Origin of the sequence: Oceanimonas smirnovii ATCC BAA-899, from assembly GCF_000381965.1 — a bacterium.
Taxonomy (GTDB): Bacteria; Pseudomonadota; Gammaproteobacteria; order Enterobacterales; family Aeromonadaceae; genus Oceanimonas; species Oceanimonas smirnovii.
The window spans coordinates 55,384-111,044 of sequence record NZ_KB908455.1 but is presented as its reverse complement, the minus strand read 5'-3'; the positions used below and the strand labels follow the sequence as shown (position 1 = coordinate 111,044).

The following is a 55,661-nucleotide window of genomic DNA, read 5'->3' as shown; positions in this document are numbered from 1 at the left end:
TGCGGTTATTGCTGCGGCGATCGTTACGCTGGCGGCGATCCTGACGTTCACCATTTCGCGGTTGACGGTTATTGCTGCGCTCGTTGCGGTCGGCAGAAGTCTGCTCCTGTGTGGCAGAGGCTTGCGGCTGTTCGCTGCTCTTGAACCAGCCGGCAATGGTGCTGAACAGTCGGCTCAGAAGGCCGGGCTGGCTGGGCTGAGACGGTTTTGCTGCCGCAGGGCTGGTCGCTGCCGGAGCCGGAGCGGGGGCGGTAAAGCCCTGCAGGACCGGCTGCTCAATCTTTTTGGCGGCTTCATGCTGGCGCGGCTGATAGGCAGTTTGCTCTACCTCAGTTTTCAGTTCAAAGCTGGTGACGTCTTCCACATCGCTGCTGCGCACCCGGGTTACGTCGAAGTGCGGGGTTTCCAGCTGCTCGTTAGGAATGATGAAAATATCAACCTTGTAGCGGTTTTCCAGATTGGCAATGGATTTGCGCTTTTCGTTGAGCAGATAGGCGGCTACGTCCACCGGCACCTGACCGTGGATCTGGCCGGTATTGTCTTTCAGGGCCTCTTCTTCAATCAGGCGCAGAATGGCCAGTGCCAGCGACTCGTTATCACGAATGGTACCCTGACCCAGACAGCGGGGGCACACATGGGTGCTGGACTCGCCCAAAGACGGACGCAGGCGCTGACGAGACATTTCCAGCAGACCAAAGCGGGAAATACGCCCCAGCTGAATGCGGGCACGGTCTTGCCGCACGGCGTCGCGCAGGCGGTTTTCCACTTCACGCTGGTGGCGCACTGGTGTCATGTCGATAAAGTCGATCACCACCAGGCCGCCCAGGTCGCGCAGGCGCAGCTGGCGGGCAATTTCCTCTGCCGCTTCCAGGTTGGTCTGCAGCGCGGTTTCTTCAATATCGCCGCCCTTGGTCGCGCGGGACGAGTTGATATCGATGGAGGTGAGCGCTTCGGTGGGGTCAATAACGATGCTGCCGCCGGACGGCAGGCGCACTTCCCGCTGAAACGCCGATTCAATCTGGCTCTCAATCTGGTAGTGGCTGAACATGGGCACATCGCCCTCATACAGCTTCACCCGGTTGACAAAATCGGGGCGCACCAGCTGAATGTGCTGCTTCGCACGTTCAAATACTACGGGGTTATCGATAAGAATTTCACCGATATCCCGGCGCAGGTAGTCGCGAATGGCGCGCACAATGACATTGCTTTCCTGATGGATAAGGAAAGGAGCGGTACGGCTGTCGGCGGCTTCCTGAATGGAAGCCCAGTGGGCTTTCAGTACATTCAGATCCCATTCCAGCTCTTCACCGGATTTACCCACACCGGCGGTGCGCACAATCAGGCCCATGCCGTCGGGCAACTTGAGGCGGGAGAGGGCTTCTTTCAGTTCAGTGCGCTCGTCGCCCTCGATGCGGCGTGAGATACCACCGGCACGGGGGTTGTTGGGCATCAGTACCAGGTAGGAGCCGGCCAGGCTGATAAAGGTGGTAAGCGCAGCCCCTTTGTTGCCACGTTCTTCCTTATCAATCTGAACAATAACTTCCTGACCTTCCTTGACCACTTCCTTGATGTTGGGGCGACCCTGATAGGTGTAGCCTTCAGGGAAATAGTTGCGGGCAATTTCCTTGAGGGGCAAAAAGCCGTGGCGCTCGGCACCGTAGTCAACAAAGGCGGCTTCCAGGCTGGGTTCTACCCGCGTGATTTTGCCTTTGTAAATGTTGGCTTTTTTCTGCTCGTGGCCGGGGCTTTCAATATCGAGATCATACAGCCTTTGCCCGTCCACCAGGGCAACGCGCAACTCCTCTTCCTGGGTTGCGTTAATTAGCATTCTTTTCATTTAGTACTCTTTTTATATGTTTTTACTGTTTTTTACAGTGTTCAGATTCCCCGGAATACCCGTCAGGTTCCGACCGACACCGGCCTCGGGTCTTTTAGCGTAGTCGTTACAGCCTCCCGGCTGGCTACGCATGAGGCGCATTTTTCAGGTGTGTTTCACGTCAAAAGGGGAGAAAGCCCAAAGGTCGCGAACCTGACGGTGTTTCCGGGGTTTTTGTGTGCGCTTCCCCAACCGGGAAAGCGCGAAAATCTTCTGCATTATCACACTTTACCCACAACCATAGCAAGGCACCTTTTTTGCAGCAAAAACACCGGCTTCGGTGGTAGAATCCCGCCCATGAAACAAGACCATCAAAGCGTGCGGCTGCTCACCATAGAGGCTGAGCATGAAGGGCAGCGCATCGACAATTTTTTACGGACTCAGCTTAAAGGCGTTCCCAAAAGCCTGATTTATCGAATTTTGCGCAAGGGCGAGGTAAGAGTTAATAAAAAGCGCATCAAACCGGAATACAAGCTGGTAGCCGGTGACATCATACGGGTGCCGCCGGTGCGGGTGGCAGAGCGGGAAGAAGTACTGCCTTCCGCCAAGCTCGACAGCGTGCAGGGGCTGGAAAACGCCATTGTGTATGAAGATGATGCCCTGCTGGTGCTGAACAAGCCATCGGGCATGGCGGTGCATGGTGGCAGTGGCCTTAGCTTTGGCGTAATTGAAGGGCTGCGTTCCCTGCGGCCTCAGGCCCGTTTTCTGGAGCTGGTGCACAGGCTGGACCGGGACACCTCCGGCATTTTGCTGGTGGCCAAAAAGCGCAGCATGCTGCGCAGCCTGCACGAGCAGCTGCGTGAGAAAACCATGGACAAACATTATCTGGCGCTGGTGCGCGGCCAGTGGCAGGCGCATCAGAAGTCGGTAAAGGCGCCGCTGAAGAAAAACGAGCTGGCTTCCGGTGAGCGGGTGGTGCGGGTAGACCGCGACGGCAAGCCGTCAGAAACCCGTTTTCGGATTATTCAGAAGTTTGACGGTGCCACCCTGGTGGAGTGCAGCCCGGTCACCGGCCGTACTCATCAGATTCGGGTGCATACGTTGCATGCGGGCCATCCCATAGCAGGGGACGATAAATATGGCGATCGCCAGTTTGATGAAGCCATGCGCGGCCAGGGGCTGACCCGGCTGTTTTTACATGCCTGCCGCATTCGCTTTTATCACCCGGGCAGAGAAGAAACCATGACCCTGGAAGCACCGCTGGAGCCGGCGCTGAAAAAACTGCTGACGAGAATGGCAAAAAAATGAAGTATGAACTGGTGATCTTTGACTGGGACGGCACCCTGATGGACTCGGTGGCCCGCATAGTGTCGTCCATGCAGGCGGCGGCGCTGGACTGCAACCAGCCGGTGCCCACGCCTGAGGCGGTGCGCCATATTATCGGGCTCAGCCTGTATAAGGCGTTCCCCGTTTTGTTTGGTGAATTGACGGTCGCCGAAAGTGATGCGCTGCTGCATGCCTACCGCCGGCATTATCTTGAGCTGAACACCACGCCATCACCGCTGTTTGCCGGCGCGGACAAGGTGCTCACTGGTTTGCATCAGACCGGCTACCGGCTGGCAGTGGCCACCGGCAAGGCCCGGGAAGGGCTTGATCTGGTGCTGAAAGACTCAGGCCTGGGTCACCTTTTTCATGCGTTGCGCGGTGCCGATCAGGCGCGTTCCAAGCCGGATCCGCTGATGCTGGCACAAATTCTTGACGAGCTGCGGATGGCACCGGAGCAGGCAGTGATGGTAGGGGACTCCAGTTACGATCTGGCCATGGCCGAAGCCATTGGCATGGACCGCATTGGTGTCACTTACGGAGTGCATAACCGGGATCAGCTGGGCGTGCACAAGCCCGTGGCCCTGATTGATGACATTCGCCATCTGCCCGAGTGGGTTTAAAACAGTGAGGGGTTGTAGGTGAAGGGAGATGATTGTCCATTGTGGACTGTGCTCACTCCTCACTCCTCACTCCTCACGAATCAAGGCACCTCCACACCAAATTCCGCCAGCAGGTCGATAAGGGCAATCAGTGGCAGGCCCACCAGGCTGTTGGGATCGCGGCCGTCCATGCGCTCGAACAGACTGATGCCAAGGCCCTCGCACTTAAAGGCACCGGCACAGTCGAGCGCCGGCTCTTTTTCCAGGTAGCGGTCAATCTGGCTCTCGGTCAGCCGGCGAAAGTGCACACGAAAGGGTTCCACCATCGAAGTCTGTCTGCCGGTGGCGCAGTCGTGCACGCACAGGCCGGTATAAAAGGTGACGGTTTTGCCCGAGGCCGCCAGCAGCTGGCGGCGGGCATTGTCTGTGGTGCCGGGTTTGCCCAGCAGCTGATTGCCGTTTACGCACACCTGATCCGAGCCGATCACCAGGCCTTCTTTATAATACTCAGCCACAGCGGCGGCTTTTTGCTGAGCCAGCCGCAGGGCCAGCGCGTCGGCGCTTTCACCGTGCTGGGGTGTTTCATCAATATTCGGGCTGTGGCAGGAAAAAGGCAGGCCCAGCCGCTCCAGCAGAGCACGGCGATAAGAGGAAGAAGAGGCAAGAATAAGCGGTGGCATAACAAGTAACAAGTGATGATCACGTGAATATTAAGGTGCAGCCATTTTACCCGGAGCAACAGGCTGCGCACAAACCCCTGTTATGCGTAGGAAAGTCAATTTCTCTTTGACTCCACAGCAGACGCGCTATAATATGCGCGCCTTATGGAAAAGGTAAAGTTGCCCATCAAGGTTGACCCCGTTCGCTGCGCCAATAAACGCCTGGATTATCAGGGCGTGTTTGCCGCAGAGCTGATGCCCAGACTGGCGGAGTCTACCCAAGGTATCCATGGTGATATCGACGTTTCTCTCACCTTTGGCATTGATGCCCAGGGGTTGCGCATCATGTCCGGTAAAGCCGGCGTGCACGTTACCCTTCAGTGCCAGCGCTGCAATGAGATGTTCGACACCACCATAGAGTCCGAGTTTACGTACACGCCTTTGCGTGAGAATGCCGAGGCGCCGGAGCTGCCGGAAGAGTACGAAACGTTTGAGGCCGATGAATTCGGAGAAATTAATCTGGCGCAGACCATTGAGGATGAACTCATCCTTGCCCTGCCGCTGGTACCCGCTCATGAAAATGAGCGTTGTGCCGAAGGCAAGTTTGATCTGAGCTATGGTGATATTCCCGAAGCCGAAGAGCGTTCGAACCCTTTCGCCATTCTGGAAGAGCTGAAACGAAAGTAACTGATTTAGGAGTTAGGTCAAATGGCCGTACAACAGAACCGTAAAACCCGTTCCAAGCGTGGTATGCGTCGTTCACACGATGCTCTGAGCACTGCCAGCCTGTCTGTAGACCAGACCACTGGCGAAACTCATCGTCGTCACCACGTGACCGCCGATGGTTTCTACCGTGGCCAGAAGGTAATCGCTAAGTAAGGATTATTCTCTTGCCGCAGCTGACCGTTGCGCTTGATATGATGGGGGGCGACTTTGGCCCTCCGGTTACAGTGCCTGCCGCCGCGCAGGCACTGTCGCTTCTACCCGACCTTCACCTGCATGTGTTCGGGTCCCGCGCGGCGCTACTTCCCTGGCTTGAACGATGTAACCTGACCGCTCATCAGCGGGTGCGGGTGCATTATTGTACCCAGCAGGTTACCAACGAGCACAAAGCGGGCTTTGCCCTGCGTCATCTGTCTGATTCCTCCATGTGCCAGGCACTGAATGCGCTGGCCAGCGGCGAGGCTCAGGCCTGTGTGAGCGGCGGCAATACAGGTGCACTCATGGCCATGGCCATTAACGTGGTGCAGACCCTGCCCGGTGTCGACCGGCCGGCACTGATCACCCGCCTGCCTCAGGCCGATGGCAGCCATGCGCTGTTGCTGGATGTGGGAGCCAATGTGTGCTGTGACACTGAGCAACTGGTGCAGTTTGCGCTGATGGGAGATGCGGTGGCGCGGCATGTGTTGTCGCAGCAGAAGCCCCGTGTCATGCTGTTGAACGTGGGAGCCGAGTCCAACAAGGGTTATGAAGCGGTGCGCCAGGCTGCCCGCCGGCTGAAAGCACTGCCGGCACTGAATTATCAGGGCTATATCGAAGGCAACGACCTGTTTGCCGGCACCGCGGAAGTCATTGTGTGTGATGGCTTTGTTGGTAATGTGGCGCTCAAAACCAGTGAAGGAGTCGCCCGGCTGCTGCTGGGTGCGGGAAAAAAGCGCGGGTTCTGGTGGCGGTTGCTGGGCACCTGGCTCAAGCGCCGGCTTTCTCACCTGAACCCGGACCAGTATAATGGGGCCAGTCTGATAGGATTACGTTCCAGTGTGGTAAAAAGCCACGGGAGCGCAGGATCACCCGCCTTCTTGAATGCGATTTTGCAGGCTGTTGCCGAAACCGAGCATCAGTTGCCCGCCAAAATCGCGCATCTTTTTGATACTGCCCCTCAGGACAGTCACGCAAGATAACGCCTATGAACAGTAAAATTTTGGGAACCGGCAGCTACCTGCCTCAGGGTGTGCGTACCAACGCCGACCTGGAAAGAATGGTAGAAACCAGCGATCAGTGGATTGTTGAACGCACCGGCATTCGCGAGCGTCGCATTGCCGGTGCCGAAGAAACCGTGGCCACCATGTCTTATGGTGCTGCCCTGCGCGCACTGGATGCCGCCGGCATTGAAGCGCAGCAGCTCGACATGATAGTGCTGGCTACCACCAGTGCCGACAATGCCTTTCCGGCTGCCGCCTGTGAAGTGCAGGCTCTGCTTAATGTGCCCGGCATTCCGGCCTTTGATCTGGCCGCAGCCTGTGCCGGCTTCAGCTACGCCCTGAGCGTGGCGGATCAATTTATTAAAAGCGGCGCGGCCCGCCATGTGCTGGTGATTGGTGCCGATGCGCTGTCGCGCATGTGTGACCCGGAAGACAGATCCACCATTATTCTGTTTGGTGACGGTGCCGGTGCTGTTGTGCTGGGTGCCAGCGAAGAGCCGGGCATTCTGTCTACTCATCTGCATGCCGATGGTGCCTATGGCGAGCTGCTCAAGCTGCCGCACCGCCAGCGTGGTGTGTCCGGCTCCGAAATGAACGCCTACATGCACATGAAAGGCAATGAAGTGTTCAAGGTGGCCGTGTCCCGCCTGAGCGACATCGTAATTCAGACCCTTGAAGCCAACGGCATCGATAAGTCGGAACTCGACTGGCTGGTGCCCCATCAGGCCAACTACCGCATTATTAACGCCACCGCCCGCAAGCTGGGCATGTCGCTGGACAGCGTGATCCTGACCCTCGACAAGCACGGTAACACTTCAGCGGCCAGTGTGCCCATCGCGCTGGATGAAGGCGTGCGTGACGGTCGCATTCAGCGTGGCCATCTGGTGCTGCTGGAAGCCTTTGGCGGCGGTTTTGCCTGGGGCTCGGCCCTGGTTCGTTTTTAAGAGGAAATTTCATGTCTTTTGCCATTACCTTTCCCGGACAGGGATCCCAGACCATTGGCATGCTGGCCGATGTGCTGGCCAATCACGAAATAGTGCAAACCACCTTTGCCGAGGCATCCGACGCTCTGGGCTATAATGTGGCGGATCTGGTACTGAACGGTCCGGCCGAAGAGCTGAATAAAACCTGGCGCACTCAGCCGGCGCTGCTCACCGCCTCGGTCGCGCTTTATCGTCTGTGGCAGCAGCAGGGCGGGGCACAGCCTGCGGTGATGGCCGGGCATAGCCTGGGCGAATATTCCGCCCTGGTGTGTGCCGGTGTGCTCAGCCTGGCCGACGGTGTGAAACTGGTAGAGCTGCGCGGCAAGCTGATGCAGGATGCCGTGCCCGAAGGCACCGGTGCCATGTCGGCCATTATCGGCCTGGATAATGACACTATTATTGCCAACTGCGAAAAAGCAGCAGAAGGCGAGGTGGTGTCGGCAGTAAACTTCAACTCACCGGGTCAGGTGGTGATTGCCGGTAACAAGGCCGCAGTAGAGCGTGCCAATGCGCTGATGAAAGAAAGTGGCGCCAAACGTGCGCTGCCGTTGCCGGTAAGTGTGCCGTCTCACTGCGCGCTGATGCAGCCTGCCGCCGACAAGCTGGCAGAAACCCTCAGCGGCATGAGTTTTAATGCGCCTGTGGTGCCCGTGATCAACAACGTGGATGTAACGCCCGAAACCGATCCTGCTGCCATTAAAGAGGCACTGGTGCGCCAGTTGTACAGCCCGGTACGCTGGACTGAAACCGTGGAGACCATGGCGGAGCAGGGTGTGACTCTGGCGCTGGAAGTGGGGCCGGGCAAGGTGCTCACCGGCCTGGCCAAACGCATCGACAAGCGGGTGGAAGGCGTTGCCGTGAACGACGACGCCAGCCTGGAAAAAGCCCTGACTGCCGTTAACGGTCTGTAATGCCAATCTGCCTGGTCGCTTTCTGTCGTCACTCTGGCGAAAGCCAGAGTCCGGAATGACCAGAATGCAATTGGTTTAAACCCCTGATAAAGGAGTGAATATGAGTTTTTCCGGTAAAGTAGTGCTGGTCACCGGTGCCAGCCGCGGCATTGGTCGTGCCACCGCCGAACTGTTCGCAGAACGCGGTGCCACCGTCATCGGCACTGCCACCAGCGACAAGGGTGCTGAGGCGATCAGCGCCTATCTGGGCGACAAGGGTACCGGTCTGGTACTGAACGTCACTGATCCGGCGTCACTGGAAGCCACGCTTGGCACCATCAAGGAGCGTTTTGGTGATATCGACGTACTGGTGAACAACGCCGGTATCACCCGCGATAATCTGATGATGCGCATGAAAGAAGACGAGTGGCAGGATATTCTCGACACCAACCTCACGTCCGTGTTCCGCCTGTCCAAGGCAGTGCTGCGCACCATGATGAAAAAGCGCTACGGTCGTATTGTGACCATCGGCTCCGTGGTAGGCACCATGGGCAACGCCGGCCAGGCCAACTATGCGGCTGCCAAAGCCGGTCTGATTGGTTTCAGCAAGTCCCTGGGCCGTGAAGTGGCGTCCCGCGGCATTACCGTTAATGTGGTTTCTCCCGGTTTTATTGAAACAGACATGACGCGCGCATTGAATGACGAACAACGAGCCGGTATCTTGTCACAAGTTCCGGCTCAGCGCCTGGGCGACCCCAAAGAGATTGCATCCGCCGTGGCCTTTTTGGCGTCGGATGAAGCTGGTTACATTACCGGCGAAACGCTGCACGTTAACGGCGGCATGTACATGGTGTGATGAAAATCACCTCGGTTAGCATCTGTTTGGCGGAAAATGCGCCGTTTTAGGGGTAAATTCTGGTTAGACCAGCCCCAAACAGGCTTGCAAACGACGGTTATTTTTATACACTACCGCAACGACACGCACTTGCGTATTTCTAAAGGAAAATACTGGTCATGAGCAACATTGAAGAACGCGTAAAGAAAATCATCGTAGAACAACTGGGTGTTAAAGAAGAAGAAGTTAAATCTGAAGCTTCTTTCGTTGATGATCTGGGCGCGGATTCCCTGGATACCGTTGAACTGGTAATGGCTCTGGAAGAAGAGTTTGACACCGAGATTCCTGACGAGGAAGCGGAGAAGATCACCACCGTTCAGGCTGCGATCGACTACATCAACGCCAACCAGGAATAACAAACCTGTACCGGAGTGGCGCCCGCCACTTCGGTTATTTTCTTGTTTAACCCCCATTCGGAGGCGCTCCTGTGTCAAAACGCAGAGTCGTGGTGACTGGCCTCGGTATGCTCTCTCCTGTCGGAAATTCGGTCGATGCCAGCTGGCAGGCCCTGCTGGCAGGTCAAAGCGGCATTACCAATATCGATCATTTTGATACTACCGATTACACCACCAAGTTTGCCGGCCTGGTCAAGGATTTTGACCCGGAAGCGCATGGCATAGCCAAAAAAGAAGCCCGCAAAATGGATCTGTTTATTCAGTACGGTATAGCAGCAGGCTTGCAGGCCTTTGCTGATGCCGGACTGAAAATTACAGACGCCAACGCCGATCGCGTGGGTGTGTCCATCGGCTCGGGTATTGGTGGTCTGGGTCTGATTGAACAAAATCATACCAACCTGATGAAGAGCGGTCCGCGCAAGCTGAGTCCCTTCTTTGTGCCGTCCACCATTATCAATATGGTATCCGGCCATTTGTCGATCATGAAGGGCCTGCGCGGTCCCAATATTGCCGCCACCACCGCCTGTACCACTGGTACGCACAGCATTGGTCTGGCAGCCCGCATGATTGCTTACGGTGATGCCGATGCCATGCTGGCCGGCGGCACCGAAAAGGCCTCCACGCCCATGGGCATGGGTGGTTTTGCTGCGGCCCGTGCGCTCTCTACCCGCAACGACGAGCCGCAAAAGGCAAGCCGCCCCTGGGACAAGGATCGTGATGGTTTTGTGCTGGGCGACGGCGCCGGTGTGGTCATGCTGGAAGAATATGAACACGCCAAGGCCCGTGGTGCCACCATTTATGCCGAGCTGGTTGGCTTTGGCATGAGCGGCGATGCACACCATATGACGGCTCCGCCCGATGACGGCAGCGGTGCTGCAGCGGCCATGGCCAATGCCCTGCGCGACGCCAATCTGGATCCGGCGCTGGTGGGTTACATCAATGCTCACGGCACCTCCACGCCGCTGGGTGATGTGGCCGAGCTGAAAGCGGTGAAAAAGGTATTCGGTGAGCAGGCAGGCAAACTGATGGTCAGCTCCACCAAATCAATGACCGGTCATCTGCTGGGTGCTGCCGGTGCCATTGAAGCCATTATTACCGTGCTGGCGCTGCGTGATCAGATTGCACCGCCCACCATCAATCTGGACAACCCGGATGATGAATGCGATCTGGATCTGGTACCGCACCAGGCGAAGAAGGGTGAGTTCGAATATGCCCTGTCCAACTCTTTTGGGTTTGGCGGCACTAATGGCTCATTGATCTTCAAGCGCATATAATGGCCCTTCGGCCATAAACAGCCCGGCCATGTGCCGGGCTTTTTTATAACGGTATTATGCAGACCTTTATCAGCAGTTCAGACAACACCAGTCGTGGCTGGATGCTCGGCGACGGCCATTTCACCACCATGCACCAGCACCTGGGCCGGGTGCGGCTCTGGCCATTGCACAAGGCCCGGCTGATTAAAGCCTGCCGCCGGCTGCACATGGCCGAGCCCGACTGGAGTGCCGTGGAAGCCGCCCTTGCGCGCCTGCCCGACGAAGGCGATCGTGTGGTGCGCCTGACCCTGTTGCGCGGCGCCGGCGGCCGGGGCTATGGTATTGCCGGCAGCACGGAAACCGTGGTTGCCTTGAACTGTTCGTCTTTTCCCGTGCATTATTTTGCCTGGCGCGAGCAGGGCATTGAGCTGGGCCTGTGTGAAGGCCGGCTTGGCAGTTTGCCGTTGCTGGCGGGACTGAAAACCAGCAACCGGCTGGAGCAGGTGTTGCTAAGGGCCGAGCTTGAAGACCGCGGGCTTGATGAAGGCGTGGTGCTGAACGATGCGGGCGTTATTATGGAGGCAGTGACCGCCAATCTGTTCTGGCGCAAGGATGATGCTGTGTTTACTCCGGCGCTTGCCACCAATGGCGTGCATGGCACTGTGCGTGCCTGGATAATAAATGAGCTGGGCGATCGGGTACAGACAGTGAATGCCCCCCTTGACGCCCTTTATGACGCGGATGAAATCTGGCTGACCAATGCCCTGATGGGGCTGGTGCCTGTGCATACCTTTGCCGGCCGGACACTGCAACAGCCGTTTTCCATGACAAGAGCACTGCAACGCAAATATGAGCAAATTGATTAACGCCGTGAAAGGCACTCTGCTGGCCGGTGTGCTGGCGGGAGCTGGCCTGGCCGGCTATGGCTACAGCCAGTGGCAGAAAATTGAACATCTGACCATCACACCGGGAGAGCATCCGTTGTTTGTGGTGCATAAAGGCGAGACCGCCCTGCAACTGGCCGGCCGGCTCAGTCCGGAGCTGCCGCTGCTGCATCGCCGGTTATGGCTGAAGTTTCATCCTGAGCTGGCGGCTGTGCGCCAGGGCACCTACAAGCTGGATGGCAACACCACGCTGCGTGAGGCCCTGAACACCTTTGTAGACGGAGATGTGTATCGGCTGAACGTGACGTTAGTGGAAGGGCTGCGCCTGTCCGACTGGCTGGGCAAGCTGGCCAGCGCGGAGTACATGGAGCATGAGCTTGAGGGCGTCAGCGAAGCCGAACTGGCCGAACGTCTGGGGGCCGGGCACAGCAAGCTGGAAGGGCTGTTTTTACCGGAAACCTATACCTACACACCCGGCGACAGTGACTATGATGTGCTGGAGCGTGCTTATGGCCATATGCAGACGTTTTTACAGGATGCCTGGGAAAACCGTGAGCCCGACCTGCCGGTAGACTCTCCCTACGAGGCGCTGATCCTGGCGTCCATTATTGAAAAGGAAACCGGCATTGCCGAAGAGCGGCCGCTGATCGCCTCGGTATTTATTAACCGGTTGCGCCGTGGCATGCGGTTGCAGACGGATCCTACCGTGATTTACGGCATGGGCGACGACTATGACGGCAACATCCGCAAGCGCGATCTGCAGGCGCATACGCCCTACAACACCTATGTGATCGACGGTCTGCCGCCCACTCCCATTGCCATGCCCAGCCAGGAAGCCATTCAGGCCGTGCTGAATCCGGCCAAGAGCAAATATTATTATTTTGTGGCCAAGGGTGAGGGCCGGCATCATTTTTCCCGCACCTTGCGTGAGCATAACAACGCTGTGCGCCGCTACATTCTGAACAGGTAAGTGATGAGCCGTTTTATAGTAATTGAAGGGCTGGAAGGGGCCGGCAAAAGCACGGTGCAGCGCCATGTGGTGAGCTGGCTTGAAGCCAGAGGCCACAGGGTAATAACCACCCGCGAGCCCGGTGGTACCCCGCTGGCCGAAAAAATGCGTGCCCTGGTAAAAGAGGTGCATGAAGAGCCGCTCACCATGGAAGCCGAGCTGCTGCTGATGTATGCCGCCCGGGTGCAGCTGGTAAAAAACCGGATTCAGCCGGCCCTGGCCGACGGTATCTGGGTGGTGGGAGACAGGCATGACTGGTCTTCTCAGGCTTATCAGGGCGGAGGCCGGGGCATAGACACCGGCCTTATTACTCAAATCAAACAGGCGGTGCTGGGAGACTTTAAACCGGATCTCACTCTCTACCTTGATATTGATCCGGCGCAGGGGCTGGCCCGGGCCCGCCACCGAGGCGAGCTGGACCGCATAGAGCAGGAAAAAATCGACTTTTTTGAGCGCACCCGTGCCCGCTATCTTGAGCTGGCCCATGCCGATGCCAACTGTGACCTGATAGATGCCAGTGGCAATGAGCAGCAGGTAAAAGAACGGGTACTGGCCTGTCTGGAGCAACGTCTGTGTACCCCTGGCTGATCCCGGTATGGCAGCCGCTGCAACGGGCGGTGCGAGAGCAGCATTTGGGCCATGGCCTGCTGATCAAGGGCATGGCGGGGCTGGGCAAGCGCGTGCTGGCCGGAAAACTGGCTACCGCATTGTTATGCCAACATACAAGTAATGCTCCTTGCGGCATCTGCCATGCCTGTGAACTCACCGCCGCCGGCAGTCATTCCGATCTGCATATAGTGGGCCGGGAAGGTCGCAGCATCGGCATTGATGCCATTCGCGAGCTCAGCCGTATTATGAGTGAAAGCGCGCGACTGGGACATGGCAAGGTGGCCGTTATCGAGCGGGCCGAGCTGATGACCGAAGCCGCTGCCAACGGGCTGCTGAAAACGCTGGAAGAGCCGGCAGGCGAGGCCACACTGATTCTGGTATCGTCCCGGCCCGAGCGGTTGCTGCCGACGCTTATAAGTCGTTGTCAGCAGTGGCTGGTGCCACTGCCCGATACGCAAAGTGCGCTGGCCTGGCTGAATGAGCAGGGCGTGCAGGCCAGCCCCTCGGCTCTGAGTGTGAACCAGGGTTCGCCACTGCAGACCCTGGAATACCTGAGTGCCGGTACCGACGACAAACGCCTGAGTTTGCTGGCCGAGCTGGCCGGTCTGGGCAAGCAGCCGGGCCGGCTGCAAAAGGTGCAGGCGGGCCTGCAGGAACAGCCGGTGCACCTGGTATGGGTGCAGCTGTTGCTGCAGGATGCGCTGCAAACCGCCCTTGGCGTGCGGGCACCACTTAAACTTGCTGACTGCCGGCAGCACAGTGCGCTTATAGCGCAGCTGGGGCCCATGCAGCTGCATGAGCTGCACAGTGCGCTGCTGGAATTGCGCCGTTGTTTGCAGCCGGGGCAGGGCAGACCGGTCAATGCCGGCCTGCAGCTGAGCCAGTGGCTGCATCGTTTGCAGCAGACATTACTTCATTCCTGATTTACCGAAAACAACACCGGAGCTGATTTTGCTGGTTGATTCCCATTGCCATCTCGACAAACTCGATTACGGCAAAAAACACAAATCCATGGACGAAGCCATCGCCAAGGCCGCCAGCCGTGGCGTAAACCACATGCTGTGCATTGGTGTGGGGCTGAATTCCTTTCCCGATATGCTGAAAGCCGTTGAGCCTTACCCTCAGGTGTTTGCCTCCTGTGGCGTGCACCCGCTGCACCAGAATGATGAACAGAACAATCCGGAGCGGCTGCGCGAGCTGGCCTCGCACCCTTCTGTGGTAGCCATTGGCGAAACCGGGCTGGATTATTTTTATGCGCCCGACACTGCCGAGCTGCAAAAGCGCTCTTTTGAGCAGCATGTGCAGGTGGCGGTGGAGCTGAACAAGCCGCTGATCATTCATACCCGCAGCGCTCAGGAAGACACCCTGGAGATTTTGCGCAAGGGCGGTGCCGACAAGGTAGGCGGTGTGCTGCACTGCTTTACCGAATCCCTGGAAATGGCCGAAGCCGCCATTGAGCTTGGCTTCTACATTTCCATTTCCGGCATAGTGACCTTTCGCAGTGCCGACGCCCTGCGCGAAGTAGTAAAAGCGCTGCCGCTGGAGCGCCTGCTGGTGGAGACCGACTCGCCCTGGCTGGCCCCGGTGCCGTTTCGCGGTGAAGAAAACGAACCCGCCTACACCCGCACCGTGGCGGAATATGTAGCCAAACTTAAAGGCGTGCCCTATGAAGAAGTAGCAAAGCAAACCACCGCCAACTTCTTTGAGCTGTTTAAACTGGCCCGCCCCGTTGGGGAGCTGTAAGTATGCTCAAAACTTGCCCATTGCATATGCCCATCGTACTATCTTGATCAGTTCAGCTGCCAAAAGGAGCCCAAGAATGACAATACCGCTTAAAACCAACAAATATGGTCTGCCGCAGGCTCAAGGTCGCCCTCATATTCGCGCTTCAAAAAAACTTGATCTCAGTGGTGAGGAAGGCAAACAAATCGTGAAGTCAGAAACCAGACTGACGCTTAAAGAACATCAGAATACCTTTAAGCGACTGGCTGATATGTAATGAGTCTGCTGCACTTTTCGACCCAGCGTGTGCTTGAAATCAATACTTATATTCTGCGGACCAGTCCTGGCTTTCGCGGAGGTGTTGATGTAGGCAAGTTGGAAGGTGCTTTGGGCCGAATAGACAATGCCATGCTCTATAATGGCCTGGATGATGTATTTTTAATCGCTGCAAAATACGCTGCCAGCATCGGCGTTGCCCATGCTTTTTCTGATGCCAACAAACGAACGGGGCTTGCAGTGTGTCTGGAGTATCTGTCTCTCAACGACTACGATATTACTTCAGACACAGAGACGCTGGCTGATGCAACTGTGGATTTGATCACCGGAAAGCTCCCGGAAAGTGATTTTGCGGATATTCTCTACGGACTCTGGTTAGTGGAGCAGTAACATAGACGTTGGGATGAGCCATGCGAATCCCAACAACCCGCAGTCGGCATCCTGTTGCAATTCGCTACGCTCACGGCAATGCCATTCCCCAGCCCCCGCTGGCTTCCGGCTTTCAGCTTACCTATAGTAAACATTGTTCCATTCGCATCTGAGGTGAAACTACGTGCTTGCCTGGCATTTGTGGCTGATTGCCGCGCTTATTCTGTTCCTGGCCGAGTTGCTTGGCACCGGTTTTTTTGCCGTTGCCATGGGGCTGGCGGCTCTGGTGGCCATGATCACTGCTTTGCTTGGTGCGGAGGCTACCGGTCAGTGGTTTGCCTTTGCCCTGGCAGCCGCCGCACTGGCCCCTTTGCTGAAAAGGGCCTTTCGTCAGTATGCCCCCTCACAGCGTCGCAGCGGCCTGGCCGGCGAAAGCCGCCATCAAACCGGCAAACTGGTGCGCCATCATAACGGTGAGTTGCGGCTTAAACTTGAAGGTGACTTGTTTATGGTGCGCGCCGAGGCTGACGTCGAACTACAGGAAGGAGAAGAAGTGGAAATTCTCCGTTTCGACGGCATTACCGCTATTGTTAAATCACTCAAATAATTAAAAACATTGTTACCGCAAGGGAGTTTGTCATGGACATGATGTTGGTTATTGCTCTGGTATTTACCGTGCTGGTGCTGGCACTGGTGATCAAAGGCCTGATGATAGTGCAGCAATCGGAAGCCGTGGTTATTGAGCGGCTTGGGAGTTACCAGAAAACGCTCAGCCCCGGTATTAACTGGATTATTCCCTTTGTAGACAAGCCTCGCTCCATTAAGGTGCGCCGTTATCAGGCCATTGGCGGAGAAAATGTCGCCGTGGTGCAGGAAGAAACCCGCATTGACCGCCGCGAAACCGTGCTCGACTTTCCCGGCCAGTCGGTGATCACGGCCGACAACGTGAGCGTGACCGTAAACGGTGCCCTGTATTTTCAGGTGATTGACCCGGAGCGGGCCGTATACCAGACCGAGAACCTTATTCAGGCTATCGAAATTCTGGCCAAAACCTCTCTGCGCTCGGAAGTAGGCAAAATGGAGCTGGACAAGCTGTTTGAATCCCGCCAGGAAATTAACGACAAGCTGCAGGTGGTTATGGACGAAGCCGGCAACAAATGGGGCGTAAAAGTCACCCGGGTTGAAATTCAGGACATTCTCATTCCCGCCGAAGTGGAAGACGCCATGCGCAAGCAAATGGCCGCCGAGCGGGAACGCCGGGCACTTGTATTGCAGGCCAGCGGTGAACGGGAAGCCGCCATCGCCCGGGCAGAAGGGGAGAAACGCTCCAATATACTGGTAGCAGAAGGGGAGCGCGAAGCTGCCATTCTGATGGCCGACGGCCAGCGCCAGGCCATTGATCAGGTACTGGCCGCCGGCAGCGACCGGCTCGATCCGCAACTGGTTATCGGCTATCTGCTGGGGCTGGAATACCTCAAAACCCTGCCCGAAATCGGCAAAGACGGCGATCGCATCTTCCTGCCCTATGAAGCCAGCAGCGTACTCGGTGCCGTGGGCAGCATAGAGGCGCTGCTTAAAAACAAAATGTAATCCCCTGCAGGCCCCAATTTATTAGGGCAAACCCACGGGCTCAGCCATCATGTAGAACCTTTGCCCCGTTAAAACGGGGCCTACAGTAGGCCCGAATTTATTCGGGCAACTCAGTACCAGGTTGGGACGAGTCCCATTCCTCCAGCTTCTCGCTTCCAGCTTCTCGCTTCCAGCTGTCTGTTAAGACCAAAGTCTAACCATGATTGTCAACACATCACCTTGCTCAACCCCATTTCAGGTGATAATTTTGTTTCATATTCGTTAAATTGTTGACAATTGAATGGCAGAGCAAGCAGTACTACCACAAAGCACCGACTTATCCTTGACCGAAGCGCGGGAGCTGACCAAGTCGGCCAACCTGACTGAGCAGCTGATCGATCTTATTGTGAAAGGGGAGTTTGAGGCCGGCAGTAAAATCTCCGAGCCCGAGCTGGCGCGCCGCTTTGGCGTGAGCCGGGGGCCGCTGCGCGAAGCCATGCTGCGGGTGGAATCGTTAGGCCTGATTGAGCGGGTGCCCCATGTGGGCGCGCGGGTTATTGCCCTCAGCCGGGCCAAGCTCATTGAGATTTATGCGGTGCGCGAGGCGCTGGAAGGCATGGCGGCGCGGCTGGCCTGCCAGCACATTACCGAGGCCGAGCTGACTGCCCTGGAGCAGCTGCTTAATACCCACAAGGCCCATATCGAAGAAGTGGAAGGGGCCTCCTATTTTCATCAGCAGGGTGACTTTGACTTTCACTACCGGCTGATCCTGGCCAGCCGCAACAGCACGCTGATCAGCCTGCTGTGCGACGAGCTGTATCACCTGCTGCGTATGTACCGGCATCAGTCTCAGCGCTCACATTCCCGTCCGCAACAGGCATTAAGCGAGCATTTTCACTTGCTGGCGGCCCTGCGGGAGCGGGACGGTGAGCTGGCCGAGCTGCTGATGCGCCGGCATATCATGCGCAGCCGGCTGTTAATTGAACAACAACTTGAAACCGAACAAGGAGCAAACCAATGAGTCCGGGAGCAAAATTTCGCGAGGCGGTCGCCAATAACCAGCCGCTGCAGGTGGTGGGCACCATCAATCCTTATTGCGCCATGATGGCGGAGCAGGTGGGCCATCAGGCCATTTATCTGTCCGGTGGCGGCATTGCCAATGCCTCTTACGGCCTGCCGGATCTGGGCATTACCACCCTGAACGACGTGCTGGAAGACGTGCGCCGCATTACCGCCGCCACCAAGCTGCCGCTGCTGGTAGACATAGACACCGGCTTTGGCGGGGCCTTTAACATTGCCCGCACCATTAAAGAGATGGAGCGCGCCGGCGCGGCCGCCGTGCATCTGGAAGATCAGGTGGCGCAAAAGCGCTGTGGCCACAGGCCCAACAAGACCATTGTGAGCCAGAGCGAAATGGTAGACAGAGTAAAAGCAGCGGTGGATGCGCGCACCGATAGTGAGTTTGTGATCATGGCGCGCACCGATGCCCTGGCGGTGGAAGGCATGGACGCGGCCATTGAGCGGGCGCTGGCCTGTGTGGAGGCGGGAGCCGACATGATTTTCCCCGAAGCCATCAACACGCTTGAGCAATATCGCCAGTTTGCCGAGGCGGTCAAGGTACCCATTCTTGCCAACATTACCGAGTTTGGCCAGACCCCGCTGTTCAGTAAAGACGAGCTGGCCGAGTGCGGTGTGGGCATGGTGCTCTATCCGCTGTCGGCATTCCGCGCCATGAATCAGGCGGCGCTCAATGTGTATCAGCACCTGCTGAAAGACGGCCATCAGCGCAATGTGGTGGACAGCATGCAAACCCGGGAGCAGCTCTATCATTACCTGGGTTATCACGATTACGAGAACAAGCTGGACCGGTTGTTCAGCGAGCAAAAAGGCGACTGACGCTTACGCACACACCTCGACCAAAACATAACAAGGAGCCAGCCATGACCACCTTTGCTGAAAAATCCAAGGAAGAAAAACAACTGGGCGGTGCCGGCCTGCGCGGCCAGAGTGCCGGCACCACGGCGCTGTGCACTGTGGGGAAAAGCGGTACCGGCCTCACTTACCGGGGCTATGACATTACCGACCTGGCACACCATGCCGAGTTTGAAGAAGTGGCGCATTTGCTGCTGAAGGGCAAGCTGCCGACTCAGACCGAGCTGAATACTTACAAGCAAAACCTGATGTCCCGCCGGGGCCTGCCGGAAGCCCTGTGCCGGGTGCTAGAAGAAATTCCTGCCCATGCGCACCCCATGGATGTAATGCGCACCGGCTGCTCTGTGCTGGGTAATCTGGATCAGGAGATGGACTTTGCCGAGCAGGAGGACAAAACCGATACCCTGCTGTCCATGCTGCCGGCCATTATCTGCTACTGGTATCGCTACAGTCACGACGGTGTGCGCATTGACACCACTTGTCCGGCGCAGGACAGTATAGGTGGCTATTTTCTGGAAATGCTGACCGGCAAGGCACCCTCCGAGCTGCACAAGCGGGTAATGCACTGCTCGCTGGTGCTCTATGCCGAGCATGAGTTCAATGCCTCTACCTTTACCGCCCGGGTGTGTGCGTCCACCCTGTCGGATCTGCATTCCTGCATTACCGCCGCCATCGGCAGCCTGCGCGGCCCGCTGCACGGCGGGGCTAACGAAGCCGCCATGGAAATGATTGAACGCTGGCAGACCCCGGATGAAGCCGAGGCGGGCATACTGCACATGCTGGCCAAAAAAGAAAAGATCATGGGCTTTGGTCATGCCATATACCGCGAGTCGGATCCGCGCAATGCCCTTATCAAGGAATGGGCGAAAAAGCTGTCTGAAGACGTAGGCGACACTCACCTTTATGCGGTGTCCGAGCGGGTTGAAGCGGTGATGAAGCGGGAGAAAAACCTGTTCTGCAATGCCGACTTCTTTCATGCCTCTGCCTATCACTTTATGGGCATTCCCACCAAGCTGTTTACCCCCATTTTTGTGATGAGCCGGGTAACGGGCTGGGCCGCCCATGTGTTTGAGCAACGCGCCAACAACCGCATTATTCGCCCCAGCGCCGACTATATCGGCCCCGAGCCGCAAGTCTGGCTGCCCATCAGCGAGCGCAAGTGAGGAGCCTTATGAATACCGACTTTCGCAAACCGCTGCCGGGTACTGACCTTGAGTTTTTTGATACACGGGAGGCCATCAACGCCATTGCTCCCGGTGCCTATGAAGGCCTGCCCTATGTGTCTCGGGTGCTGGCGGAGCAACTGGTGCGCCGCTGCACACCGGCTCAGCTTACCAACAGCCTGAAACAACTGATTGAGCGCAAGCGCGACCTCGACTTTCCCTGGTATCCGGCGCGGGTGGTGTGTCACGACATTCTGGGGCAAACCGCTTTGGTGGATCTGGCCGGCCTGCGGGACGCCATTGCCGCTCAGGGCGGCGATCCGGCCCGGGTGAATCCGGTGGTGCAAACCCAGCTGATTGTGGATCATTCCCTGGCGGTGGAGCATGCCGGCTTTGAGCCGGACGCTTTTGACAAAAACCGCGCCATTGAAGACAGGCGCAACCAAGACCGTTTTCACTTTATTGAATGGTGCAAAACCGCCTTTGAGAACGTGAGCGTGATCCCTGCCGGCAACGGCATTATGCACCAGATCAACCTGGAGAAAATGTCGCCGGTGGTGCAGGTGCAAAATGGCGTGGCCTTTCCCGACACCTGTGTGGGCACCGACAGCCACACCCCTCATGTGGATGCGCTGGGGGTGATTGCCATTGGTGTGGGCGGGCTGGAAGCCGAAACCGTGATGCTGGGCCGGCCCTCCATGATGCGCCTGCCCGACATTGTCGGCGTAAAGCTTACCGGCACCCGCCAGCCCGGCATTACCGCCACCGACATAGTGCTGGCGTTCACCGAGTTTTTGCGCGAGCAACGGGTCGTGTCGGCCTGGCTGGAATTCTTTGGCGAAGGCACCAAAGATCTCACCATTGGCGACCGCGCCACCATTTCCAATATGACCCCGGAATATGGCGCCACTGCCGGCATGTTCTACATCGACGAGCAGACCATCAACTACCTCAAGCTCACCGGCCGCGACGACGAGCAGGTAAAACTGGTAGAAGCCTACGCCCGCCACACCGGCCTGTGGGCCGATGATCTGCACAGTGCCGAGTATGAACGGGTGCTGGAATTTGATATCGGCACTGTTACCCGCAATATGGCGGGGCCGTCCAGCCCGCACCGGCGGCTGCCCACCTCGGCGCTGGCCGAGCGCGGCATTGCCGGCCCCTGGCATGAAGAGCCGGGCAAACTGCCGGATGGTGCCATTATTATTGCTGCCATCACCTCCTGCACCAACACCAGCAACCCGCGCAACGTGGTGGCGGCGGGGCTGCTGGCCAAAAAGGCCAATGTGCTTGGCTTAACGCGCAAACCCTGGGTAAAAACCTCCTTTGCGCCCGGCTCCAAAGTGGCGCGGCTTTATATGGAAGAAGCGGGCCTGCTGCCGGAGCTGGAGCAACTGGGCTTTGGCATTGTGGGTTATGCCTGCACCACCTGTAACGGCATGAGCGGCGCGCTCGACCCCGATATTCAGCAAGAGATCATTGAACGCGACCTTTACACCACGGCCGTGCTCTCGGGTAACCGCAACTTCGACGGCCGCATTCATCCTTATGCCCGGCAGGCGTTTCTGGCCTCGCCGCCGCTGGTGGTGGCTTATGCGCTGGCGGGCTCCATTCGCTTTGATATAGAGCGCGATGCTCTTGGGACAGACGCCAATGGCAAGCCTATTTACCTGAACGATCTCTGGCCCAGCGATGAAGAAATAGATGCGGTGGTGGCGGAGTATGTGAAGCCCGAGCAGTTTAAGCAGGTTTATATTCAGATGTTCAAGCTGAATGACGCCGCGCAAAATACGCCGCCGCTTTACGACTGGCGTCCCATGAGCACCTATATTCGCCGTCCGCCCTATTGGGAAGGGGCGCTGGCCGGCAAATGCAGCCTTAGCGGCATGCGCCCGCTGGCCATTCTGGGGGACAACATCACCACCGACCATCTGTCACCGTCCAACGCCATTCTGGCATCCAGCGCGGCAGGGGAATATCTGGCCAGCATGGGGGTGCCGGAGGAAGACTTTAACTCCTATGCCACCCACAGAGGCGATCACCTCACCGCTCAGCGGGCAACACTCGCCAACCCCAAGCTGTTTAACGAAATGGTGCGGGAAAACGGCGAAGTGGTGCAAGGGTCGCTTACGCGCATAGAGCCGGAAGGCAAAGTGACCCGCATGTGGGAAGCGATAGAAACCTACATGAACCGCAAGCAGCCGCTGATCATAGTAGCAGGGGCCGACTACGGTCAGGGTTCGTCCCGGGACTGGGCTGCCAAGGGAGTGCGTCTGGCGGGAGTGGAAGCCATAGTGGCCGAAGGCTTTGAGCGCATTCACCGCACCAACCTGGTGGGCATGGGCGTGCTGCCGCTGGAGTTTATACCCGGCACCAACCGCCACACGCTGGCGCTCGATGGCACCGAACTCTATGACGTGCAGGGCCACATTCAGCCCGGCGCTGAATTGACGCTGGTGATCACCCGTACCAGCGGCGAGCGAGAGCAAGTGCCCGTGCGTTGCCGGCTGGACACCGCCGACGAGCTGAATGTGTACAGCGCCGGCGGCGTGCTACAACGTTTCGCCCAGGATTTTCTGGCCGGTTAAAAGGAAGCAACCATGGCAACCAATACTTTCCCGCCCCAGCTGAAGATACCCGCCACCTATATGCGTGGCGGCACCAGCAAGGGCGTGTTTTTTAACCTGAGCGATCTGCCGCCGGCGGCGCAAGTGTCCGGCGAGGTCAGAGACAAGCTGCTGCTGCGGGTCATTGGCAGCCCGGATCCTTACGGCAAGCATACAGACGGCATGGGCGGGGCTACCTCCAGCACCAGCAAGGCGGTGATTGTCTCCAAAAGCCAAAAACCGGATCACGATGTGGACTATCTGTTCGGTCAGGTGTCCATTGATCAGCCCTTTGTGGACTGGAGCGGCAACTGCGGCAACCTCTCGGCGGCGGTAGGGCCTTTTGCCATTCATGCCGGCCTGGTGGAGCGGGTGCCACAAAAAGGCATGGCGACCGTGCGGGTATGGCAGGCCAACATAGGCAAAACCCTGCTGGTGCATGTGCCCATGCACAACGGCGAGGTGCAGGAAACCGGCGACTTTGAACTGGATGGCGTCACCTTTCCCGCGGCGGAAATTGAGGTGGATTTTATGGCACCCGGTGAAGGGGCCATGTTCCCTACCGGCAATTTGGTCGACAAGCTGGACGTGCCCGGCATCGGCACCCTTGACGCCACGCTGATTAACGCCGGCATTCCCACCATTTTTATTAACGCACAAGACATTGGCTTTACCGGCACCGAGCTGCAGCCGGCCATTAACGACAATGCCGGGACGCTGGCTCAGTTCGAGCGTATTCGCGCGGCTGGCGCGGTGAAAATGGGGCTGATTAACTCACCGGAACAGGCAGCAAGCCGCCAGCACACCCCCAAGGTGGCCTTTGTAGCGGGGCCGGCGGCCTATATGGCGTCCAGCGGCAAAACGGTGACCGAAAACGACATTGATGTGCTGGTGCGGGCGCTGTCCATGGGCAAGCTGCACCACGCCATGATGGGCACCGCCGCCGTGGCCATTGCCGCCGCCGCCTGTGTGCCCGGCACCCTGGTTAACTTGGCCGCCGGGGGCGGCGTGCGGGAGTCGGTCACCTTTGGTCATCCGTCCGGCACCCTCAGGGTCGGGGCCAGCGCTCGGCACACCGATCAAGGCTGGATGGTGGAGAAAGTCACCATGAGTCGCAGTGCGCGCATTTTAATGGAAGGGGTAGTGCGCGTGCCGTTTTAATCATCGATGCGCCCGCGGCGCTTAAGGAAAAGCAATGTCAGGAGCAAGCAGCATGTTTACCTATCAGCAGGCATTTGATTTGGCGGCCAACTCGCCGGAAGTGTTCTGGAAACAGCAAGCACAGCAGCTGGACTGGTTTACCTTTCCGCAAACCATATTAAGCCAGGACGAGCACGGCATAGAGCGCTGGTTTGCCGACGGCGAGCTGAACACCGCCCATCTGGCGCTGGATTATCATGTGGCGCAGGGCAGGGGCGATCAGACCGCGCTGATTTACGACTCGCCGGTCACCGGCAAAAAAGCCCGTTACACCTACTGCGTGCTGCGGGATCAGGTAGCCAAGGCCGCTGGCATGCTGGCCGCACTGGGGGTGCAAAAGGGCGACCGGGTGGTGATTTATATGCCCATGATCCCGGAAGCGGCCATTTCCATGCTGGCCTGTGCCCGGCTGGGGGCCATTCATTCCATGGTGTTTGGCGGCTTTGCCCCTCACGAGCTGGCAGTGCGCATTGAAGACGCCGAGCCCAAAGTGCTGCTCACCGCCAGCTGCGGGGTGGAAGTGAACAAAGTAATCCCCTACAAGCCGCTGGTAGACAAGGCAGTTATGGACAGCCGCTGCAAGCCCGAGCACGTGGTGGTGGTGCAACGGCCGGAATGCCCGGCAGATTTACCTCATGATCGTGACAAGGACTGGTCGGCCCTGATGCAAAAAGCCGAGCCGCACCCCTGTGTGCCGGTAAAAGCGACGGATCCGCTCTATATTCTGTATACCTCGGGCACCACCGGCAAACCCAAGGGCGTGGTGCGCGACAACGGCGGCCATGCCGTGGCGCTGAACTACAGCATGAACACCATTTACAACGTAAAGCCCGGCGATGTGTTCTGGGCCGCGTCCGACGTGGGCTGGGTGGTGGGTCATTCCTACATAGTGTATGCGCCGCTTATTTACGGCTGCACCACCATTATGTATGAAGGCAAGCCGGTGAAAACGCCGGATCCCGGTGCCTTTTGGCGAGTGTGTGACGAATATGGCGTAAAAGTGCTGTTCTCGGCACCCACGGCGTTTCGGGCCATTAAAAAGGAAGACCCGAACGGCGAGCAGCTGGCCCATTACCCCATGGACAAACTCACCACCATCTTTATGGCCGGTGAACGGCTGGATCCGCCCACCCTCGACTGGGTGGAAACTCATACCAAGCGCCCGGTAGTGGATCACTGGTGGCAGACCGAAACCGGCTGGGCCATTGCCGGCAACCCCCTGGGGCTGGAGCGTTTTACCACCAAGCCCGGCTCCGCCACCAAACCTACTCCGGGCTACAAGGTGAAAGTGCTGAACGAGCTGGGCGAAGTGCAGCCCGCCGGCGAGCAGGGCTACATAGCCATTGAACGGCCGCTGCCACCGGGCTGCCTGCCCACGGTGTGGCGCAATCACGACCGTTTTGAATCCGGCTATCTCGGCCAGTTTCCCGGTTTTTATGTGTCCGGCGACGGCGGCTACATGGACGAAGACGGCTACCTGTTTGTGATGGGGCGCATGGACGACGTGATCAACGTGGCCGGCCATCGACTTTCTACCGGCGAAATGGAAGAAATTGTAGGCAGCCACGAAGCCGTGGCGGAATGCGCCGTGATTGGTGTGCACGACGAGCTGAAAGGCCAGCTGCCCCTGGGGCTGGTGGTGCTGAAAGACGGCTACACATCGGATAATGGCAACATAGAGCAGGCGCTGCTGCAGCTGGTGCGCGACCAGGTGGGTGCCGTGGCCTGCTTTAAACAGGCCATTATCGTCGACCGGCTGCCCAAAACCCGCTCCGGCAAAATACTGCGCCGGGTGATCCGCCAGATAGCAGACGGTGAGCAGTATGTGGTGCCGTCTACCATAGACGACCTCGGCTCGCTGGACGAGCTGGCGCGGGTGCTGGAGTAAGCCAACCTTAATCGGCTCAGATCCTGAGCCGATTACCCCTTTTATTCGGCTCACTGAGCCTGAATGGCCGAAAATCAAACAGTCCTGCTCACCTTATTGATCAGTCTCAATTGAATTATCCTGCCAGCACGTCAAAATAGGACGCAAATTTATAAAGCTGCAATCAGGATGATCGCCTGCAAGGTCTGGCGGTAGCCTGCGTGGCGTTCAGCCAACAGCACACTGATTACTGATTCTCCGCACCGGCAAGAAAGTCCAGAGGGCTGTGTGTGCCGGCAAAGTGCTGACCTATCACGTGAGTGTAAATCTGAGTAGTGCGCACATCGCTGTGCCCCAGCAGCTCCTGTACGGTTCTGATATCGCGGCCACTTTCAAGCAGATGCGTGGCAAATGAATGGCGAAAGGTATGGCAACTGATGCGCTTGTTGCAGATACCGGACTGACGAACCGCTGCTTTCAGCGCCCTGCGTGGCACTGAGTCATGCAGGTGATGACGGCAAACGACTCCGGTAACAGGATGTTTGCACAGGCTGACAGAGGGAAAAATAAACATCCAGGCGGGCTGGCGAAAAGCATTGGGATATTTTTTGCCAAGGGCGAAGGGCAGTGATGGGCCAACGCCTTTGAGGTTATCTTCCTGCTGAACCGACAGGGCGCTTTCTATCTGTTGGTGCAGCATATTGTGCAGCCGCTGGCTCAGCATGGTTTTTCTGTCTTTGTTGCCCTTGCCGTTACGAACGGTGACTGAACCATCATCAAAACCAATATCCTGCACTCTGAGCCGCAGGCATTCAGTGATTCTGAGACCGCTGCCATACAGCAATGAGAAGATCAGCCGGTTGCGTTCATCCAGGTGTTTGAAGATTAACGCGATTTCAGCCTGAGTCAGCACAACGGGAAGGCGGCGATATTGAGTAGCATGATGAAAGTCCAGCTCGCCAAGCTCGATATTCAGCACCTTGTGATACATAAATGCCAGGGCATTAAGAGCAGTTTTCTGTGTATTGACGGCAACATGACAATCGGCGGCCAGCCAGGTAAGAAAGCTGCGAACCTCTGGTGCACCCATGTCGGCCGGGTGGCGCAGCTGATGAAAGCGAATGAACCGTTTGATCCAGTGCAGGTAGGTTTTTTCGGTGCGCAGACTGTAGCTACCCAAGCGAAGCTCCCGACGAATGCGATTTAAAAACGGACTGGCAGCCATACTGTTACCTATCTCACGCTTAACTGTATGCATGTACAGTATATTGCAAGCTGTGAAATTTGCATGCTTGTTATCCACAAACTGCGCTCGTGTACAGCAATTAGGAGCAGAAAAAGCAAGTAAATTGAAGAGCTTGCTTGATGATGATGTAGATAACGAGCAAAGTCGTGCAGATAGTGAGTATGCTCATTTTGATCACGGAGTGATTGCTCTAAAAGAGAGAAAATGATTTTATAATCAGGATATTATGAAACTTACCGAGAGTGGGTGTCTGAACATATATGAGCACGCTCACTATTATAATGTTATGGCAGGCCACAGCGTAGAAGGCACATTGGACTTTGGAATTAATAAATGATCCAGACTAAATATGGAACTTTTGACGGGGATTCATGGGAAGACCTGTGTCAACTAGTTTTCAAATCAAAGTATAAAGATCAACAATACCAAGAGATGGTTGCATCCCCTGGTGATTTCGGGATCGAAGGCTTTACGAAATTAGACGGCGTGGCATTTCAGTGTTATTGCCCCGATACCCACTACACTCAAAAAGAATTGTACGAAAAGCAGAGAGACAAAATAACTAAGGACCTTGAGAAGCTTCGAGCCTACGAAAATGAAATATCTCGTCGAATGGGTAATACGAAAATTAGGGAGTGGGTTTTCGTTACTCCGCTAATCACCGACAATAAATTGCTAAGTCATGCGCAAACGAAGCAAGTAGAGGTTGTCACATGGGGGCTCTCCATTATAGACCCTGAATTCAAAGTTATTCTGCAAGACGCTGATTATTTTGCCTCGGAAATTAACGCAATACAAACAGCGAAAGGGAAAAAAATCACTCTTTTTTCCGCATTAGAATTAGAAAGCCAAGCAGAAGAACAAGAAATCTCAGAATATGAAAAAAATATTAGTAAGAAGAATAAAGTTCGCTGTACATTCAATGGGGTTTTAGATGAAGAAAAGCATCTAAAATTGAATCGCATAACATCAAATAAATGGCTAAAAAACGATCCATTCCTAAAAGAAATAGAGAAAAACGCTTCGGAAATCTACTTTCACGTGTTGAGAGCAATAAATCAGTACGAAAGTGAAGTAGAAGAGTTGTGTATAACTTGGCGCGGGGATGCTGAAGAATTGATATCTAAGATTCGAGACGAATTAGCCCAAAGATTAAGTGAGGCAACACCTACTTTAGGAGAGGCAGAGATATACCGGATAGCTGATCAAATGACGTCTAAATGGATTGCATTGTGTCCGTTAGGTATTGAATGATGAGTAAACTTACATTTCACAGAAAGCCTATGCCTCTTATGGCTGAGCATAGGCCTATCTATAAAATCACTCAACTATTACTGGTATTATATCTCTCATCACGAGGAAAGAAGTCTAGCCTAATTCGACTACATTTATTCAGCTGGGTTTTGAAAGATGAGATAAGAAAGAAAATGTTGTTAGAGTCGGCGAATCAAAACCAAATTTTATTTGGGGTATGGGGGGTTGATCCAGCAGTCAATATATCACTTCAGTATGCTGAAGCTGAAGGGCTGATTAGTAAGTCTGGACTTTCATATAAGTTAACTCAAGATGGCGCCAAATACGTTTCAGAAATTGATAGTGAGATGGCTTTCAAAGATGATTACTTTTTTCTTCAGTCAATAGGTTCGAAAATAACTGAAGGTATGGTGGAAAATATTATTAGGGAATGGGAATGATTGGTTTGCACCTAGAGAAATTTAAAATAGTTCTCAATACGACCGGCGGTGAATACGGTTTTGAATGTGAATTTAAATCTGGATTAAATATTGTACGCGGTAATAATTCCTCTGGCAAAAGCACATTGGTTAATTCTCTTATCTATTCTCTTGGCATGGAGGAAATTCTTGGCGGGAAAGGTGAAAAGACCTTGCCTTATGCATTGAAGGAATATGTTGAAAGTGAAAAGAAGGATAAGATAAGGATAGTATCATCTTATGTTTACTTACAGATCTCAAATAAAAATAGTGATGTTGTAACTTTAAAAAGAGCCATTAACTCTACTGATAAAGATACGAAACTAATCGAGGTGATACATGGGGATTATCTTTCGGGAAAAAATCGAGAATTTGATATATCTCCTAAGTATTTGCATGATAAAGGATCAGCACAGAACGCTGAATCGGGGTATTTTACATTCCTTGAGAATTTCGTCGGTTTAAGTCTTCCTTTCGTTCCTGGTGCCAATGGTGGTGAGGTAAAGCTCTATATTCAAACTATTTTTTCAGCGCTCCTAATTGAGCAAAAGAGAGGGTGGACTGATTACATAGCTAATACACCCTATTATGCTATCCGTGATGTGAGAACAAAAATCGTTGAATTTATTCTGGGGTTGGATGTTTTCGAAAACGAAAGACTCAAATCAACTTTGATGTCAGGCTTGACTAATATTCAATCAAAATGGTCGGAGGAGAAGGTTAAAATTGGATTGTTGGAAGAGGACCAGTCTATCAATGTGATAGGTATTAAACGCACAGCAGACGATATGTTTGACCCACAACTAGTCAGAATTACGAAGCAAGTTGGAGATGCTACCTTTGCGCTAAGTGATTACATTGTTGAATTGGTAAGAAAAATTGAGGCTATTGACGAGGCTGAGAATAAAACAAGAGATGATGTTTCTATCGATTTGATAGAGGCATATGAGAGTTCAAAAGCAGAATTAGACCAGCTAGTTTCTATGCTTGATTCCGCTAATGCGGAGATTCGGCTTTCCAAATCAAGGCTGACTGAGTATTTATCACTTAGATCAGAAATAGAAAAAGACTTAGAAAAAAACAAGATTGCTAAAAAACTCAAAAATTTTGGTGCCGAGAGTGGTTTGAGCCTTGCGCTTGATAGTTGTCCGGCTTGTCATCAACACGTAGATGACTCCTTGTTTTTAGCAGATACCCTTATACAGCCGATGAGTATTGACGAAAATGTAAGGTACCTCGATAGTCAGAAAAAGATGGTATCTAGGTATATTCTAGGGTTAGAAAAAACAATTACAAAATTAGAGTCTCAAGCTCGTGAATATTCAGAAAATGTTTCTGATAAGCGTGCAGTATGCTTGAGCTTTAAAAAGCAGATACGGTTATCTGGCAATGCAGAAGAGGCTGACTTAAGAGTTAAACTACAACTTGAACTTAAAGTGGAAAGCCTCTTAAAAGCAGAAAGGATCATAAACAGTTCGGTCAGTAATCTAGTAAATTTCAGCAATGAGTTTCGGAATATTAAGGCCGAGTTAGCAGGCTTGCCGGAACGAAAATCATCTGCTGAGGATGTCAAGAAATATAATAAATTTCAGAATCATTTCCGAAGCTATGCGAGCCTTTTTGGCTATAAGAGTGCGCCAACTTCAGATATAGAAATAAATAGAGACACATTGTTTCCATATTTGGCAGGGCTGGAGTTGAGAGAAGTAAATACGGATATAAAATCTGATTCTTCAGCAAGTGATTTTGTGAGGCTCATCTGGGCTTACTTACTAGCAGTATATTCGGCTTCAGAAGAGTTAGGCGGGAATCACCCTGGATTAGTTCTTTTGGATGAGCCAGGTCAGCATTCTATGGGGGTCACAAGTGTAAATGCACTTTTGACGAATATCTCTAAACAGCGAAATATTCAAGGTATTGTGGCTGCATCTTTTGATGAGAGTGATGAAGTATTTGATGAGTCTGTGCACGGAGTAAATCATCACTTAATAGAGTGCGGCTACAAGCTTTTGAAACCTGTGAGTCAAATGCCATAACAAACGCCTGCAATCTGACCTTCGGCCACTGTCACCTTCTGTGCAAAAAGCCGCACAAAAGGCGCCAGTAGCCTCCGGCAGTTGAGGCGGGCGTTAGGCTTCTAGGAGAAATAATGAAGTATTTGAAAACGATTTTAGCTGTTTCCATTTTTGTTGTGGGCGCTGTGAGTGCTGAAGAAATTCAGGATAAAAGCCGAAATAGAACAATCCCTGTCGAAATATCCTATCCAAGTGATATCAGTAATTGCACTGTTGAAAATAAATGTCCGGTTGCATTCCTTAGTGCGGGATATGGCGTAGCTCATACCAAGTATACTTTTTTAACTGAGCAGCTTTCCGAGCTAGGATATATGGTGGTTGCTATACGGCATGAGTTGCCTGAAGATCCTTCACTTTCAATTGAAGGTAACCTTTTTGAAACCAGAAGTGAAAACTGGATTAGAGGAGCCATAACACTTAGTTTTCTCAAGGATAAACTTGAATCTCGTTATCCCAACTATGCATTTAACGAGCTACTTTTAGTTGGTCACTCTAACGGTGGCGATATTTCTGCGTGGCTTGGCAATAAAGATAAGCCCTATGTAAAATCTATTATTACTCTTGATCACAGACGCGTACCTTTACCTCGAAAGAAAGAAATTAGTATCTTATCTATACGAGGTAGTGATTTCCCCGCAGACGACGGTGTGCTCCCGACAGTCCAGGAAAGTACTGATTACGATATTTGTGTAATAGAAATACCAGAGTCAAAGCACAACGATATGTCGGACGATGGGCCTGCTTGGTTGAAAGAAAAAATTGCAGGATTAGTTAAAAGTTATATAAGTGGCGTGGGCTGCAACGAACAGAGCAAAGCCTAACAAGGCCAATCACAAACGCCAGCAAGCTGGCTGGACTCGCTGACGCTCGCCTGTGTTGGCGGCGTTATGCTATTTTCCCAGATTTTATTCATTAATTAGGAAGTCGGTAGGTATCAATGCAGTTAGATGAGTACATCAAAGAAACTTTAGTTCAGATCACTAAAGGTGTTGAAGATGCATCAGAGGTAATAAATGATATGGGAGGGACAGTTAACCCAGCCAAAGAACATAAAATTATTGGTTCTGCCCCCTTTTCCTCAAACGCCGATGCGCAAATTATTAAGTTTGATGTTGCAATTCAAGTGAAAGACATTAGTTCTCAAGAAGCCAGCGGTAAGGCAAAACTATCTGTATTATCATTCGGTGGTGGGTTAACCAACACAGACGAAACTCAAGCAGTTCACCGAGTCCAATTTGATGTGCCATTGGCCTTGCCTTGCAATGTGCCTTCATCGATCGATGAAAAATAGCATAACAAAGCGCTTAACCACAATCCACGCTTGGCATTTTTGCTTCGCAAAAGTATATGTCAAGGTTTCGTGCGGGTTAGCTTGGCGTTATGCAATACAAGAGTGAGAATCGCTGATATGTTGAAATTCTTAAAATTGCTAATAAAGCGAGATACCACTTCTAGTGGTAACGAAGAGGTAATAGGAAGGCCTATTGAGGTGTATCTTCAACAAGAGCTAGATGTATGTTCTTATATTAAATCTGAATGCCATAAAACTGCTTTAGATCACCTAACCCATGTTACAAATTTAAACAAGACCGGAAATAAATTAACAGCCGAGGAAAAGAAATTTCTTGGCATTAATGCAAGACTAGCAATCACTCACGAGTTGGTTAGTATTCTCACAAGTGATGGGGTCAAACAAAAAGATCCCAAAGAAATATTATCAAGAATTTACTATCGTGCCACCTTTGCCAAAAATAGAGATGACTCATTAAATGAATATAAGTCTGCTGGCATCAAAAAATATACTCTTATGAATTGCGGTGATGGTAGGGATTGCCAGTGGTGTAGTTTACAACAAGGTGTTGAAATATCAGTAAATGAAAACATCAACGAACTTATCAATAATAATTGTACATGTGATAGTCATTGCCGGTGTGTAATGCAGCCTGTAATCCAATTTTAGAAAAATACATAACAAGGCCAATCACACACGCCAGCAAGCTGGCTGGACTCGCTGACGCTCGCCTGTGTTGGCGGCGTTATGTATAAACAATCATGCTGTATTAGAGTGAGATATATGAGCGAAGAACCTAAACTAATAATATCCCCGTTGTCCCAATCTATTTCGAGTAAAGGGCATACTGTTGCGGTGCATATTTATCAGCTTGAAGGTGAAAAAGATTGGGCTCTCGAACTTGAGGGTGAGCATGGAAATTCTTATGTGTGGAATGATGGATTCGTGACTGAATCGGCAGCTCTTACAGAGGCGAAACAAACTATTTTGGCCGAAGGGATGTCAATTTTTATAGGCCCTGAAGATGGTAAAAGCGCCAAATGACTGGAGCTAAAATACATAACAAGGCCAATCACACACGCCTAAAAGCGGCGGCTGAGTAAAGCGTTAGGTATAAAATGAAAGTGTTGCTTATAAATAAAATTCTACTTTGTGTTGAAATATTACCAACAGTTGCCTTATTGTTTTTAGCTGTAATTCTTTTTCTATCAAATTCACAACCGATATTCCTTATTACTTTAGTGTTATCTATTTTAAGTATGGTTTCATTGATCTATATTATCATAAAAGCGGTTGTCGGTGATGTGATAAATATAGATAAAACTTTTATTTATTTATCACATATTGGCTTGGTCATTACTTTTGTAGGTTTTTTGGTTCTATTTTTTAACGGCAATGAATTAAAAAAACACTTACCCGAAACGCCTTTTTCTATTTTTTCTTTTGGGGTGGTGTCTGTCATTCCATATTTACATGTAATGATAATTAACAAGTTCTTTTATACTAAATAGCTGTTCCGAATAGTAGATCACTGGAGGAAGGGAACTCAGTCCAGTTTGTGCGATCTGATCAGTCGCCAAACAAAACCAAAAACAACACCCAAAGGACTGAGTTCATGCCGATCTTACCATCCCTGCCTCGCCCAGAGCGACGCCGAATGCACAAGATTATTCAGACCACGCGCGACAAGCAGCATGCCCGTCGAGTCATGTCCATTCTGCTGCGTTACGAAGGCTACACGCTCAAAAAAATTCACCAGCTGACCGGTGCCGCCCGCTCAACACTGGGCCGTTGGCTCAACTGGTATCACGAAGGCGGGCTTGAGGCGTTACGTTCGCAGCGACCTGCACGACCACCTTCTTTGCCAGTTCGACATATTATTCGAGTTCTCCAGATGTTGATTCAGTTTTCACCGCAAGACCTGGGTTACCAGCGCAGCCGCTGGTCTACTGAGTTATTCGCCATCGAAGTTAATCGCTTGCTGGGCCTCAACATGGCGGCCTCCACGCTTCGCCGCTGGCTGCCACGTGAAGGCATTGTCTGGCGTCGAGTGGTACCAACCTTGCGCATCAAGGACCCGGACTATGACGTCAAGGTAGAGCAGGTGAAACAAGCACTTATAGACTGCTGCCAGGATAATCCTGTGCTTTACGCCGACGAGGTTGATATCGATCTGAACCCCAAGCTGGGAGCGGACTGGACACGTCGAGGCCAGCAAAAGAAAGTCGTGACACCGGGTATCAATGAAAAGCACTACCTGGCTGGGGCCCTACATGCGAAAACGGGTCAGGTGACGTACGTTGCAGGCTATAAAAAGAACTCGGCCCTGTTCATTTCGCTGCTGGAAACGCTACAGAGACGCTACCGACGAGCGCGGAACATCACGCTGATCCTGGATAACTACGTGATCTACAAGAGCCGGCTGGTTCAAAGTTGGCTGGCAGACAATCCCAAGTTCATCCTTATCTTCCAGCCGGTTTACTCACCCTGGATAAACAAGATAGAGCTGCTGTGGCACAAGCTGCATGAAACGGTGACCCGTAATCACCAGTGCCATAGCATGGTGTCACTGCTGAAACGAGTCAGACACTTTATGGACACGGTTTCACCATTTCCCGGGAGTGGTTATGGAACAGCCAGAATGTAGCACTATTAGGATCAGTTATTTAGTTAATATACCTAACAAGGCATTCAAACGGACATTGTAGTTCCCCCGTTTTAGTGGACACCTCAGTCAAACGAAGACGAGGTGAGAAATGCCAGCGTACAAGAACCAGAAGAAGACTCGGCAGTACACGAATGAATTCAAAGTCAGAGCTATTAGGCTGACGCACCTGAGCGGAGCGAGTGTAAAGGGAGTGGCGGAGTCTCTGGACATTCATCCCTTCATGTTGTCACGCTGGCGTAAAGAGTATCGAGAAGGAAAGATCGTGGCGGACAAACGCAGGAAAGCTGAGAGTAAACCGAAGGTCCTGAGCGAAAACGAACGGATCCGAAAGCTGGAAAAGCAGGTGGCTGACCTGAAGGAGGAAAGCGACCTGCTAAAAAAGTGGCAACGTTTTCTCGCGGAGGAACGCAAGCGCGGTTCCGGTTCGTAGCTCAGCACCGTGCTCGCTATGGTGTACGTTGTTTGTGTCGCCTTCTGAAGGTGTCTGCCAGTGGCTTTTATGCTTGGCTGCAACGTAAAACGAGCCAGCGTAACCAAGCCCTGAAGCGACAAGGCATTCATGTCGGCAGAAAGCGTGTTGAGCGGCTGATGCGGGAAGCCGGATTGAAAGCGCGTCGCCCGGGTTTATCGCAAGGTGGCTGGCCTGCACCGCTTTTATCAGAAATCGGTAAACCTACGTAAAGACCAGCCACGACTGCTCCCAATCAACATTGGGCAGCCGATCTGACCTACATCCGGGGCGGCTCTCGCTGGCTGTATCTTGCCGCCGTCATCCACCTGTATTTCCGCCGTGCCGTGGGATGGTCACTGGGTAAGCGTAAAACGGTATCTCTTAGATGGCGCTGAGAAACCGCCGGCCGGAACCTGGTCTGATCTTCCATACGGACCGAGGAGTCGAATATCGTGCTCATGAGTTACAGCGCTTACTGAAACGACACGGGATCAGAGCCAGTACTAATCGGCCGGGTATGTGCACTGACAACGCGGAGATGGAATCGTTTTTCCATACCCTGAAGGGTGAGCTGATTAAAGAAAACCGCTTTCATGGAGAGATGCATCTGCGGGATAAACTGGCCGGATACATCCAGCATTTTTATAATCGATTTCGACTGCACTCAAGTCTGAATTATATGAGTCCAGTCGAATATGAAGCCTTGGTGGCGTAGTGAAAGAGCGTGTCCGTTTTATCGGGTGAACATCACCTACGCTGCGCTGCGGTTTCCCTCTGCTGTAGGCGTTATTTCGGAGCATGATAAAGTATCAAATATTGAATATCTTAATTGTGGAAGTGAATGTTAACGGTGATCCTAGTTATTTTGAGTGCGTTGATGATGAAGATAAATAAATTATCAAAACGTGAGTTGGATGATGCTAAATCAAGTGAGGGGTTGAAAATATGTCAACTCTGTTTCTAAGTTATTCATTTGTTGTGTTTTTTTGCTTTTTGTTGGTGTTTTGTTTAAGGGGGTATTCTAAACAAGATTACTTGCAAAACAAGTGCCTTAATAGAGTAAGAATTCTTTCAATATTAATTTTGTACGGTTTGGCCGCTTTTAGTGGGATTATATTTTCATTTGAACATTTAGTAAGTGATATAGGTATTGCCCTAAGGATATCAGCGTTGATAATTTTCTTTGTTAGCGTGTTTTTTCTATGGTCTCTAGAGTCGCCTAAACACAAAAATTAATTAATGTATCACTTAAGTGTAATGATGAACATTAGTCATTAAGTCGTCGCTATAAAATATAACAAGGAAAATCACAAACGAGGATGTCACCCGCTTTAACGGACTGTTGTTGGTGGATAAGTAGCATGTATGGGGGATAAGGGATTTGATAGTTTTAGCCACATCAATAATTTTTTCTGCTTACTTTTTTTACAATGCATTTGTTCATCAGCTTTCTGATTTTTGTTATGAAAGGACAGGAGAATTAAATTGTGAGGAGTGGAGCCTAGTGGTAATGTCTGTTTACTTGTTGACCTATTTATTTTACGGTGCGTTATTGGGGTTGGTGTTAAAATATTTCTGTGTGAAATTAAGCAGGGAATAAAATGACGGCGCTCTGTATAAACAAGGTTTGGGTGTTGCGCAGAATGTGTTGATATTAATTATTTTTTATTTTTGAATGTGGCGTTAATGGTTAGGATGATATTTATTGCAGTTGTAATTGTTCTTTTTCTTTATCTCTATCCTGCGCAGGTGACAATTCACTATCCATATGATAAGCCTATTCATGTCGAGCTGATACAGTATGACAGGGTTGTTTACAGAGCCCGGACTAGTAATCAAATAAAGCGGATTGCATTGAAGAAGTCGAATGTCTTTACTTGGCATTTCACAGAAAATCAGTTTGCCGATTTACTTTGGTGGTTTGATGACTCATCTGGACGAACCCTTAAAAAAGGGATGATGATAGGAGATGTGATTGAGTTTTTGAAGGCATGTCGTATCGATGTTTATTTAAATGAGGCTGCAGAGGTAGAGAGTGTTGATGTAAAAGAAACACAGTTTCTTAATTTTTGTTTTTGATTTTTGGTTCTGTGTGTAAGAGAAGATAAAATAGGGCTGAATCCGATTGATGTGGAAATTACCATCAAGGGGCAACAACCACTATCAGTGGAGGTTCAGGGGCATGACCGGTGATGAAGCCAGAGATCTTCAGTATCAGCTCAATGTGTGAATGCTAGCGGTCTTTCTCTGTTTGTGTGAGCGGCTGTGGGTTGCGAATACGATGTTTGTGAGTAAAGCTTCCGCGCTCTGCTTTTTCCGCCTGTTTAAGCGCAGACTCGGCCACGGCTGCAGGTAAGGCCAGGCCGAGTGCCTGCAAGGCGGTTTCTGCCTCTGCGGCCCGTGCTTCAAAGGCGTGCAACGCAGTCAGGGTGTTCTCATCCAGGTGACCCTTGTGCTCAAAGTATTTCAGTCGCGGGTAGCGTCCTGCCAGTGCCACGCCCCAGTTCAGGGCGGGGTTCCACCATGAGTTGATTTCACGCCCTTGGCCGGTCTGGTGTTGCGCTATCACGTCATCCAGTGCGCCGTTCAGCAGCTTCAGGTCAAAATCGGTGCCGGGTGCAGGGCCATCGCCATAGGCATTTACGCCGGTGTTTGACGGGCCGGTGCGGGTGTCGCGATAGCGGGCGAGGGTCATCATGTCGCTTGCCAGCACGGGTTCGTTCACCGGCAGGCGAACGGCATCAGGGTCGCCCATCAGCTGGCCCCAGGACATACGAATAAAGGTGTGCTGATCTTCCATGCCTGGATGGGTGCATCTCAGGCCAATGGCATAGGCTTCCAGATCTTCCTGCATAAACTGAAACCCGGTGTAACGGGCCCAGCGCACCACAAGAAACTCATGGGGCGCGGCACCGGGCAGATGAAAGTTCACCTCTTGCAGGTAGTCCAGCACTATTTGTACCTGCTCGTCCGACAGCTCCATATCCTGGTGCAGCGGATACATACCGTCAAAGGTGTTGCGCACCGGTCTGGGGCGTGCGGCCATGTAGGCATCCAGCTCGGCTTGCGTGCGCGGGCGTGTTTTTTTCAGGGTCATAAAACTCTTTCCTTTATTCGCGAACGGTCAGATCAGCTGGTTGCGGTCGAAGAAGTCGGTGTCCTCAAAGTAGCCACCGCGGCCTTCAATGATAATGTCGTAGCGGTTAACCACCTCAATACGTTCCAGCCACTTCAGGCTGCGAAATCCGGTTGAGGTTTCCAGACGCAGCCGCACCGGCGCGCCATTTTTCGCCGGGATCTCGCCTTCGTCGTTCAGCTCAAAGGCAATCATTGTCTGGGGCATGCGCGCTTCCACCATGGGGGTGGACTCGTAGTAGGTTCCCCCCTCATACAGGGCATCATCGCGGCCCATGTTCTGAAAGCTGGTGTACACCACATCGGTGGCGCCGGGCAGGGGCTTAACCAGATCCAGCAGATCAGCCACGGCAATGCCACGCCAGCGCCCGATGGAGCTGAAGCCCTGCACACAGTGATGCAGTGTGGTTTGAGAGTGGCCTGCGGCCAGCTCGCGCAGATCCGCAATGGTCAGGGTCATGGGGCGTTCTACGTAACCGCCAATCTCAAGCACGTAGTCGTCTTCATAGCCGTTGGCCATCAGCGCCAGGTATTCGGGGGTTTCGGGTGGCCGTCCGCTGCCACGAAAGTTTTGTGTGGCGTTCTTCAGCCCCACGTCTTTACCTGTGATATTGGAGCGGTCGTAGTGCATGCGCGCGGGCAGTTTATACAGCAGGTTGGACCATGGCCGCACAATCCGGTTATGCAATCTCTCTACGGCGCGGCCGTCCGCCAGGGTCCAGCGGGTGGCCACCACATGCAGCGCAATAACAAGCGCAAGGCCGAGGGTGAAAATAGCGCCGCCTAAAATCGGGTTGTTGGAGTGGCCCAGCACCATTTTGGAGGTTTCGTGCAGGTAGCCGTGAAGAAACACCAGCGGCAGGTGCACGGCAAAGAAGGCGACATAGCCAACCAGGCACAGAAAGTGCGTGCTGCGGATCACCTGGCGGCCGCCGAGCAGGCGGGTAATGCGCGAAAAATGGTTGGCAATGGCCGGAGACTGAAAGGCACCGGTCAGAATGACCAAAGGCGTGAGTATCAGCACCACAAAACCGTAAGAGAGTTGCTGCAGGGCATTAAACACCATGCCATCGGCGGGGTGGGGCATGGTGAAAGCGAGATAGGCCAGCATATCGTGGCCCGCCTGAGTGAAGGTGTCCCAGCTGGTGGGCACGTAGCGCCGCCACTGGCCGGTAACCAGCAGCAATATAAAGTAGATTACCCAGCAGGTCACAAAGCCGGTCACTGTGATGAAATGCCAGTAACGGCCCAGACCCAGCTGGCGATGGCCGGGCAGCGATATGCGCGGGGAGTAGTCACTGTCTTCACCGCCTACTGTGTAGTATTTGTGCTTTGGCTCCTGCTGAACGGTAAATTTGGCCCAGGCTGAGCCGGGCACCGTGTGCTGGGAGCGGTAAAGCTTGGGGTAGGTACCCAGAATTTCCAGGCCTGAGCGAACCAGAAACGAAATAAAGATGATGTTGAGAAAGTGCTCCACACGAAGCCACCACGGAAATCCGAGATCCATTGATACAGCCTTGTCAGTCTAAAAAGTGTTGGTTGTCGGGAGCGGCAACGATCATGCCGTAGTGCAGTGCCCAGGAAAGCACCAGGTAAGCGAGTGAAGCCAACAGCGTCAGGTTCCAGATGGCGGCGGCAACCACACTGGCCCCGTTCCATACATAGGGCGCATTGCCAAGCAGGCCGCCAAGGTAGATAAGCAGTGAAAAGAGCGCGATGGGCAGGCCCCATTTCCAGATGCGGACAGAGCTGAGTAAACCCACGGCCACGAACAGGGCAGCGGTTCCGCACACACTCCACAGTGCCTGGTTTGCGTATTGAAATGGCTCATGGCCGGATAAGGCAACGAATGCGGAAGCGCTGCTGATCACGGCAATAATGACCACCAGCAGCAGGCGGGTGGTGCGCGGCAGATTGATGCGAATGTAGCGCAAAAACGGAGCGCGTTTGTTACCCGGTGTTATGTGTTCAAGCACTGGCCGGGTTGCGTTTGGCGTGCCACGAAAGTCCACACCGGCACGCAGCGCGGGGGAGTTTTCGTCTTCCATTGCCATGCATTGCCTCCATCAAAAATTATTTATCACCAGTTGGTGTCAGTTAACACTATGTTATCATGAGCGCCATTAAAATTCATGGGATGGAATAATGAAAGTGTTTATATGGATAGGGATCACACTGCTGCTATTGGTTGTTGCCTATTTTCTGGTGGTGTTTGTTTTTTCATCATATGTGAGCAGTCCCGGTTCATATAATGCGGTTGCTTATAACAGCAAGCTGAGTAATCAGTATTATCAGCAGGATGGCAAGGTAATTTATGTGCTGGATGGCAACTTCTTTCAGGTGGGAGGCAAAGAGGTGGCAGGGGCCGCTCCTGATAGCTTTACGGTAATAAACCAGCATTACGCAAAAGACAGCCATCATGTCTATTACAGCGGCCAGCCTGTGGCAGGGGCGAGCCCCGACTCGGCAAAAGCGATTGATGCGGATTACCTTGTCAGTAACAACAAGGTTTTTGGTTATGGTGAGCAGATTGAGGGCGCGAATGCTGATTCTTTCTCTTACCTTTATGGCGCTTACTCCATGGATAAAGATTATCTGTATCATTACATAGACACCAAAATTCCGCGCACTGCAGTGCCAGCTCCCATCTCCGGGGGGCACGATCGTTATATCAGGCATGGTGAACAGGTGCTGTATTTGGGTAAAGTGATCAGTGATGACGCCGACCATTTTGAGATCATTGATGATGAATACGCCAAAGATGCCGCCCATGTTTACGCCAACGGCGAGCTTGTTGCGGGCATGGTGCCCGAGGGCTTTACCGTGCTCTCTCCTTATTACAGAAAAGATAAACACCAGGCTTATTACTTTAACTCGCCCATTTCTGGCAGTGATCCTGCCAGCTTCACTGTGATGAACGATGCCATTTCAAAAGATAATCACCATGTTTATTATAATGGCAACCTGGTTGACAATAGAACGCCATCGGAAGTGATCCGCTCTGAAGCCGAGGAGCTTAAAAAACTATGGAAGTGGCGGGCCCTGCATTTGAATGCAACCACGGTGATATTGGTTCCTCATGACGATGTGTCTGATATTACCAATGATTATTACGCCTATAATAATGAGGTTTATTCCAGAAGTGAAAAGCTGACCGGTGTGAAACCAGAAGAGGTTATCGTTCTGGATGAGAATGACAAGGCATTTGTCCGCATAGATGATCAGGTGTTTTATTATAACACTGCCATTGCTGGTGCCGATGCCGAGACCTTTACTGTGCTCTCGAATCGTTTTTCAAAAGATGCCAACCATGTCTATTGGGGGGAGCACAGAGTAACGAATGCCAGGCCATCCACCTTTGAATATAAAAATAATTTGTATGCCGGTGAAAATGACGCGGGCGAGTATGTTTTAAAAATGGCGGAGTATTAAGGGGCTGAGTGTCATTCTGATACAATGCTGCCGGCATAACAATTTGGAGAAACACCATGAGCACATATCCCATTGGTACTCCCGGCCAACCCTGGGGCGAGGCGGAGCGCGCCGAATGGCTGGCGCTGCAGCGCCGCCAGCGCAGTTATAAGAATGAGGTGCTTGCGGCCATTGAACGCTTGGGTTCTCGTTTTGAGGTGCAGCAATATGGCGAGCTGACTGTTGGCGATGAGCGTTTTCCGCTGATGGCCATTCGCAACCAGTGGCAGAAGGGTTTGCCGGTGGTGCTGGTGACTGGCGGCGTGCACGGTTATGAAACCAGTGGGGTGCACGGGGCACTGCAGTTTGTGGAGCAGCACGGCGAGCGTTATACCGGCCGGGTAAATTTGCTGGTGGCATCCTGCGTCAGCCCCTGGGCTTATGAGCGTATTCATCGCTGGAATGCTAACGCAGTAGATCCGAACCGTTCATTCAGGAAAAACAGCCCGGCAGTGGAGTCAGCGGCACTCATGCAACTGGTGGCACAGCTGCGGGAGCACGTATTGCTGCATATTGATCTGCACGAGACCACGGACACCGATGAAAGCGAGTTTCGCCCGGCGCTGGCAGCGCGGGACGGCAAGCCTTATGAGCCTTGCGGTATTCCCGATGGCTTTTATCTGGTGGATGACAGCGAGAACCCGCAGCCTGAATTTCAGCAGGCGGTGATCGCGGCGGTGGAAAAGGTCACTCACATTGCGCCGGCGGATGACAACAATGAAATCATCGGCTCACCCGTGGTGGCCGAAGGCGTGATTGAATATCCGCTCACAAAACTTGGCCTGTGTGCCGGCATGACCAACGCCCGTTACAAAACCACCACGGAAGTCTACCCCGACAGCCCCCGCGCCACGCCCGAGCAGTGCAATGCCGCTCAGGTGGCGGCAGTGTGTGCGGCCATGGATTATGCGCTGGCGCATCGCCAGGTGACTGAGTAAACGTGCAGGTTGAAGCCTTAACCGTTGAAGAGGTGCTGCCGGTACGCCATAAGGTGCTCTGGCCGAACGAGCCAGTGGCGTTTTGCCGAGTGCCGGGAGACGATGCCGGTGAGCACTTTGGCGTGCGCCAAAACGGCGAGGTGATTTGCGTGGCCTCGGTGTTTTTTGATGGTAACACCGCACGGCTGCGCAAATTTGCCACCAGAGCCGAGTGCCAGGGGCAGGGGGCGGGCTCTCTGGTGCTGGAGTTTTTGATAGCGCATTTGCGTGAAAGGGGCGTACGGGTGTTCTGGTTTGATGCCCGGGCCTCGGCTATCGCCTTTTATCAGCGGTTTGGCTTTACGGTGGACGGGGAGCAGTTTTATAAACACGGGGTAGCGTATTACCGCATGAGCTGGATTTTGCAGGGTTAAAGGGTTTTTATTTTACATAAAATGGCGGGGTATGAAGTTTTGTTTATGCACCGAGTAGATTGAGGAATGGATTCCTGCCTTCGCAGGAATGACGTTTATTCGTTTGCAGATGACGCATAAACGAATAGAGGAGGGTGCGGGGCACTACTTCACGACCGATCAAATGCCATGGATGGCATTTGCCGAGCGACCCACGGAAGGGCTTGAAGCGTGTCGTGAAGTAGTGCCCCGTGCCCGACGATATGGCACGATTCTGCAGGTGGCCCGGGGAAGTGTTGGGATTCGCTGCGCTCATCGCCAACCTACGGATAAGCCGGGCGTGACCCCCGGCCTACATTGTTACTTGCTGTGGCGCTCTTTGAGTTTGGCCATGACGTCGGCCAGCTCCAGGCCTTCCTGCTGCAGCAGCACGGTAAGGTGGTAGAGCAGGTCGGCGGATTCGTTCACCAACTCGTCCTTGTCGTGCACTGTGGCGGCCAGTGCCGTTTCCACGCCTTCTTCACCTACCTTTTGCGCTATGCGCTTGGTGCCGCTGGCATACAGGCTGGCGGTGTAGCTGGAGGCGGGATCCGCTCCCTTGCGGCTGGCAATCACCTGTTCAAGCTCGGCGAAAAAGGTCAGCGCCGGAGCCTGCTGCTCGTTAAAGCAGGACACAGTGCCCAGATGGCAGGTGGGGCCCACCGGCTCGGCCATCACCAGCAGGGTGTCGTTGTCGCAGTCGGTGGACATGTCTTTCAGCTTGAGCACATGGCCCGAGCTTTCGCCCTTGGTCCACAGCCGGTTTTTGGTGCGGCTGAAAAAGGTCACTTGGCCGGTTTCCTGGGTTTTGGCGAGCGCATCCTGGTTCATATAGCCCAGCATTAATACCCGGCCGCTGTGGCTGTCCTGCACAATCACCGGCATCAGGCCGTCTACCTTGTTCCAGTCCAGCTTGTTGGCATCAATCACGGATCACCACTCCTTCCTGCTTGAGATACTGCTTGAGCTCACCCATGTTGATGATGCCCTTGTGAAACACCGAGGCGGCCAGCGCGCCGTCCACGTCGGCCTCCAGAAACGCATCACGAAAATGCACCATTTCGCCGGCACCGCCCGAGGCGATGAGCGGCACATCACAAATGGCACGCACTTTCAGCAGCTGCTCAATGTCATAACCCTGGCGCACACCGTCCTGGTTCATCACGTTCAGCACAATTTCACCGGCACCGCGCTGCTGTACTTCCTGCACCCAGTCAAAGGTGCTCCAGCGGGTCACCTGAGTGCGGCTTTCATCACCGGTAAACTGGTGCACCTGATACTGGCCGGTGGCTTCGTCAAAGTAGGAGTCGATGCCCACTACGATGCACTGCACACCAAAGGTGTCTGCCAGTTGTGTGATAAGCTTCGGATTGCTGAGGGCAGGGGAGTTGATGGAAATTTTATCGGCACCAAACTCCAGAATGCGCGCCGCGTCTTCTACGGATTTAATGCCACCGGCCACGCAGAAGGGAATGTCGATCACTTCCGCCACCCGGCTTACCCAGCTTTTGTCTACCACGCGGTCCTGACTTGAAGCGGTAATATCATAAAACACCAGCTCGTCGGCCCCCTCGGCGGCATAACGCTCCGCCAGCGGGACGATATCGCCGATGATTTCGTGGTTGCGGAATTTCACACCTTTGACCACCTGGCCGTCTTTCACGTCCAGGCAGGGAATTATGCGTCTTGCCAGCATGCGATGGCCTCCTTGACGGTGAATTTGCCTTCCAGCAGTGAGCGACCGAGGATCACGCCGGCCACGCCGGTACCCTTTAGGGCGTCTATGTCGTCGATGTTGCCGATGCCGCCTGAAGCCTGCCACAAAATGGTGGGATAGCGGGCGGCCAGCTCACGGTAGAGCGCCACATTGGAGCCGGTGAGGGTGCCGTCCTTGGAGATATCGGTGCACAGCACATGGCACAGGCCCGCGGGCAGATAGTGCTCCAGCAGGGATTCAATGGTAACGCCGCTGTCTTCCTGCCAGCCGGCAATGGCGACTTTCTTCTCGCCGTTGGCGGTAATGTTAATGTCGAGCGCCAGCACAATGCGGTCGGGGCCGTAGTGTTTGATCCAGCCCGCCACCATTTCCGGGTTTTTCACCGCGGTGGAGCCAATCACCACCCGCTGGGCACCGATATCGAGCAGGTCTTTTACGTCCTGCTCGGTGCGAATGCCGCCGCCAATCTGTACCGGCACCGCGGTGTTTTCAATGAGGCTTTTGATCACACCAAGCTGGCGTTCGCTGCTGTTTTTGGCACCGTCCAGATCCACCAGGTGCAGCTGAGTGGCCCCTTCGGCCACATACAGATCAAAACGCTCCTGAGCCGAGGCGGTGTATTCGGTTTTTTGCGCATAGTCGCCCTGATACAGCCGCACTACCTTACCGTTGATCAGGTCTATTGCAGGAATAATCATTACAGCTCCAGAAAGTTTTTCAGCAGTTGTGCGCCGGCGGCACCGGAGCGCTCCGGATGAAATTGCACGCCAAAGAAGTTTTCCTGACCAATGGCGGCGCTGAACGGCATGCCGTGCTGGCAGGTGGCCAGGGTGTAGTCCCCCACGGGCACGGCGTAGGAGTGCACAAAGTAAAAGAAGCTGCCTTCGGGAATGTCCTTGAACAGCGGGTGCTCCGGCATGGGGGTGATTTGGTTCCAGCCCATATGGGGCAGGCGGATGCCTTCACCCCCTTCCAGGTGCACACAATTCGCGTCCACCTTGCCCAGGCAGTCCACGTCACCCTCATCCGAGTGCTTCACCAGCATCTGCATGCCAAGGCAGATACCCAGCACCGGCTGGTGCAGCTGATCAATCAGCTCAATCAGGCCGCGCTCGGCCAGGTTTTTCATCGCCTCTTTGGCGGTGCCCACGCCGGGCAGCAGCAGCTTGTCGGCGGCCAGCACCACTTCCGGGTCGCGGCTGACGGTCACGTTGTAGCCCAGGCGCTCAATGGCGTAGCGCACCGAGGAAAGGTTGGCACAGCCGGTATCGATAATCACTGTTTTCACAGAACCCCCTTGCTGGACGGCAGCTCATTACCTTCCACTTTTAGTGCCTGACGCAGGGCGCGGCCAAAGCTTTTGAACACGCTTTCCACCATGTGGTGGGTGTTGTCGCCGGTCACCTTGAGATGAATATTGGCGGCCAGGCTGTCACTTAAACTGCGGAAGAAGTGCGGCACCATTTCCACGGTGAGGTCGCCGGCCCTGGGCTGCTTGAACTCGCCTTCAAATTTCATATAGGGGCGGCCCGAGAGATCCAGAGTGACCGCCGCTTCACATTCGTCCATGGGCAGTACAAAGCCAAAACGGCCAATGCCGCGTTTGTTGCCCAGTGCCTTGCGCATGGCTTCACCCAGGGCCAGTGCTGTGTCTTCCACCGTATGGTGATCATCTATATGCAGATCACCGTCCACTTTTACGTTCAGGCGAAAACCGCCGTGGGTGGCAATCTGATCCAGCATATGGTCAAAAAAGTGCAGACCGGTGCTGATCTGGCTGCCGCCGCTGTTATCCAGATCCACACTGACGCGAATGTCGGTTTCTTTGGTGGTGCGGGTCACCTCGGCGGTGCGGCCACGGCTGGTCAGCTGCTCTACAATCTGGCTCCAGCCGAGATTGTTATGGCCGTAGTGCAGGCCGGGTAGCCCCATGTTCTCGGCCAGCTGCATGTCGGTCTGACGATCGCCAATCACCCAGGAGTCGGTAAAGTCGATTTTGCCCTGCTGCAGGTAGTCTTTTACCAGGCCTAAGCGCGGCTTGCGGCAGGCGCAGTCGTCGTGCTGAAAGTGCGGGCAAATCAGCACATCATCAAAGCGCACGCCCTGAGAAGTGAGGATCTGCATCATCAGATTGTGGGGGGCGTCAAAGTCTTCCTGAGGGAAGCTGTCGGTGCCCAGCCCGTCCTGGTTGGTGACCATCACCAGCCGGTAGCCGGCATTTTGCAGGGTCAGCAGGGCGGGAATGACGTTGGGCAGAAAGGCCAGCTTGTCGAGCCGGTCCAGCTGTTTGTCCACCGGCGGCTCTTCCACCATGGTGCCATCACGGTCAATAAAAAGAATGCGTTCCTTAGACACTTATTGCTCCTTGTGCAGCACATCGAGTACTGCGTCCATTTCGGCACGGCTGCCGATGGTGATGCGAATGCAGTCGGCCAGACCCGGCCGGGTTGCAAAGTCGCGCAATATGATACCGGCCCGGCTCATGCGGGCAAATATTTCGCTGCCGGGTGTGAAGCGCACCAGCAAATAGTTGCCGTTGGGGGCAAACACTTCCCGTACCTGTTTGTGCTGCAGCAGCGCTTGGGCCAGCTCTTCCTTGATGCGGTTAATCTCGTCCACTCGGCTACGCATCAGCACCAAACCTTGTTCGCTCAAGGCCTGAGCGGCAATTTGCGCCACCGGCTCGGCCACCGGGTAAGGAGCAATTACCTTCAGCAGCAGGCCAATCACTTCCGGGTTGGCCAGCGTAAAGCCGCAGCGAATACCCGCCAGACCAAAGGCCTTGGACAGGGTGCGAATAATCACCAGGTTATTGTATTCATTCAGCAACTCAACCTGACTGTGCGCGGGGCAGAACTCAATGTAGGCCTCGTCCACCACCACCAGCGTCTTGTCCTGTGCGGCGTTCAGTAGCCGTACCAGACCAGCCTTGTCCACCAGATCGCCGGTGGGGTTGTTAGGGGAGCACAGGAACACAATCTTGACCTCATCCAGACGCGCAATAATGCCGTCAAAGTCCGGCTGGCGAGTCTGGGTGAGGGGCACATCCACCACCTGCACGCCATTGGTCTCGGCGCTGATGGCATACATGCCATAGGTGGGCGAGGTGATCAGAATGCGATCGCTACCTGGCTCACAAAAAGTGCGAATGAGCAGCTCAATGCCTTCGTCACCGCCGCGGCTGACCAGCACCTGCTCCGGGTTAACACCGGCATAGGCGGCATAGCGCTCAATCACCTGGGGCGGCTGGCACTCGGGGTAGCGGTTCAGGCGTTCACAGTTCAGGCTGAACTGGCCGCTGTCGGCAGCTTCGTTGGCGTTCAGCCAGATGTGGCCCTGGCCGCCAATGCGGCGGGCCGACTGATAGGGCGTCAGCTCCTGCACCTTGGTGCGGGCCAGTTGAGTCAGGCTCATGCTTGTTTCTCCAGTTTTGCCAGGCGCAGGGTCACGGCATTTTTATGGGCATCCAGGGTTTCGGTGGCAGCCAGCAGCTCCACAGCCGGACCAATGGCGCGCAGGCCTTGTGGGCTCAGCTCCTGCACCGTATAGCGGCGCTGATAGTCCGCCAGTCCCAGGCTGGAATAGGTACGGGCATAGCCATAGGTGGGCAGGGTGTGGTTGGTGCCACTGGCGTAATCACCCACCGACTCCGGCGTCCAGGCACCCAGAAAGATGGAGCCGGCATTTTTCAGTTTGGGCAGCAGGGCGCGGGGGTTCTCGGTCTGCACAATTAAATGCTCGGGGGCATAGGCATTGGAGATAGCAGCGGCCTCATCCAGGGTGTTGCAGATAAAGGTGCGGCTTTCACTCAGAGCCTGACGGGCAATCTCAGCCCGGGACAGCCCTGCCAGCTGGCGCTCCAGGGCTTCGTCTACCTTGCCGGCAAAATCCCGGCTTGGCGTGACCAGGATCACCTGAGAGTCGGGGCCGTGCTCGGCCTGCGACAACAGGTCGGACGCAATAAAGTCGGCGTCGGCAAATTCATCGGCAATCACCAGCACCTCGGACGGGCCGGCGGGCATGTCGATGGCGGCACCGTCCACATCCCCGGAGACCTGCTGCTTGGCCTCGGTCACCCAGGCGTTACCGGGGCCGAAAATCTTGTCCACCTTGGTCACAGTCTCGCTGCCATAGGCCATGGCGGCAATGGCCTGAGCGCCGCCAAGGGTATAAATGGCGTCCACGCCACAGCGGGCGGCGGTGTAGACAATGGCATCATTGATGGGCGGCGGTGAGCACAGCACCACTCGCTCACAACCGGCCAGGCGCGCCGGAATGGCCAGCATCATCACAGTAGACACCAGCGGCGCGCTGCCGCCGGGCACATACAGGCCCACATTAGTGATGGGCTGATAGTGCAGCTCGCAGCGCACGCCCGGGGCCGTGTCCTGAATCACCGGCTCGGGCAGCTGAGCGCTGTGAAAACGCTCAATATTGCCAATGGCCAGCTCAATGGCGGCTTTCAGCTCATCGCTGATGCGCGCGCCGGCGGCGTCAATCTCGGCCTGCGTCAGCTCAAGGCTGTCGCGTTCGGCCTTGTCCAGAGTGCGGGTCAGCTCAAGCAGGGCGGCATCGCCACCGTCGCGCACTCGCGTGATAATGCCGGCCACCTGAGCCTCGCGGCCACTTTGTTCAAGGGCCGGCCGGCGCAGGGCAGCGGCCTGCTCGGCCGCGCTCAGTTGATTCCAGTCCAGGGTTTTCATACTTACTCCATCATCTTCTCAATGGGCAGCACCAGAATGGAAGAGGCACCCAGGCTCTTCAGACCTTCCATGGTTTCCCAGAACATGTCTTCGCTGCTCACCATGTGAATGGCCACCTGATTGGTGTCGCCGGCCAGCTGCATAATGGTGGGGCGCTCGGCACCGGGCAGCAGATCAATCACGGCTTCCAGCTTGTCTTTGGGAGCGTGCAGCATAATGTATTTGCTTTCCCGGGCCTGTTGCAGACCCTGAATGCGTGGCAGCAGCTTGTCGATAATCTGCTGTTTGCCGGCAGACAGCTCGGCACCGCTTTGAATAAGCACCGCCTTGGAGCGGAAAATCACGTCCGCTTCCACCAGGCCGTTGGCTTCCAGGGTGGCACCGGTCGACACCAGATCACAGATGGCATCGGCCACACCGGCGCGGGGGGCCACTTCGACCGAGCCGTTCAGCATTACGCTTTTGAACTTGACGCCCTGCTGGTCCATAAAGCGCTTCAGCAGCCAGGGGTAGGAGGTGGCAATACGTTTGCCTTCCAGGCTTTTGGGGCCCTGATAGTCAAAGTCATCAGCCACTGCCAGTGACAGCCGGCAGCCGCCAAAGTCCAGGCGCTTGAGCTCGGTGTAGTCGGCGGGCTCATTGGTGGCCTTGCGCTCCATCAGGGTTTCTTCCAGCACGTTTTCACCCACCACACCCAGATCCACCACGCCGTCCATCACCAGACCGGGAATGTCATCGTCGCGCACCAGCAGCAGATCGATGGGCATGTTTTCGGCGTGAGCAATCAGGCGCTGTTCACGAATGTTGAGTTTAACGCCACAGCCTTTCAGCAGCTTCTGGCATTCCTTGCTCAGGCGGCCGGATTTCTGAATGGCAATACGAAGACGGGTGTTATCCAAAGTCATAAGCTGTGTTCCTTGTTGGTGATGTGAGTCCTGAAAACGAAAAACCCCCGAAAGCCAAGCTTCCGGGGGTCATAAATTCTGTCCTGCTGGAAGCCGCCAAGCGCAAGGTCTTCCAGAAAAAAGTTCTGAAAGACTAGTGTGGATGATGATGGTGATGCTTGGCGATGTGCAGGGTGTTCATAATAAGGATAAGCCTGAGTATCTCAAATGATCTGCGTTTACATTAGCAAGCTGGGGAGACTTTGCCAACCCCGTAATCGGAGAAACTTGACGGAGGACGAGGGTGGTCTTATGGCGGAGCAGGGACTGAGCGATAGGATTTTGGAGATATGCTCCGCGTCATTGTTATTTATAGTGATTTTACTCTGCTCTGGCGGGTACTTATAGCGTTGAATATTGAATTTGATCCCAGCGGCGGTGGCCCTCATTAACCGTTCCCATAAATGGATGCGGGGCTGAGTGGTTTGGGGCTTATTGTCCCGGGGAGGCCCGGGACGGTACTGTTTAGCTCAGTCTTTGTTTTGCTCTTCAAAGTCCTTGATCTGCTGTTCGGCTTCATCCTTGCTGATGCCGTAGGCTTCCTGGAGCTTGCCCGCCAGCTCTTCGCGTTTGCCGGCAATAACGTCGAGTTGATCGTCGGTCAGCTTGCCCCATTGCGTCTGGACCTTGCCCTTAAACTGCTTCCAGTTGCCTTCCACGATATCCCAGTTCATATGTCACTCCTGTATTGATGGATGAGCCCGCCGGTACCATGGCCGGCAAGGCCGAGGGGGTAACCATGCCGCTTCAAGCCGCGGTCCACAGGCTACACCAACCGGTATTACTGATGTTGCCAGCCACTAACCGGCAACTGCTTGACTCGGCGATAAAGTGCTGGCACTGGCTGCACTGTCTGCCTTCGTTGGGATGGACTTGATATTGCACACTGGCCTGCGGAACCTTGGCCGCCTGGGGAGTGGCGGGGGTGTCGTCCGCCCCCCGGGACGGGATCTCCGGTTTGGGTTCACAGCCCACCAGGGCGACGGGGATCAACAGGCTGCAGCCCATGACCAGAGCGCCACGCAAGACTTTCCTGCGGCCCGGGTCTTCGGCGGCCTGGGCCTTGCCCCCGACGTTGTGTGTCGCCCCTGTGCGGTGAAGGTGGGTGCAATTCCGGTTCATATCGCCTCCTGTGGCGGTGCGGCCGGTCGAGTTCCAAGTGCGGTTTCCCGTGTTCGTCATGACGGTGGTACCGCATGTACGACATCGCCATGGTCAACATGGTCGACGCCGCCAAGTACAAGATTATTCATCCGGTTGGGGGCTGTCTGTGCGATGGCGTACATAGCATCGAAACAGGTCTGGCGGTCCGTGTGCGCTAACGAACAGACGATGTTTTCAGTGAGAGTAAAGTGGGAGTCAGGTGATGATGACCGAGTGCCATGCTGGTCGTTCTGTTATCGGTATCACCCGAACGGCGTGGCAGGCAATGTCCGTCGCTGCGCCCGCAAACGGGGTTCGGCATCTGCCGACATCCTTGTTGGTCACCTGTCGGGAGGCATCGCTATGGGTACCATTCTGTTAATTCTGCTGGTCTTGCTGTTGATCGGCGCTATTCCAACCTGGCCTTACAGCCGTAATTGGGGCTTCGCTCCGAGCGGGGTACTGGGGGTTGTGCTGGTTATTGTGGTGGTGTTGCTGTTGCTGGGGCGGATCTGACCGCAAGCACTACGCCACTGAAGAAGCCATCGTTATGGCTCGTGACGGTGGAGGATGTTATGTGAAGGAGTAATGATTATGTACAGCTTACAACGCAATGTGTTCGCGTTCATCCTGGCGACGGCTCTCTTCGTCCTGCCGGCGGTGAATAATCAGGCCGTCGCGGCCACTGCGGATGATCTGGACAGGGATTCCCGTCAGGCGCTGCAGACCCTGTATCGCACCGAACCTATCGCCGAGAGCTTTTCGCACACGGCCAAGGGGGTACTGGTATTCCCGAATATGGTGAAGGCGGGGCTGGTGTTTGGCGGCAGCTATGGTGAAGGCGTGCTGATAAAAGGTGACTCGACCGTCGATTACTACAATTCGGTTTCCGGATCCTGGGGTCTGCAGATTGGCGCCCAGACCTATGGCTATGCAGTGTTTCTGATGACCGAGGAGGCAGTGCGCTATGTTGAAGATACCCAAGGCTGGGAGCTGGGTGTTGGTCCCACCGTGGTGGTGGTGGACGAAGGGGTCGCAAAAAACCTGTCGACCTCGTCGCTGCAACATGATGCCTATGCGTTTATTTTCAGCCAGCAGGGACTGATGGCGGGGCTCAGCATAGAAGGCACCAAGATTTCTCGTATCAATCGGTAGACTGGCCCTGATGGTAGTTTTTCTACCAACAGGTTATACCGGATTTATCTCACAGGAGAGTCCTCATGCCGCTTATTAACCTGGTTATCGTGCTGATTGTGGTGGGTGTTCTGCTTTGGCTGGTTAACGCTTACATACCCATGGATCGAAAGATCAAAAATATCCTTAATATCGTTGTCGTTATTGCCGTGGTCATCTGGCTGTTGCAGGCGTTCGGCGTTCTGGGCGCCCTGGACGGCATACGTGTCGGCTGAGGCGATCGAAGAGTAAAATTAACATGCGTCCTTGGGGTCATCAGGCCCCGGGGGCATTTTCCTCGTCCCTGGCCTGCCAACCCATCCTTTACATTCATCAGATGCAGTTCAGCAAGTATTTCCCGTTATGCGCGACAACGTACCGACGCCGTACCGATTCCCTGTCATTGTTACCTTGTAGCCAGCCCGCAATTTCGCGGACGGTTAACACTCCGAGGTTATTATGGACAAGTCACACAAACCCAACCAACCCGAGCAGCCCGGCAAAAAAACGGCTCCCCAGGATCCCCAGCAACAGCGCAAACTGGGCGAAGAGCAACAAGAACCCCGTAAAGCGCAGGGCCAGCAAGAGCCCAAGCCGCAACGCCCCGAAGCCAAGAAGTAGAGGCCGATAAAAAGGGGCTCGAGGTCGCAGGGCGGTACCAGTCCATGGACGGAGCGGATGATAACGCCCTGCGATCGTTAACCCCGGCCATGCCGCCTCAGCGGCGTGGCCGGGTCCGGTAGCGGAACACAGGCTTTCGTATTGGTTTATTCCGGAGAAAGGCTATGCATATTTTCCATATACAGTATCAGCAGTTGAAAGTAATGATGGCGCTGGGCGGGTTACTGCTGCTCGCCGTTTTCAGTGCTTCGCTCGGCGCACAAACCCAGACCCGGCCCTATGAAATGTCTGATATCAGGATGGAAACCCAGATTTGGACCACTTATATCCTGAGCCCCTATTTGCGGGCCAACGATCTGCTGGTGGTGGTTCAAGACGGCGAGGCGACCCTTACCGGCGTGGTGGACGAGGCCGTCAATAAAGAGCTGGCCGAGGAGATTGCCCTGGGGGTGGAGGGGATCACCTCCGTTAACAACGATATCCAGGTGAAGGCAGGTTATGCGCTGCCGGCGCCGACCGGCGGGCGCAGTTATGGCGAGCGGGTCGATGACGTCTCCATGACCGCGGCGGTCAAGTCTAAGCTGTTGTGGAGCAAGCATGCCGACGGCCTGGCCGTGGAAGTGACAACCGAAAGAGGCAAGGTCACACTGAAGGGGGCGGCCGGCAGCGCCGAAGCCAGGGAATTCGCCGAGAGGCAGGCCGCGAGCACCCGCGGCGTGCAGGGCGTGGACAACCAGCTGCGGATAGAACCGAATATCACCAAAAATAAGCCCAAAGAGACGGGAAAAGGGGCCGGGCACGGGATGTCCGACAGCTGGATCACCATGAAGGTGAAGGCGACCTTTATGTATTCCAGCAATGTCAGCAGCTCCGATATAGCGGTTACCACGGAAGACGGCGTGGTCCATCTCAGTGGCAAGGTACACAGTGGCGCAGAACGAGCGCTGGCCATCGAACATGCCCAGAATATACGTGGGGTCAAGAGTGTTGAGGCCAAGGCGCTCACTTTTTAATCTCCTGACGCGCTGGTCAGGGTGCCGTCGTGCAATCCGGTTAGGGGCACGGCGGTTTTTTTATGAGCTGGTCGGCGACATGGCCAGCAGCCGGTCGGTTTCCTTCTTGACCACGGCGTAGCATTCGCAGCTGAGTTGTTCCAGCTTGGTGCGGTCCAGCACAGTGATATGGCCGCGATGGTACTCGATAACACCGAGCTGCTGCAGCTTGCCGGCGGCAATGGTGACCCCTTCCCGGCGTACCCCCAGCATGTTGGCTATCAGCTCCTGGGTCATGGTCAGGCGGTTATCCGGCAACCGATCCAGAGACAGCAGCAGCCAGCGGCATAGCTGCTGATCGACCGAATGATGGCGGTTGCATACTGCCGTCTGGGCCATCTGGGTGATCAGTGCCTGGGTGTAGCGCAGCATCAGCAACCGCATGGTCGCATCACGATTGAATTCTTCCTTGAGTCGCACGCTGGCCAGCCGGTAGGCGTGGCCGGCGCTTTGCACCAGTGCCCGGCTGGGAGTACTTTCGCCCCCCATAAAGACGGCAATACCAATGATTCCCTCGTTACCAACCACCGAGATCTCTGCCGATGCGCCGTCCTGCATTACATAGAGCAGCGAAATGATGGCATCGGTGGGAAAGTAGACGTAACGCAGTTGACTTCCTGATTCATACAAGACCTTTCCCAATGGCAGCGACACCAACTCGAGAAAGGGAAACAGGCGCTCCTTGACTTCGTCGGGTAAGGCGGACAGCAGATGATTCTGCGCAGGGGTGGGTGAGTTGGACATCTCAGCCTCCATGAGATCGACAGCTGTTGACTATTTAGTTTTGTTGTAAACAGAGAATAGCGCAATGTTGCCTCACGAGGTGCTGAACACTTCTTGCCCGTTTGAATCTGTGCGAGAATATTCACTACGTATTTGTGCATTTGCCCACAGGGATGGGTGAGCTCCCTTTAGCCGGCTTTGACGCCGTACCGGGACGTTCACT

General features: G+C 54.4%; 62 protein-coding genes, 1 pseudogene and 1 other annotated feature (1 of these 64 running past the window's edge). Of the genes and pseudogenes, 46 read left to right on the top strand and 17 right to left on the bottom strand.

Going from position 1 to position 55,661, the window contains the following annotated elements; genetic code table 11:
- Nucleotides 1-1,837 carry the 5' portion of a ribonuclease E gene (rne, locus tag G364_RS0103390; protein WP_019933744.1) on the bottom strand. 1,100 nt of this gene lie to the left of the window's left edge, so the window shows 1,837 of its 2,937 coding nt (coding positions 1-1,837); its start codon is at nt 1,835-1,837; the stop codon falls past the left edge of the window.
- 336 nt (nt 1,838-2,173) lie between these two features.
- Between rne and rluC the strand changes: the two genes are divergently transcribed.
- Together rluC and G364_RS0103380 are read left to right on the top strand one after the other, a co-directional pair.
- Nucleotides 2,174-3,124, top strand: coding sequence for a 23S rRNA pseudouridine(955/2504/2580) synthase RluC (gene rluC / locus G364_RS0103385; RefSeq protein WP_019933743.1), 951 nt, complete (start codon nt 2,174-2,176; stop codon nt 3,122-3,124).
- Entirely contained in the window at nt 3,121-3,762 is a 642-nt protein-coding gene (locus tag G364_RS0103380) for an HAD family hydrolase (RefSeq protein ID WP_019933742.1), read from the top strand. Before rluC ends, G364_RS0103380 begins: the two co-directional genes overlap by 4 nt.
- Nucleotides 3,763-3,842: 80 nt before the next feature.
- Here the strand turns inward: G364_RS0103380 and G364_RS0103375 are convergent, their stop codons facing one another.
- Nucleotides 3,843-4,421 carry a Maf family protein gene (locus tag G364_RS0103375; RefSeq protein WP_019933741.1) on the bottom strand — a complete coding sequence of 193 codons (579 nt, stop codon included), beginning with the start codon at nt 4,419-4,421 and terminating at the stop codon, nt 3,843-3,845.
- A 144-nt stretch (nt 4,422-4,565) separates the two neighbouring features.
- Between G364_RS0103375 and yceD the strand changes: the two genes are divergently transcribed.
- The 23 genes from yceD to G364_RS0103260 all read left to right on the top strand — a co-directional run bounded on the left by yceD (nt 4,566) and on the right by G364_RS0103260 (nt 25,965).
- Nucleotides 4,566-5,087, top strand: a complete 522-nt coding sequence (gene yceD, locus G364_RS0103370; protein ID WP_019933740.1) for a 23S rRNA accumulation protein YceD — start codon at nt 4,566-4,568, stop codon at nt 5,085-5,087.
- 21 nt (nt 5,088-5,108) lie between these two features.
- Nucleotides 5,109-5,279 (top strand): 50S ribosomal protein L32, encoded by a 171-nt coding sequence (rpmF, locus tag G364_RS0103365; RefSeq protein ID WP_019933739.1) that lies wholly within the window; start codon nt 5,109-5,111, stop codon nt 5,277-5,279.
- A gap of 11 nt (nt 5,280-5,290) precedes the next feature.
- Nucleotides 5,291-6,301, top strand: a complete 1,011-nt coding sequence (gene plsX / locus G364_RS0103360; RefSeq protein WP_019933738.1) for a phosphate acyltransferase PlsX — start codon at nt 5,291-5,293, stop codon at nt 6,299-6,301.
- A gap of 5 nt (nt 6,302-6,306) precedes the next feature.
- A complete protein-coding gene (locus G364_RS0103355) occupies nt 6,307-7,266 on the top strand; it encodes a beta-ketoacyl-ACP synthase III (RefSeq protein WP_019933737.1) in 960 nt (319 codons plus the stop codon).
- An 11-nt stretch (nt 7,267-7,277) separates the two neighbouring features.
- The gene (gene fabD, locus G364_RS0103350; RefSeq protein ID WP_019933736.1) at nt 7,278-8,216 is read left to right on the top strand and encodes an ACP S-malonyltransferase; all 939 of its coding nucleotides are present in this window, start codon (nt 7,278-7,280) and stop codon (nt 8,214-8,216) included.
- A gap of 100 nt (nt 8,217-8,316) precedes the next feature.
- Nucleotides 8,317-9,051 carry a 3-oxoacyl-ACP reductase FabG gene (gene fabG, locus G364_RS0103345; RefSeq protein ID WP_019933735.1) on the top strand — a complete coding sequence of 245 codons (735 nt, stop codon included), beginning with the start codon at nt 8,317-8,319 and terminating at the stop codon, nt 9,049-9,051.
- A gap of 158 nt (nt 9,052-9,209) precedes the next feature.
- A complete protein-coding gene (gene acpP, locus G364_RS0103340; RefSeq protein WP_014292450.1) occupies nt 9,210-9,446 on the top strand; it encodes an acyl carrier protein in 237 nt (78 codons plus the stop codon).
- A gap of 71 nt (nt 9,447-9,517) precedes the next feature.
- A complete protein-coding gene (fabF, locus tag G364_RS0103335; RefSeq protein WP_026344657.1) occupies nt 9,518-10,759 on the top strand; it encodes a beta-ketoacyl-ACP synthase II in 1,242 nt (413 codons plus the stop codon).
- 56 nt (nt 10,760-10,815) lie between these two features.
- Entirely contained in the window at nt 10,816-11,604 is a 789-nt protein-coding gene (gene pabC / locus G364_RS0103330) for an aminodeoxychorismate lyase (protein ID WP_019933733.1), read from the top strand.
- Nucleotides 11,588-12,592, top strand: coding sequence for an endolytic transglycosylase MltG (mltG, locus tag G364_RS0103325; protein WP_019933732.1), 1,005 nt, complete (start codon nt 11,588-11,590; stop codon nt 12,590-12,592). The genes pabC and mltG overlap by 17 nt, the downstream gene beginning before the upstream one ends.
- A gap of 3 nt (nt 12,593-12,595) precedes the next feature.
- On the top strand, nt 12,596-13,219 hold the full coding sequence (gene tmk, locus G364_RS0103320) for a dTMP kinase (RefSeq protein ID WP_019933731.1): 624 nt from the start codon (nt 12,596-12,598) through the stop codon (nt 13,217-13,219).
- Entirely contained in the window at nt 13,204-14,163 is a 960-nt protein-coding gene (gene holB, locus G364_RS0103315) for a DNA polymerase III subunit delta' (RefSeq protein ID WP_019933730.1), read from the top strand. The genes tmk and holB overlap by 16 nt, the downstream gene beginning before the upstream one ends.
- Nucleotides 14,164-14,188: 25 nt before the next feature.
- Nucleotides 14,189-14,983 (top strand): TatD family hydrolase, encoded by a 795-nt coding sequence (locus G364_RS0103310; protein WP_211212424.1) that lies wholly within the window; start codon nt 14,189-14,191, stop codon nt 14,981-14,983.
- Between the two features lie 76 nt (nt 14,984-15,059).
- A complete protein-coding gene (locus G364_RS0103305; protein ID WP_019933728.1) occupies nt 15,060-15,239 on the top strand; it encodes a hypothetical protein in 180 nt (59 codons plus the stop codon).
- Nucleotides 15,239-15,628 (top strand): type II toxin-antitoxin system death-on-curing family toxin, encoded by a 390-nt coding sequence (locus G364_RS0103300; protein ID WP_019933727.1) that lies wholly within the window; start codon nt 15,239-15,241, stop codon nt 15,626-15,628. Before G364_RS0103305 ends, G364_RS0103300 begins: the two co-directional genes overlap by 1 nt.
- A 163-nt stretch (nt 15,629-15,791) precedes the next feature.
- The gene (locus tag G364_RS0103295) at nt 15,792-16,214 is read left to right on the top strand and encodes an NfeD family protein (RefSeq protein ID WP_019933726.1); all 423 of its coding nucleotides are present in this window, start codon (nt 15,792-15,794) and stop codon (nt 16,212-16,214) included.
- A 32-nt stretch (nt 16,215-16,246) separates the two neighbouring features.
- Nucleotides 16,247-17,197, top strand: a complete 951-nt coding sequence (locus G364_RS0103290) for an SPFH domain-containing protein (RefSeq protein ID WP_019933725.1) — start codon at nt 16,247-16,249, stop codon at nt 17,195-17,197.
- 280 nt (nt 17,198-17,477) lie between these two features.
- Nucleotides 17,478-18,197, top strand: coding sequence for a GntR family transcriptional regulator (locus G364_RS0103285; protein ID WP_040614439.1), 720 nt, complete (start codon nt 17,478-17,480; stop codon nt 18,195-18,197).
- Nucleotides 18,194-19,072, top strand: a complete 879-nt coding sequence (gene prpB, locus G364_RS0103280; RefSeq protein ID WP_019933723.1) for a methylisocitrate lyase — start codon at nt 18,194-18,196, stop codon at nt 19,070-19,072. The genes G364_RS0103285 and prpB overlap by 4 nt, the downstream gene beginning before the upstream one ends.
- A 44-nt stretch (nt 19,073-19,116) precedes the next feature.
- Complete coding sequence (prpC, locus tag G364_RS0103275) at nt 19,117-20,271, top strand: bifunctional 2-methylcitrate synthase/citrate synthase (protein WP_019933722.1); 1,155 nt, start codon at nt 19,117-19,119, stop codon at nt 20,269-20,271.
- An 8-nt stretch (nt 20,272-20,279) separates the two neighbouring features.
- Nucleotides 20,280-22,859: a Fe/S-dependent 2-methylisocitrate dehydratase AcnD gene (gene acnD, locus G364_RS0103270; protein WP_019933721.1), complete on the top strand. Its 2,580-nt coding sequence runs from the start codon at nt 20,280-20,282 to the stop codon at nt 22,857-22,859.
- 12 nt (nt 22,860-22,871) lie between these two features.
- Nucleotides 22,872-24,038, top strand: a complete 1,167-nt coding sequence (gene prpF / locus G364_RS0103265; protein WP_019933720.1) for a 2-methylaconitate cis-trans isomerase PrpF — start codon at nt 22,872-22,874, stop codon at nt 24,036-24,038.
- Between the two features lie 52 nt (nt 24,039-24,090).
- Nucleotides 24,091-25,965: a propionyl-CoA synthetase gene (locus G364_RS0103260; RefSeq protein WP_019933719.1), complete on the top strand. Its 1,875-nt coding sequence runs from the start codon at nt 24,091-24,093 to the stop codon at nt 25,963-25,965.
- A 226-nt stretch (nt 25,966-26,191) separates the two neighbouring features.
- Here the strand turns inward: G364_RS0103260 and G364_RS0103255 are convergent, their stop codons facing one another.
- Nucleotides 26,192-27,124 carry an integron integrase gene (locus G364_RS0103255; protein WP_342661937.1) on the bottom strand — a complete coding sequence of 311 codons (933 nt, stop codon included), beginning with the start codon at nt 27,122-27,124 and terminating at the stop codon, nt 26,192-26,194.
- A gap of 16 nt (nt 27,125-27,140) precedes the next feature.
- Between G364_RS0103255 and G364_RS17280 the strand changes: the two genes are divergently transcribed.
- The 12 genes and pseudogenes from G364_RS17280 (at nt 27,141) to G364_RS0103200 (ending at nt 37,466) form a co-directional block, all read left to right on the top strand.
- Nucleotides 27,141-27,398, top strand: coding sequence for a hypothetical protein (locus tag G364_RS17280; protein WP_169336641.1), 258 nt, complete (start codon nt 27,141-27,143; stop codon nt 27,396-27,398).
- Between the two features lie 125 nt (nt 27,399-27,523).
- Nucleotides 27,524-28,444, top strand: a complete 921-nt coding sequence (locus G364_RS0103250; protein ID WP_019933717.1) for a hypothetical protein — start codon at nt 27,524-27,526, stop codon at nt 28,442-28,444.
- Nucleotides 28,441-28,884: a hypothetical protein gene (locus G364_RS0103245; RefSeq protein ID WP_019933716.1), complete on the top strand. Its 444-nt coding sequence runs from the start codon at nt 28,441-28,443 to the stop codon at nt 28,882-28,884. Before G364_RS0103250 ends, G364_RS0103245 begins: the two co-directional genes overlap by 4 nt.
- The gene (locus tag G364_RS0103240; protein WP_019933715.1) at nt 28,881-30,938 is read left to right on the top strand and encodes an AAA family ATPase; all 2,058 of its coding nucleotides are present in this window, start codon (nt 28,881-28,883) and stop codon (nt 30,936-30,938) included. Before G364_RS0103245 ends, G364_RS0103240 begins: the two co-directional genes overlap by 4 nt.
- Before the next feature lie 113 nt (nt 30,939-31,051).
- Complete coding sequence (locus G364_RS0103235) at nt 31,052-31,798, top strand: alpha/beta hydrolase (protein ID WP_019933714.1); 747 nt, start codon at nt 31,052-31,054, stop codon at nt 31,796-31,798.
- 116 nt (nt 31,799-31,914) lie between these two features.
- A complete protein-coding gene (locus G364_RS0103230; protein WP_019933713.1) occupies nt 31,915-32,268 on the top strand; it encodes a hypothetical protein in 354 nt (117 codons plus the stop codon).
- A 117-nt stretch (nt 32,269-32,385) separates the two neighbouring features.
- Nucleotides 32,386-32,937, top strand: a complete 552-nt coding sequence (locus G364_RS17135; RefSeq protein ID WP_156816425.1) for a hypothetical protein — start codon at nt 32,386-32,388, stop codon at nt 32,935-32,937.
- 114 nt (nt 32,938-33,051) lie between these two features.
- The gene (locus G364_RS0103225) at nt 33,052-33,312 is read left to right on the top strand and encodes a hypothetical protein (RefSeq protein WP_019933712.1); all 261 of its coding nucleotides are present in this window, start codon (nt 33,052-33,054) and stop codon (nt 33,310-33,312) included.
- 74 nt (nt 33,313-33,386) lie between these two features.
- A complete protein-coding gene (locus G364_RS17130) occupies nt 33,387-33,779 on the top strand; it encodes a hypothetical protein (protein WP_156816424.1) in 393 nt (130 codons plus the stop codon).
- Between the two features lie 104 nt (nt 33,780-33,883).
- Nucleotides 33,884-34,915, top strand: a complete 1,032-nt coding sequence (locus tag G364_RS0103215; protein ID WP_026344653.1) for an IS630 family transposase — start codon at nt 33,884-33,886, stop codon at nt 34,913-34,915.
- Between the two features lie 109 nt (nt 34,916-35,024).
- Nucleotides 35,025-36,102: pseudogene (locus G364_RS16970) on the top strand (IS3 family transposase).
- A gap of 980 nt (nt 36,103-37,082) precedes the next feature.
- Nucleotides 37,083-37,466 (top strand): hypothetical protein, encoded by a 384-nt coding sequence (locus G364_RS0103200; protein WP_169336642.1) that lies wholly within the window; start codon nt 37,083-37,085, stop codon nt 37,464-37,466.
- Between the two features lie 154 nt (nt 37,467-37,620).
- Here the strand turns inward: G364_RS0103200 and G364_RS0103195 are convergent, their stop codons facing one another.
- From G364_RS0103195 to G364_RS0103185, 3 genes are read right to left on the bottom strand one after another with little or no spacing between them, the layout of a single operon-like run.
- Nucleotides 37,621-38,484 carry a hypothetical protein gene (locus G364_RS0103195; protein ID WP_019933706.1) on the bottom strand — a complete coding sequence of 288 codons (864 nt, stop codon included), beginning with the start codon at nt 38,482-38,484 and terminating at the stop codon, nt 37,621-37,623.
- 27 nt (nt 38,485-38,511) lie between these two features.
- On the bottom strand, nt 38,512-40,029 hold the full coding sequence (locus tag G364_RS0103190) for a molybdopterin-dependent oxidoreductase (RefSeq protein ID WP_019933705.1): 1,518 nt from the start codon (nt 40,027-40,029) through the stop codon (nt 38,512-38,514).
- A 13-nt stretch (nt 40,030-40,042) separates the two neighbouring features.
- A complete protein-coding gene (locus G364_RS0103185) occupies nt 40,043-40,576 on the bottom strand; it encodes a hypothetical protein (RefSeq protein WP_019933704.1) in 534 nt (177 codons plus the stop codon).
- Between the two features lie 91 nt (nt 40,577-40,667).
- On the opposite strand from G364_RS0103185, the gene G364_RS0103180 reads away from it, so the two are divergent.
- From G364_RS0103180 to G364_RS0103170, 3 genes are read left to right on the top strand one after another with little or no spacing between them, the layout of a single operon-like run.
- The gene (locus G364_RS0103180; RefSeq protein WP_019933703.1) at nt 40,668-41,954 is read left to right on the top strand and encodes a DKNYY domain-containing protein; all 1,287 of its coding nucleotides are present in this window, start codon (nt 40,668-40,670) and stop codon (nt 41,952-41,954) included.
- 56 nt (nt 41,955-42,010) lie between these two features.
- Nucleotides 42,011-42,931 carry a M14 family metallopeptidase gene (locus G364_RS0103175; RefSeq protein WP_019933702.1) on the top strand — a complete coding sequence of 307 codons (921 nt, stop codon included), beginning with the start codon at nt 42,011-42,013 and terminating at the stop codon, nt 42,929-42,931.
- A gap of 2 nt (nt 42,932-42,933) precedes the next feature.
- The gene (locus G364_RS0103170) at nt 42,934-43,344 is read left to right on the top strand and encodes a GNAT family N-acetyltransferase (protein ID WP_019933701.1); all 411 of its coding nucleotides are present in this window, start codon (nt 42,934-42,936) and stop codon (nt 43,342-43,344) included.
- Nucleotides 43,345-43,683: 339 nt separating this feature from the next.
- Here the strand turns inward: G364_RS0103170 and hisIE are convergent, their stop codons facing one another.
- The 10 genes from hisIE to G364_RS16255 all read right to left on the bottom strand — a co-directional run bounded on the left by hisIE (nt 43,684) and on the right by G364_RS16255 (nt 51,848).
- On the bottom strand, nt 43,684-44,292 hold the full coding sequence (gene hisIE / locus G364_RS0103165) for a bifunctional phosphoribosyl-AMP cyclohydrolase/phosphoribosyl-ATP diphosphatase HisIE (RefSeq protein WP_019933700.1): 609 nt from the start codon (nt 44,290-44,292) through the stop codon (nt 43,684-43,686).
- Nucleotides 44,285-45,058, bottom strand: a complete 774-nt coding sequence (hisF, locus tag G364_RS0103160; RefSeq protein WP_019933699.1) for an imidazole glycerol phosphate synthase subunit HisF — start codon at nt 45,056-45,058, stop codon at nt 44,285-44,287. Before hisF ends, hisIE begins: the two co-directional genes overlap by 8 nt.
- Nucleotides 45,040-45,777, bottom strand: coding sequence for a 1-(5-phosphoribosyl)-5-[(5-phosphoribosylamino)methylideneamino]imidazole-4-carboxamide isomerase (gene hisA / locus G364_RS0103155; RefSeq protein WP_019933698.1), 738 nt, complete (start codon nt 45,775-45,777; stop codon nt 45,040-45,042). The genes hisF and hisA overlap by 19 nt, the downstream gene beginning before the upstream one ends.
- Nucleotides 45,777-46,367 carry an imidazole glycerol phosphate synthase subunit HisH gene (gene hisH, locus G364_RS0103150; protein ID WP_019933697.1) on the bottom strand — a complete coding sequence of 197 codons (591 nt, stop codon included), beginning with the start codon at nt 46,365-46,367 and terminating at the stop codon, nt 45,777-45,779. The genes hisA and hisH overlap by 1 nt, the downstream gene beginning before the upstream one ends.
- On the bottom strand, nt 46,364-47,434 hold the full coding sequence (gene hisB / locus G364_RS0103145) for a bifunctional histidinol-phosphatase/imidazoleglycerol-phosphate dehydratase HisB (protein ID WP_019933696.1): 1,071 nt from the start codon (nt 47,432-47,434) through the stop codon (nt 46,364-46,366). The genes hisH and hisB overlap by 4 nt, the downstream gene beginning before the upstream one ends.
- On the bottom strand, nt 47,435-48,493 hold the full coding sequence (gene hisC, locus G364_RS0103140) for a histidinol-phosphate transaminase (protein ID WP_019933695.1): 1,059 nt from the start codon (nt 48,491-48,493) through the stop codon (nt 47,435-47,437). It lies immediately after the preceding gene.
- The gene (gene hisD, locus G364_RS0103135; RefSeq protein ID WP_019933694.1) at nt 48,490-49,782 is read right to left on the bottom strand and encodes a histidinol dehydrogenase; all 1,293 of its coding nucleotides are present in this window, start codon (nt 49,780-49,782) and stop codon (nt 48,490-48,492) included. Before hisD ends, hisC begins: the two co-directional genes overlap by 4 nt.
- A 2-nt stretch (nt 49,783-49,784) precedes the next feature.
- Nucleotides 49,785-50,681 (bottom strand): ATP phosphoribosyltransferase, encoded by an 897-nt coding sequence (hisG, locus tag G364_RS0103130; RefSeq protein WP_026344652.1) that lies wholly within the window; start codon nt 50,679-50,681, stop codon nt 49,785-49,787.
- 41 nt (nt 50,682-50,722) lie between these two features.
- Nucleotides 50,723-50,845 (bottom strand) — a sequence feature (His leader region).
- 351 nt (nt 50,846-51,196) lie between these two features.
- Nucleotides 51,197-51,400: a CsbD family protein gene (locus G364_RS0103125; protein WP_019933692.1), complete on the bottom strand. Its 204-nt coding sequence runs from the start codon at nt 51,398-51,400 to the stop codon at nt 51,197-51,199.
- 73 nt (nt 51,401-51,473) lie between these two features.
- Entirely contained in the window at nt 51,474-51,848 is a 375-nt protein-coding gene (locus G364_RS16255; protein WP_019933691.1) for a high-potential iron-sulfur protein, read from the bottom strand.
- Nucleotides 51,849-51,922: 74 nt separating this feature from the next.
- On the opposite strand from G364_RS16255, the gene G364_RS17465 reads away from it, so the two are divergent.
- The 6 genes from G364_RS17465 (at nt 51,923) to G364_RS0103090 (ending at nt 54,676) form a co-directional block, all read left to right on the top strand.
- Nucleotides 51,923-52,048, top strand: coding sequence for a hypothetical protein (locus tag G364_RS17465; protein ID WP_019933690.1), 126 nt, complete (start codon nt 51,923-51,925; stop codon nt 52,046-52,048).
- Nucleotides 52,049-52,232: 184 nt separating this feature from the next.
- Entirely contained in the window at nt 52,233-52,385 is a 153-nt protein-coding gene (locus G364_RS16955) for a DUF3309 family protein (protein WP_019933689.1), read from the top strand.
- Between the two features lie 78 nt (nt 52,386-52,463).
- The gene (locus tag G364_RS0103105) at nt 52,464-53,024 is read left to right on the top strand and encodes a lipid-binding SYLF domain-containing protein (RefSeq protein ID WP_019933688.1); all 561 of its coding nucleotides are present in this window, start codon (nt 52,464-52,466) and stop codon (nt 53,022-53,024) included.
- A gap of 65 nt (nt 53,025-53,089) precedes the next feature.
- The gene (locus G364_RS0103100) at nt 53,090-53,278 is read left to right on the top strand and encodes a Thivi_2564 family membrane protein (RefSeq protein WP_019933687.1); all 189 of its coding nucleotides are present in this window, start codon (nt 53,090-53,092) and stop codon (nt 53,276-53,278) included.
- Nucleotides 53,279-53,501: 223 nt separating this feature from the next.
- Nucleotides 53,502-53,663, top strand: a complete 162-nt coding sequence (locus G364_RS17125) for a hypothetical protein (protein ID WP_019933686.1) — start codon at nt 53,502-53,504, stop codon at nt 53,661-53,663.
- Nucleotides 53,664-53,827: 164 nt separating this feature from the next.
- Nucleotides 53,828-54,676: a BON domain-containing protein gene (locus tag G364_RS0103090; RefSeq protein WP_019933685.1), complete on the top strand. Its 849-nt coding sequence runs from the start codon at nt 53,828-53,830 to the stop codon at nt 54,674-54,676.
- A 60-nt stretch (nt 54,677-54,736) separates the two neighbouring features.
- On the opposite strand, the gene G364_RS0103085 is transcribed toward G364_RS0103090, so the two are convergent.
- On the bottom strand, nt 54,737-55,459 hold the full coding sequence (locus G364_RS0103085) for a Crp/Fnr family transcriptional regulator (protein ID WP_019933684.1): 723 nt from the start codon (nt 55,457-55,459) through the stop codon (nt 54,737-54,739).
- Between the last annotated feature and the right edge of the window lie 202 nt (nt 55,460-55,661).

Excerpts from the sequence above, each read along its gene's own strand:
- rluC (WP_019933743.1), top strand. The coding sequence starts at position 2,174 with ATGAAACAAGACCATCAAAGCGTGCGGCTGCTCACCATAGAGGCTGAG.
- G364_RS0103380 (WP_019933742.1), top strand. The coding sequence starts at position 3,121 with ATGAAGTATGAACTGGTGATCTTTGACTGGGACGGCACCCTGATGGAC.
- G364_RS0103375 (WP_019933741.1), bottom strand. The coding sequence starts at position 4,421 with ATGCCACCGCTTATTCTTGCCTCTTCTTCCTCTTATCGCCGTGCTCTG.
- yceD (WP_019933740.1), top strand. The coding sequence starts at position 4,566 with ATGGAAAAGGTAAAGTTGCCCATCAAGGTTGACCCCGTTCGCTGCGCC.
- rpmF (WP_019933739.1), top strand. The coding sequence starts at position 5,109 with ATGGCCGTACAACAGAACCGTAAAACCCGTTCCAAGCGTGGTATGCGT.
- G364_RS0103355 (WP_019933737.1), top strand. The coding sequence starts at position 6,307 with ATGAACAGTAAAATTTTGGGAACCGGCAGCTACCTGCCTCAGGGTGTG.
- fabD (WP_019933736.1), top strand. The coding sequence starts at position 7,278 with ATGTCTTTTGCCATTACCTTTCCCGGACAGGGATCCCAGACCATTGGC.
- fabG (WP_019933735.1), top strand. The coding sequence starts at position 8,317 with ATGAGTTTTTCCGGTAAAGTAGTGCTGGTCACCGGTGCCAGCCGCGGC.
- acpP (WP_014292450.1), top strand. The coding sequence starts at position 9,210 with ATGAGCAACATTGAAGAACGCGTAAAGAAAATCATCGTAGAACAACTG.
- pabC (WP_019933733.1), top strand. The coding sequence starts at position 10,816 with ATGCAGACCTTTATCAGCAGTTCAGACAACACCAGTCGTGGCTGGATG.
- mltG (WP_019933732.1), top strand. The coding sequence starts at position 11,588 with ATGAGCAAATTGATTAACGCCGTGAAAGGCACTCTGCTGGCCGGTGTG.
- tmk (WP_019933731.1), top strand. The coding sequence starts at position 12,596 with ATGAGCCGTTTTATAGTAATTGAAGGGCTGGAAGGGGCCGGCAAAAGC.
- G364_RS0103305 (WP_019933728.1), top strand. The coding sequence starts at position 15,060 with ATGACAATACCGCTTAAAACCAACAAATATGGTCTGCCGCAGGCTCAA.
- G364_RS0103300 (WP_019933727.1), top strand. The coding sequence starts at position 15,239 with ATGAGTCTGCTGCACTTTTCGACCCAGCGTGTGCTTGAAATCAATACT.
- G364_RS0103290 (WP_019933725.1), top strand. The coding sequence starts at position 16,247 with ATGGACATGATGTTGGTTATTGCTCTGGTATTTACCGTGCTGGTGCTG.
- G364_RS0103285 (WP_040614439.1), top strand. The coding sequence starts at position 17,478 with ATGGCAGAGCAAGCAGTACTACCACAAAGCACCGACTTATCCTTGACC.
- prpB (WP_019933723.1), top strand. The coding sequence starts at position 18,194 with ATGAGTCCGGGAGCAAAATTTCGCGAGGCGGTCGCCAATAACCAGCCG.
- prpC (WP_019933722.1), top strand. The coding sequence starts at position 19,117 with ATGACCACCTTTGCTGAAAAATCCAAGGAAGAAAAACAACTGGGCGGT.
- acnD (WP_019933721.1), top strand. The coding sequence starts at position 20,280 with ATGAATACCGACTTTCGCAAACCGCTGCCGGGTACTGACCTTGAGTTT.
- prpF (WP_019933720.1), top strand. The coding sequence starts at position 22,872 with ATGGCAACCAATACTTTCCCGCCCCAGCTGAAGATACCCGCCACCTAT.
- G364_RS0103260 (WP_019933719.1), top strand. The coding sequence starts at position 24,091 with ATGTTTACCTATCAGCAGGCATTTGATTTGGCGGCCAACTCGCCGGAA.
- G364_RS17280 (WP_169336641.1), top strand. The coding sequence starts at position 27,141 with ATGCGATTTAAAAACGGACTGGCAGCCATACTGTTACCTATCTCACGC.
- G364_RS0103250 (WP_019933717.1), top strand. The coding sequence starts at position 27,524 with ATGATCCAGACTAAATATGGAACTTTTGACGGGGATTCATGGGAAGAC.
- G364_RS0103245 (WP_019933716.1), top strand. The coding sequence starts at position 28,441 with ATGATGAGTAAACTTACATTTCACAGAAAGCCTATGCCTCTTATGGCT.
- G364_RS0103240 (WP_019933715.1), top strand. The coding sequence starts at position 28,881 with ATGATTGGTTTGCACCTAGAGAAATTTAAAATAGTTCTCAATACGACC.
- G364_RS0103235 (WP_019933714.1), top strand. The coding sequence starts at position 31,052 with ATGAAGTATTTGAAAACGATTTTAGCTGTTTCCATTTTTGTTGTGGGC.
- G364_RS0103230 (WP_019933713.1), top strand. The coding sequence starts at position 31,915 with ATGCAGTTAGATGAGTACATCAAAGAAACTTTAGTTCAGATCACTAAA.
- G364_RS17135 (WP_156816425.1), top strand. The coding sequence starts at position 32,386 with ATGTTGAAATTCTTAAAATTGCTAATAAAGCGAGATACCACTTCTAGT.
- G364_RS0103225 (WP_019933712.1), top strand. The coding sequence starts at position 33,052 with ATGAGCGAAGAACCTAAACTAATAATATCCCCGTTGTCCCAATCTATT.
- G364_RS17130 (WP_156816424.1), top strand. The coding sequence starts at position 33,387 with ATGAAAGTGTTGCTTATAAATAAAATTCTACTTTGTGTTGAAATATTA.
- G364_RS0103215 (WP_026344653.1), top strand. The coding sequence starts at position 33,884 with ATGCCGATCTTACCATCCCTGCCTCGCCCAGAGCGACGCCGAATGCAC.
- G364_RS0103200 (WP_169336642.1), top strand. The coding sequence starts at position 37,083 with ATGATATTTATTGCAGTTGTAATTGTTCTTTTTCTTTATCTCTATCCT.
- G364_RS0103195 (WP_019933706.1), bottom strand. The coding sequence starts at position 38,484 with ATGACCCTGAAAAAAACACGCCCGCGCACGCAAGCCGAGCTGGATGCC.
- G364_RS0103190 (WP_019933705.1), bottom strand. The coding sequence starts at position 40,029 with ATGGATCTCGGATTTCCGTGGTGGCTTCGTGTGGAGCACTTTCTCAAC.
- G364_RS0103185 (WP_019933704.1), bottom strand. The coding sequence starts at position 40,576 with ATGGCAATGGAAGACGAAAACTCCCCCGCGCTGCGTGCCGGTGTGGAC.
- G364_RS0103180 (WP_019933703.1), top strand. The coding sequence starts at position 40,668 with ATGAAAGTGTTTATATGGATAGGGATCACACTGCTGCTATTGGTTGTT.
- G364_RS0103175 (WP_019933702.1), top strand. The coding sequence starts at position 42,011 with ATGAGCACATATCCCATTGGTACTCCCGGCCAACCCTGGGGCGAGGCG.
- hisF (WP_019933699.1), bottom strand. The coding sequence starts at position 45,058 with ATGCTGGCAAGACGCATAATTCCCTGCCTGGACGTGAAAGACGGCCAG.
- hisA (WP_019933698.1), bottom strand. The coding sequence starts at position 45,777 with ATGATTATTCCTGCAATAGACCTGATCAACGGTAAGGTAGTGCGGCTG.
- hisC (WP_019933695.1), bottom strand. The coding sequence starts at position 48,493 with ATGAGCCTGACTCAACTGGCCCGCACCAAGGTGCAGGAGCTGACGCCC.
- hisD (WP_019933694.1), bottom strand. The coding sequence starts at position 49,782 with ATGAAAACCCTGGACTGGAATCAACTGAGCGCGGCCGAGCAGGCCGCT.
- G364_RS0103125 (WP_019933692.1), bottom strand. The coding sequence starts at position 51,400 with ATGAACTGGGATATCGTGGAAGGCAACTGGAAGCAGTTTAAGGGCAAG.
- G364_RS16255 (WP_019933691.1), bottom strand. The coding sequence starts at position 51,848 with ATGAACCGGAATTGCACCCACCTTCACCGCACAGGGGCGACACACAAC.
- G364_RS17465 (WP_019933690.1), top strand. The coding sequence starts at position 51,923 with ATGTACGACATCGCCATGGTCAACATGGTCGACGCCGCCAAGTACAAG.
- G364_RS16955 (WP_019933689.1), top strand. The coding sequence starts at position 52,233 with ATGGGTACCATTCTGTTAATTCTGCTGGTCTTGCTGTTGATCGGCGCT.
- G364_RS0103105 (WP_019933688.1), top strand. The coding sequence starts at position 52,464 with ATGTACAGCTTACAACGCAATGTGTTCGCGTTCATCCTGGCGACGGCT.
- G364_RS0103100 (WP_019933687.1), top strand. The coding sequence starts at position 53,090 with ATGCCGCTTATTAACCTGGTTATCGTGCTGATTGTGGTGGGTGTTCTG.
- G364_RS17125 (WP_019933686.1), top strand. The coding sequence starts at position 53,502 with ATGGACAAGTCACACAAACCCAACCAACCCGAGCAGCCCGGCAAAAAA.
- G364_RS0103090 (WP_019933685.1), top strand. The coding sequence starts at position 53,828 with ATGCATATTTTCCATATACAGTATCAGCAGTTGAAAGTAATGATGGCG.
- G364_RS0103085 (WP_019933684.1), bottom strand. The coding sequence starts at position 55,459 with ATGTCCAACTCACCCACCCCTGCGCAGAATCATCTGCTGTCCGCCTTA.